The organism is Desulfocucumis palustris (assembly GCF_002933875.1).
In the GTDB taxonomy this organism is placed as follows: Bacteria; Bacillota; Desulfotomaculia; order Desulfotomaculales; family Desulfocucumaceae; genus Desulfocucumis; species Desulfocucumis palustris.
The window spans coordinates 1-57,671 of sequence record NZ_BFAV01000121.1; the positions used below are offsets into that span (position 1 = coordinate 1).

Here is a 57,671-nt window from a genome sequence, read left to right on the forward strand (position 1 = left end):
ATATCGCTGGAAATACAAAATAGATGATTTTTCTATTGTATAATGTTTATGACAATCAATCCATTGATATGTTATTACGGAAACGCTATACTAGTTTTAAAGGAGTGGTAAAAATGCTGGCCCGGGGCTCCAAGGGTTCGGATGTATCAGAATTACAGTTAAACCTGATGAAACTGGGTTTTAACCCAGGCGCCTGCAGCGGTTTTTACGACGCCCGGACGGAGGAGGCGGTGATGATCTTTCAAAAGGAAAACGGCATTCCCATATCCGGAATAACCGACCGCAATACAGAAGAACGCATTTACCAGCTGCTCCGCCGCATGTCCATAAATGCGACAGGGGACGGTTCTCGGCTGTCGCAAAACCCCCGTCGGAAATGCGACAGAATGGAACCGTCCCCCTGTCGCACTATTTCACCTTGACAATCATTTCAACTTCACAGCACGCTCCCAGGGGCAGCTCGCTTACTCCCACGGCGGACCTGGCATGCTGCCCGGCCTCTCCGAATATTTCCCCAAGCAGCTCGGAAGCCCCGTTTATTACTCCGGGCTGCTTGGTAAAACCGGGAGCGCTGTTCACAAATCCGGTCACCTTGACTATCCTCTCTATGTTGTCCAGGCTGCCCACCATCCCCCTGACCGCGCTCAGGCAGTTCAAAGCGCATATTTTCGCCGCCTGGTAACCCTCCTCATCGGTTATCCCTTCACCCAGCTTGCCCTTGTATTGCAATTCTCCATTGACAAATGATAACTGGCCGGAGGTATACACGTAATTATCAATCCTGACCGCCGGGACGTAGGCTGCCACCGGCTTGGGCGCCCGGGGAATTTCTATTCCCATTTCCTTTAATTTAGCTTCAAACATTATTTATCTCCTATCAATTTTTTTAATATATTTTACCATTAACTGTATTAACATACTAAAAATCTTTACGGTACGTTCCCGGCGCGCCTAATATTGATTTTTATGATAGACCCGGGGCTCCCGCTGATTTATACTAAAATCACACATTCGCTGACAAAGGGACTGATTAAATGACAATGGCTAAAACCAGAATCAATTTCCATTTGCCCGACGGCGGCAGGTTCGGACTGGAAAACACCCCGGGGATAACCTATATTATAGGGCCCAACGGAGTGGGCAAATCATACGCTCTGAAAAAATTTGCCCGGGAAAACCCGGATCAAGCCTTATATATATTACCCAGCAGAAAGGACGTCAGGAGAAACCTCACCCAGTCCGAAAGAAGCGACGAGAAACAGTTTTTCAATGAGTGGCTGGCCTACGAACAACTGCGCCGTTACTGGTACCGCACCATCAGGCAGCCCGGATTGCTGGCCCTGGCGCTTTCTTTCCTGGAGAGGCTGGGAGTACCCCAGCGCTTTTCGGTCAGCATGGAGGACGGCTCCTTTAAATTCCACCCCTCGGAAACCGGCGGCTTTTCCCCCGGAGAAAGCCAGCCCGCGGGGCTGCTCAACCTGCCCCTGCTGGGAATTGCTGTTTACGATCCTTCCCGGAAGCTGGTTATAATCGACGAACCGGAACAATCCCTGCACCCCCAGGCGCAGCATATTTTTGTCAGCGTGCTGCGGGATGTGGCCAGAATTCAGGAGAAGCATTTCATCCTTTCCACCCATTCGCCATCCATGGTGGACATAAGAGACAAAGACGACCTGGGTAGAATTTTCTTTATCCGGCGAAGCAAAAAGGACCTGCACCACCGCAAGGTATTCCGCATCAACCCGGCTGATACCGGGGAGTACGCGGATTTGATCCCCGGACTCACCACCTATAAAAGGGAGATATTTTTCGCCGACAAGGTGATACTGGTGGAAGGCCAGCACGACCGGGATGTGCTGCACGCCCTGGTGGAGGCCGGTGACTTCGGAGTATCCCTGGCCCGCACCAGCATACTGCCGGTGGGAGGCTTCGGCTCCATGGCCAAATATACCGCCTTTTTCAAAGAAATCGGTGTTAAGCCCTTTGTTGTCTGCGACAGGGACACCATCTACCCCACCTCGTCCATCCGCTGGAGCTGTGGCCGCTCCGAGTCGGGAAGCTTTGAATGGAAGGGCTGGGTCAATCCCACCACAGCCCGTCTTTTTGCGGAAGGAGAAAGGGAGAAAACAAAAAAACCTGAGGCCAACCTGGACCCCTCACGGTTTGAGCACCTGGAAAGCCTGTCCAGAAAACTTTCCAGAACCATGAAAAAAGCGCTGGCGGAGGTGGAAAGCAACCCGGCCGGGGCTAAAGGGCTGCGGTCGCTGGAACCGGCCCTGGACGAGCTGGCCAAAAAAAATTCACCCGGCTGCGAATTCAAAGACTACAAGGAATTCCGGGTGTATCACAGCATACTTTCCGCGATTCTAAAAGAAAACGACTGGAGAGAGACAGTTTTCGGCAACACCTTCTCCCAGGTGGAAGAAGCCTATAACGGATTTGAAACCCAGGCCTCCCAGCTGGACATACTGCTTCTCCGGGACGGCAGGCTGGAAGACATATATCTGCACGGCGGCAGGGAGGATTTGACCAAAACTGAAAAATCCCTGGCCGAAGCCAGGGACATACGGAGAATATATGCCTCCGATCCAGGCAGGATCGACCAGGACTACGCCCAGATTATACAGCCTTTAAAGGAAAAGAATTTTATCCGGAGGGTTAATCCCGGCCTGCCTCACGAGGCAGCCGCCATCATCGCCGGCAAGCTGCACGAAATATATGACTACCTGTTCGGTTCGGGAAAAATAGCGGAACGGATACAGCAAATGCTGGAAAGCGGCAAACTGGAGGAGCTGTCCTCCGGAGCCGGGGTAACAGGGTGGAAGGAAGACGGCCCGGACAGCCACGTTGTATTGTCCATACCCTTACTGAGGGGATACCTGTCCGAAGACGGCAGCATATGCCTCACCTCCACCCAAAGGCCCGACTTCTTCAGACTGCTCTACCAGTAGGTACCGCGGTAAGCAACGGCACGTACAGTTACCCTGGTTATCCAGCTTCACTTATAAAGCCGTATGACAACCGGCCTGGTGAACAAATAAAGCAACCTGGAAGGAAGGGTTCCCGGCACATCGGAATGTGATAATTTGTATGCCAGGTATTATAACTTACCGGTAGACAGACCGGGGACCGGTAAATGAATTATCGCGTCAATTACCTTACCAGTTGAAAATGCGACAGGGAAGAACCGTCCCCTGTCGCATTTCTTTTAACCCAGTGTTTTCTTCATATCATCCAGATTTTTGTTTATCTCCTTTAATGTATTAATCCTACTGTTTTGTATGCTTATTATTTCCTCCAAACTACGGAGAATCCCGGCACTGTCCCCGGATTTTTTGACTTCTTTCAGTTGCGATACCTTCCTGTTCAGATGGCCGGAGGAGGCTTGAAGCACTGATTTTGCCTTTTCCACGTTAACTGTGACAGTCTTCATTTCAGCAACGTCACCGGCGGTAAGTCCCTTTCCGTTCTGCTGTTTCAACTGTATTATCCTGGCCTCTATTTCCTTTATCCGGACCTTCATAGCAACTTTCATCGCCCTTATTTCCGCGTTGTTCTGCTTTATTGTCGCATACTTTACAGATATTTTCCGGTAATCGGCCGCAACCTTCCGGTACCCGGACTCCGGCAGGTACTGTCCGGCCTCCGAGGCGGGCGGGTTTGTTCTAAATGCCAGGGCAAGGGGGATGCTGGCAAATAGTATGGCAGACAGCATAATTAATACCATCTTCTTTACCCTGTTCATCATTGTTCCCCCTCGTAAAGCAGTTCGCTTTCGTCTATGTCCTCAGTCCCATCCAGGGCTTCCAGCAAATCGTCCAACTGGCGGTCAATCTCCTCCAGCATCTGCCCGGCTTCCTGACCCGGAACCTGATTTTCCGATTTAATGACAAGGTCCGGCTTTTCCACGGCCCCGCCGGGCTGTCCCCCGGGTTTAACCGCGGAACCGGCGGCTTTATCCTTACCGCCGTCGATTTTCTTCACCGCTCCGTCATCTTTGCCGGGTGAAACAACTGACTGTTTGCTCCCGCCGGTATCGCTTCCGCCGGTGTCAACCTCGACGGACTCCTTCCCGGTTTCCGGTGGTTTGACTTCCGGTGGCGCTTTATCGCCACAACCGGCAATAAACACTATAAGAAGCATTGCCGCAAGCAGCCGGAGCTTTAAGCCCATTTATTTCACCTCTAATGATAAGGATTTAAATCATGCCGGCACCTCCTTGTGAGGGAGATTATAAATTCCGGCTGTAAAAAGGTTATATATTAAATGTAAACAAACTGTAATTTAGTCGGCGGCTACCCGGGAATTTCCACGGTCATTTCCGTTCCCTGCCCCAACCGGCTCCTGGCGGTTACCCTGCCGCCGTGCAGTTCCACCAATTCCTTGACTATGGCCAAACCCAGTCCGGTCCCCCCCGAGGCGGAATCCCGGGAGCTGTCCACCCGGTGAAATTTATCAAAAATTCTTTCCAGCTCTTCATCGGGGATACCCCTGCCGCTATCCCTGACATATATACGGACATAAGCCTCTTCGGCAATTGCCCCGACGACGATTTCCCCACCATCGTCCGAATATTTTACAGCGTTGCTTAAAAGATTTAAAACTATCTGCCTCAACCGGTCCTGGTCGGCCTGGACAATTATCTTTTCCCCCGGGCTCACATTTATGGAGATGTTTCGTTTTTCCGCCCCGAGCCTGTATTCCTCCGCCAGTTCCTTAAGCAGAGCGGCAACGTCCACCGGGCCGGGATTGAGTTTTATGCCTCCGGCCTGCAGTTTTGCCAGTTCCAGCAGATCCTTCACCAGTCTGGTCAGCCTGGCGGTCTCCTGGTGGGCCAGTCTCAGATACCTGTCCTGCTGCCCAGGTGTTATCACCCCGTCCAGTATTCCCTGTATGAATCCCCTGATTGTGGTCAGAGGTGTTCTCAACTCGTGGGAAACGTTGGCTATCAGCTCCTTGCGCATCTGCTCCACCTGTCGCAGCCTGTTTTTCATATAATTGAAGGACAACGCCAGCCTGGCTATTTCATCCCGCCCCTCCACGGGCACGTCCCGGCTGAAATCCCCCGCGGCAATGGCGTCCGCAGCCAGCCTTATATTTTCAATGGGCCGGGATATACGGCGGGAAACAGAGTATATCACCGCCGAGGCTATGATAATGGAAATAAAGGCAGTACTCCAGATTAGCCTGTATATGCTGAGCAGCGCTTCGTTAATCCGGTCCAGGGGCGAAAAGAGCAGCACAGCTCCCTCCACCTGCCCGTCGATCATCACCGGAACCCCCACAAACACCACATACATGTTCATATAACTGGAATAATATTTTTTTCTTACCAGGGTCTGACCTTTGAGCACTTCCTTTACATCCTCTGCCAACCCGTCCCGGGTATCCCCGTTCATGCCGTCCCTGTCCGGAGTATTTATTTCATTTAAATTTTCTCCCTGCAGCAGCACAACCCTGGCGCCGGCAACCTCACCCGCGGTATTTACAGCCTGCACCAACTCCCCCTGGCTGATTTCATCCTCTCCGTATTTCCGGGCCAGCGCCTCCACGCTTTTGCCCGCAGACTGAAGTTCCCGCTTTTTCTGCTCGAAGAAATAATAATTCATGTACTGGCTCATGGCCATGGCCAGCGTTCCGATAACAGCCACTATAATGACCATGTAAGTGACCAGCAGCCTCTGAAAAGTATTTTTAAACATTACCTGACCTCAAATTTGTAGCCCACGCCGTATATGGTTTTTATCAGCCACGGCTGTTCCCGGGAATCCAGCTTTTCCCTGAGTTTTTTCACATGCATGTCCACGGTGCGGGTTTCCCCCACGTAATCGTATCCCCACACCTTTTCCAAAAGCCTGTTCCTGGTCAGGACAATGTTTTTATTGAGTACCATGAAATGCAGCAGCTGGGTTTCCTTGGGGGTTAATTCCACGGGCTTTCCATTCAACCGTACTTCATATTTCTCCATGTCCATTACCAGGCCGCCCACCCGCAGGGTATCGGCTGTTCCATCACCGCCGGCGGCTTTTCTTTTTCTCAGGTGGGCCCTTACCCTGGCTGCCACTTCCAGGGGGTCAAAGGGTTTTACCACGTAATCGTCCGCCCCCATGTCCAGCCCTGAGACTTTATCCTCGCTGGCATCCCTGGCGGTAAGCATTATCACGGGAATGTCGCTGTCCTTTCTAATCAGCTGGCATACCTCCCAGCCGTTGATTATGGGAAGCATGATGTCCAGTATTACCAGATCCGGTTTCTCGCTCCTGAAAATGTCCAGGGCGGTACTGCCGTTATGGGCGAAAAGCAGCCTGTGGCCGTCCCTGCTTAAATATAGCTGCAGCAACTCACATATGTTACTGTCGTCATCCACCACTAGTACGGTAGTATCATTCCGGCTCATCTTGCACTCCTATAAGGGGGTGAGCTAGTAATATGTTAATAAAAAAGTCTGATCCCATTAACTATTCTATTGGCATGCTAAATTTCCCTTTAGTAATTATCGGCATTATCCCGGCCGGGGTTGTCCGCCGGTCCGAAGGGCTCCTCCGCCGGCAGTTCCTGCACGTTTTTCAGCTTTCTCTGAATGGCCCGGGATTTGGATGCCGCGGTTTCCATGGTGTTGCTGGCCTCCTGCAGTTTCTTCCTGGTCTTGTCCAGCATGTCCCCGAACTTTATGAATTCGGTTTTTACCGCTCCCAGCAGGGCCCATACCTCACTGGAACGTTTTTCGACGGCCAGGGTGCGAAAGCCCATTTGCAGGCTGTTCAGCAACGCCGCCAGGGTAGTGGGGCCGGTGAGCACAACCCTGTGGTCCCTCTGCAGGGATTCGCAAAGCCCGGGTTTTCTGAGAACTTCCGCGTACAACCCCTCCACCGGCAGGAACATTATACCGAAATCCGTGGTATTCGGCGGGTCAATGTACTTCTCCCTGATATTTTTTGCCTCGTATTTTATCCTGTTCTCCAAAAGCTTCCGGGCTTCCTCGGCCTCCGCCTGGTTAGCCTGCTCCCGGGCATCCAGCAGCCTCTGATAATCCTCCAGGGGAAACTTGGCGTCTATGGGCAGCCAGACAACATTCTCTCCGGGGTTCCGGCCGGGAAGCTTGATTGCAAACTCCACCCTTTCACTTGCTCCCTTTTTGGTGGACACATTACTTTCATACTGCTCCGGGGTCAACACCTGCTCCAGAAGGCTGCCAAGCTGTATTTCTCCCCAGGTGCCCCTGGTCTTGACATTGGTGAGCACCTTTTTCAGATCTCCCACCCCGGATGCCAGGGTCTGCATCTCTCCCAGCCCTTTATGCACCAGTTCCAGCCTCTCGCTGACAAGTTTGAAGGATTCCCCCAGCCGTTTTTCCAGTGAGGCGTGAAGTTTTTCATCAACGGTGGCCCGCATCTGCTCCAGCTTCAGGCTGTTATCCTCCTGAAGCTGCTTAAGCTTTTGCTCCACCGTGTCCCTCATTTGCTCCAGTTTTTTTTCATTGCTGGCCGTAAGCTCCGAAAGCTGCCTGCTGAAAGTGTCCAGCTGGTTTCTCTGCAAACCTGCTATTTCCGACATGTGACTGAGTACCGAGTCGTTGAAAAGGTTAATGTTTTTTACCAGTTCTTCCCTGAATATCCTTTCCAGCCGCTCCTGGTTCTTATCCGCCGAGGATAACTGATATTCCAATTGGGAAAGCCTGGCGGAGGTGCGGGTCATGTGAACCACCAGTAATAAAAGCATTAACAGGTTGATAAGCGAAAACATAACCGATAAAAAGTCATTTAACATAAAATCCACTCATCTCCCAAAACCACAGAAAATATTCTTTAAAATGCGACAGCGGAGAACCGTCCCCTGTCGCATTTTTCGCATTGGCTAAAAAGTAAAAAGGCAGCGCGACATTAAGACCATGCCGCGCCGCCCGGTTACCGCTAATTTAAAAGCAAAGGAATTATCTCTATCACCGTGCCGCATTCCGGGCACTGTATTCTCCTGTTTGCAGGCATCTTCTCAAAGGTGATTTCAACATCGCACAGGGGACATTTCACCGCTGAATGACCAGATTCGTTCCGGTATTCCTGGGATTTGTCACCACTGCCGCATGCCGAACAACTGCCGCAACCCGACATACAAAAATCTCCCCCCCGTAATATTATCATCAGAAAATCATGACAGGGCGGCGCTTTCACCGGCTATAAAACCCGAGGACCATGCCCATTGAAGATTATACCCCCCGCAGGCTCCGTCGATATCCATAATCTCCCCGGCGAAAAACAGCCCGGGGGTTAGTTTTGACTCCATTGTCTTCTGGTTGATGTCCCTGACGTCAACCCCCCCCGCGGTCACCTGCGCCGACTGCCACGGATTTGTCCCGGTTACTTCAAACCGCCAATTTTGTAGAATTTGTGCTATATTATTTTTTTCCTCCGCTGTGACCCGGCCGGCATTTTTTTTCACATCCGGGATACCGGCCTCCCTGAGAAGCACCGGCACCAGCCTCTTATTGATGAAACCCACAAAGCTGAAGTCCAGGTTTTTGTGAGACTGTTTTTGCAGCCGGTCATTAAGATATGCCTCCAGTTCTTCCCTGGATTTATAGTTTATTAAACAAATCTTTAATATTACCTTTTCTCCCCTGCGCAGCCAGTCTCCTGCCGTTCGGCTCAAAGAAAGTATGGGAGGGCCGGAAATGCCGTAATCGGTGAACAGTATTTCGCCTTCCGCCCCGGCAAGGGACTTGTTTCCCGCCATAATCTCCGCGGAGCCGATAAATTTTATGCCTTTAATTTGCTTTAAATAGGGAGAATCCAGCTTTAACTGCACCAGGGCGGGAAAGGTGTCCACAATACTGTGGCCCAGTTTTTGCGCCAGGGCGTAGCCGCTGCCGTTGGACCCCAGGCCGGGCGCCGCCCTGCCGCCGGCGGCGATAATTACCCGCTGGGCTGCCACGCTGTTTCCGTCCCCCAGGTGCAGTGTAAAATTCCCCTTGCTTCCCGCAATATTTTTCACCTCTGCCTGGCAGACCGTCTCAACCCCAATAACTTCAAGCTCGTGGCGCAGCACGTCCAGAACGCTGGAGGCCTGGTCGGAAACCGGAAACACCTTGCCGCCCTCCTCCACCTTGCAGGTCACCCCCAGCCGGTCGAAGAATTCCACGGTCTTTTGAAAGTCAAACCGGCTCAGGGCCGAATAGGCAAATTTGGGGTTGGAGCCGAAATAATTTCCAATGTCCAGATGGGTATTGCTGAGGTTGCACCTTCCGTTGCCGGTGGCCAGAATCTTTTTGCCCACCCTGTCCATTCGCTCCAGTATTACCACACCGGCCCCCCTGTGGCGGGCTGAAATGGCAGCCGTAAGCCCGGCCGCGCCCCCTCCCACCACAGCCACCGCCGGAGAAGATTTGCCGGCCAAAGTCAGTCCCCCTTTTCCGGACGGCCGGAGTGACCCGGCTGCTTCACCATTGGTTCATATTTCATTATTATGTGTTCCGCCGCCTTCATCCCGTCCACAGCCGCGGACACTATGCCTCCGGCGTAGCCGGCTCCCTCTCCGGCGGGGTATAGACCGGCAATGCTAGAGCAGCAATGGTCGTTTCTCTGTATTCTCACCGGCGAGGAACTCCTGGTCTCCACCCCGGTCATCACCGCCTCCGGCAGGGCGAAGCCTTTCAGCTTGCCGTCAAATTCCAGTATGGCTTCCCTCATTGTACTGATTACATAATCCGGCAGACAGTTTTTAAGCTCCCCCGGCGACACGGTCCGGGTATAAGAAGGTTTAACCCCGCCCAGGACAGTGGAGGGCCTGTCCGCCAGGAAGTCGCCCACCAGCTGCGCCGGGGCGCCGTAATGGCCGCCGCCCAGCTCAAAAGCCTTTTTCTCCCACCTTCGCTGGAATTCCACCCCGGCCAGGGGATGGCTGCCGCCGAAATCTTCCGGTGTAACCCCCACCAGCAGCGCGCTGTTGGCGTTGCCTTCCGAGCGTGCGTATTCGCTCATGCCGTTGGTGACCACGCAGCCCTCCTCCGAGGCCGCGGCCACCACGGTACCGCCGGGACACATGCAAAAGGTGTAGGCGGATCTGCCTCCGGGCGAGTGGTAGGCCAGTTTGTACTCCGCGGGCCCCAGCCTTTTATGGCCGGCAAACTGCTTGTACTGGGCGCGATCCACAAGTTCCTGGGGATGTTCAATCCTGACCCCGATGGAAAAGGCTTTGGGGGTCATTGCCACCCCCCTGTCATGCAGCATGGCGAAGGTATCCCTGGCGCTGTGTCCTATGGCCACTATCATAGCCTGAACATCCATTTTTTCATTTTCATTAACGACAATACCCGTAAGATTGTTTCTTTCGACAATTATATCCGTTACCCTGCTGTGAAACCGGACTTCACCGCCCAGAGCCACTATTTTTTCCCTTATATTCTTTACCACGGTTTTGAGAATATCTGTTCCCACGTGGGGCTTGTAGGAATATGTAATTTCTTCAGGCGCTCCCGCCAGGACCATTTCTTCGATAATCCTTCTGCAGCGCCTGTCTTTAATAAGGGTGGTCAGCTTTCCGTCCGAAAAGGTGCCTGCGCCGCCCTCCCCGAACTGCACGTTGCACTCTTTATCCAGGCGCCCGGTTTTCCAAAAGCGGCTAACTATCTTCGTGCGGCTGTCCACATCCGCCCCTCTTTCCAATAATAGCGGCCTGTAGCCCATCCCGGCCAGCAACAATCCCGCGAACAGGCCGGCCGGCCCGGTGCCCGCCACCACCGGCCGGCAGTAAAGTATTTCATTCCCCGGCCTTACATATTTGTACTCCATGTCCGGGGTGACGGTTACATCCCTATCCTTAATCCTGTTTAAAACAGTCTTCTCTTCCTGCAGCTCCACGTCCACCGTATAAACAAAATAAATAACGTTGCTCTTTCTGGCGTCTATGGACTGGCGAAATATTTTCCAGCTTATTATATCCCTTTCATTAACACGCAGCTTTTTACATATCTTTTTTATGATTTGAGGTTTGTCCTCATCAAGGGATAGTTTAATACCCGAAACCCTCAGCACAGTCATACTCCTTTTCTTACAAATCAATAAATCTATTCTATCATTTTCGGTTTTTATGTCAAACTTTACACAATTAAATAAAAACAGTTCTAATTATGACTGTATGTAATCAGCTCCATGCTTCCCGGGGCGCACTGATAATAATCCGGACAAAAAAATAAACCACCCTGACCGGAGTGATTAAATTTTCACATTAAAGTAAATAAGGTTATGTTACGATTATTTAATTAATGGTTTTATACTAAAAATAAAAATCATACTAAAGGAGGATTTACACCCATAGACGTTGTATGATATTAAATACAATACACTACATATTACAACATTTAATGTCGACTTCTTACATATAATTACAAATCAATACAAAAACGACTCATGAGAAAGGGGTGATATAATGCAAACAATCAATTCTTTTTTAAGAAGCAAGGAAAAATTCCACGTGAGAATAATTAAAAAATACGGAGATACCATGGAATTAAAACTAATTCCCAACACTTTGGTTAACCTGAATGGCTGTGCTCTACTGGTAGATGACAAAGTGGTGGACATAAAAAACAGTTCAGTCGAGATAACCTCCAACCAGCTAAAAATAACCAGGGATACCACATCGATTACAATATCTTAATTATTTACAAAAATTAACAATCAACTCTAAAAACAATTTACATATAAATATTCTTTCTACACAAAATAGTCTACCTGGTTTTGATTTTCCTGCACATTATCATATTCACGGCGGCTTCGGTCTAATACCAAAGTATGATTGACAGGAAATATATTAATATTAACTGCCGGTCCTCCTCTGGCAGAGTCCGTATTATGCTCATTCCTTATTCTGTTCCCGGTTTTTATAACATTTTTGGGAATGTATATCTTCCTGCGGCCGGATAACCTGGTATGCCGGTTAATATTAAAAAATACAAACGCGGATATTATGATACTAACAACCAATAATATAACCACGGTGATTTCAAAAAAAATACAACCACCCCCGCTACAAAAAACATGTTAAAAGAATTTTATCCTTTTCCGGGTATTAGTCTTAAAGCTTTAGTCTCCCCATTGTTGCGGGCTGTGGTAATACCCGGGGCGCTGCCGGCCGGCAAGGGTTTCTGACGGCTCAGGTCCGTCTTGCAATAAGGGCAGATCCACCTGGCCGAGGATGCCGAGTATGAGTCTCCAGCACAGTTGGGACATGTTTTTTTATACAAGCAGCCATTACCTCCAGGATATGACTTATTTATTATTAAAGCTTAGCAGCTTTGGCTATATAAAAATATAATCTGAAGGAATGATATTAGTATTAAAAAGCTATTGGAATTGATATCCAATGGCTTTTATATTCACATTGCAATCCGGGTAACTTAACAAACATAAATCTGTTAATTTCAACAAACAATTTGCCAGGTGAAAATTAAAATACCAAAAACATGTGAGGAATTATAACCAGGGAAGTATTAATTCAACAATGGCCTCCCGTCTTCCAGGCGGATATTACGCCCGCAAAACCCGGCGACCCTGCTGTCATGAGTGGCTATCACCACTGTTTTCCCTTCTTCACTTAGCTTTTTCAGCAGGCCGGTTATCCCGGCCCCGGTTGCCGAATCCAGGTTTCCCGTGGGCTCGTCGGCCAGAATTATATCAGGTTCCAACAATAGCGCCCGGGCCACGGCCACCCTCTGCTGCTCCCCTCCGGATAATTCGGCCGGCAGCCTGTTTTCTTTTCCTCCCAAGCCCACCGCCCGCAGCAGTTCCCTGGCCCTGTCCCTGAACCTCCAAAGCTTTCCCAGTGGATAGCAGGGCACCAGCACGTTCTGATAAGCACTTAAAGATGGTATAAGACAATAGGACTGAAATACAAAACCCGCCGTATTCCTGCGATAGCGGCATAGTTCTGCCTCACCCATACACGCAATATTCCTGCCGCCGATAAATATCTCGCCGCTGCTGGGCCTGTCCAGGGCTCCTATAAGGTTCAACAATGTGGTTTTGCCGCAACCTGAGGGGCCGGTAAATGATACAAACTCCCCTTTATCTATTTCCAGTAAATCAATTTCCAAAGCCCTGACCGGGGACAATCCCCGGCCGAATATTTTGTTAACATTTTTTAGAGTAATAAAATTTAAAGCCTTCAATATTTATCCTCCGTTTAAAGAGTGCGCATTATATCCGCAGGAGGAGTATTTTTCGCCCGCCAGGCAGGGTACAGGCCTCCCACCGCTCCCACCAAAAATCCGTAAAAAATAACCGCCGATACCACCTTCCAGTTTAGCAAAGCTATTTCCACGGCCATGTATTTTACAGCCAGGGAAAGGCCGGCATAGCCCATAACAACCCCCAGCAGGGCACCCAGCACGCTCAAAGATACGGACTCGACCATGACCATGAAAACCACGTCGCCCGGCTTCCAGCCAAGGGCTTTTAATATGCCGAATTCCTTCCTGCGCTCGATTATGGAAAGCAGCATCACCACAGAAATAGAAAGCCCTCCCGCCACCACGGCCACCAGGGATATGGCCAGCAGGAAATTGTTCAGGGAGTTTAGAAGGCTTTTCAAGGGAACCAGAAGTTCCCTGGGAACAGTCACTTGCAAGGACTTGCCTCCGCCGGTGACATGATTGATATCCTTTACTGCCGCGTCAACGTGCTCCAGATCATCCACCTGGGCAACTATGGCCGAATACCGCCCATCATTGATATTACCTATATCTCTTGCCAGTTTGTCATCGGCGCTAAAACCGCCGTCCAGAATCTCGTTGCCGCTCTGGTAAATCCCTACCACCTTTAATTCTTTAAACTGATAAGGATTGTCACCCGGCGTCACGGTGAACCGGTAAATTCCACCCATTTCATAGGGAATATCAAGCAATTCCATATACTCTTTTAAACTTTTTCCCATTATTACTTCATTTGGCCCGGAGGGGACGGTACCTTCGATAATATTTTTGAATGGAGCTCCTGCCGGTCCCATATCGCCAAGACTGTCATATCCGAACAGGGGCATAACAACATTGGCAGCCTCGGGTCTCAGGATAACTGAAACCTGTCCAAATACTTCCTTTATATGTGGTAATCCTTTTACAACATCCATGTATTCGCCGGGTATTGTTGAAGAGCCCATGCCCATCAACATCCCGCCGAATATAGAATCCCGCCCGGATATCACAATCTGTCCGGACACTTCATTAAAGGTCCGCTCCATCCGCTTCTCCATACCGGAGGAAATGGAAAAAAGAAAAGTCATCAGAGCGCATCCGAAAGCCACTCCCAGCACCGCCAACAAAGAAACCGACTTTTTTCTGAAAACGTTTCGAATAGAGAAAATTAACAATGACAAAAAAATCCTCCAAGCAATCCTACTAAAATTGCTTTAATATACCATAATTTATTGACATTTCCATTAATATAGTATAGGTTAATCTGATGCAGATAATACTTAGGTTCATGAAAGGTGAATGAAAGTATGTCTCTCCCCAGAATCCTTATCTTTTTTATGCTGGTTAACCTGCCGCTGGCCCTTGGTATATATATGGGCACATCCGTAATCCCCGGATATTTAAACTCACACCGGGAAAATATCATTCAGTCCAATTACTTCCTGGCTCAAAACAGTAAAATAACCCTGAATGAAAAAGAAACAGCTACAGCGCGGCAGTGCAGTGCAATAATGGAAGAAAGCTTAAACGACTTTCGCCTGGGTATAAAAGATTTAGGGCAATCGGCTTATGCGGAATACCATCAGATAAAGCTGGAAAATCCGGAGGCATCTCCTTATATTCTGGCAGGGAAGTATATGAACAAATTCAATAATTTTGAAAAAAGCTGCGATTCCAAGATGCACAGCCGGCTGGACGCCATCGCGGCAGCTATTCAGAACGACCGGGGCGGGTTGAATTTGGTGGAGCAGGCCAGATACGCGTACACGGAAGAAAAAAAGGTGATTAAAAAGGAATTTTATCGGGAAGGTATGCGGTTGATAAATAAAAATTAGCTCTTCACCGCCTGGTAAATTTGATTCAGCTCGGGCCGGCAATATCGAATGATACCGGCGCTTGGAGGAAATCCATTTCATTAGAATTGCTACTATAAATTGGGACTATAAGGTATAATGATTGTTCTCACTATCTAATGGCGCCTCTTCGGCTTGAAAAAGTTAGCGCTTTTATAAAGGAGAACACTTATATTATAGATGGTTAACCCCAATACAACTCCAGCGCAATCCCTTAGGAAATCCTCCGCCTGCATAGCCCTGCCCGGCACATACATCTGATGAATCTCATCTGAACAGGCGAAGGCGACACTAATAAAAAGCGCAAGTACAGAACTAATAAACATCCCCATACCTATGCTTCTTAATGCATTAACAACAATAATTACCAATATTATGTACACAAATATGTGCATATAATCACGCACTTTATTGTTGATCTCCCCAACATGATTTAGACTTGCAATGTCTATTTCCTTTACCTGTTTTGCTATATCAATAAACACCATAGTTACTTTTTTGCTTAAGCCATTTGATACCGGGGCAGGTTGCGATGAAAGAAAAAAAATAAATAACATCCACAGGAAAGCAGCAACCCATAAAAAAACAGTATACTTATTTCGTTGTTTTAAAAAATACCAATTACTTTTAATTTCAATCAATCCTTTTTGTAATTACCATATCTCTTTATTACAATACATTTTAAATTGACCAGGCGGAACCAGGATATTGATATCTTTAAAAACTAAAGCTATATCCCTACGCAAACACCATGTTGGAAGCACATCTTTTAATACAACTGCAGGGATTTAGTTGTTTTCAAAATATTTCAGCCTCATTCCGGTATTATTACCCGCTAATACTTGTTGCCCGTCTGACAATACCCGTGATGATTGTTGCCAGAGAGATTATTGCAAATATCGTTATCGTAGCGTCAATAAACAATATATTGGTAACCATTGCCATAGGGCTGTAAATATATAATACAATAACGTAAAATGTAGCCACCCAGTGACTCATACAGTAAGGACAACTTAATAATGAGCCCAGCTTCTCATTGCGCTTAATGACCCAATTGCGCAGAGGCGAAAAAACCTTGCTCTTTGTTATTGTCAGAGATATAGTCGAAACACACATTGCCAGCATTATTAAATTAAATATTTTGCAGGCCAATATTAATCATTCTCCTTAAATCAGGATAAGGAACCTTGATGCAGGTGGTATCAAAAGCGGTTAATGTTTATTCACTTACAAAAGATGCTGTTGCGGATGGCCCTCTGCAAAGGGTATTTGGCTGAGACAGGCTAAAGCATGGAACCGGCTGTCTTTTTTTTGAATTAATAAATGATAATTGCCTTGTTCCACAATCCGCCCCTGTTCCAATACAAAAATCTGGTCGGCATTCCTGATGGTAGAGATACGATGGGCGATAACCACTATGGTCAACCTGCCCCACAGGTTTTCGATAGCCTGTTGAATACGTTTTTCATTTTCCGAATCCAGTGAGCTTGTGGCTTCATCTAATATAAGAACCGATGGATTTCTTAACAGTGCTCTGGCCAGGACAATACGCTGCCGCTCTCCCCCGGACAGGCGCACCCCCCTGTCACCTACAATGGTATCAAGGCCATCCGGCAGGCCATTGACAAAGGAATCGGCCGAGGCTAAACACAAAGCGCCCCATATATCCTCCTCCGGGGAGTCCGGGCAAAACCATATCAGATTTTCCCTGATACTGGTGTTAAACAAAAAAGCATCCTGGGATACGTAACCTATGGAATTCCTCCAAGGGCGCAAATTTTCCGACAATGGTTTACCGTCAATCAAAATACATCCTTTTTGGGGGGTCAGTAAACCAATCAATAAATCCACTAAAGTGCTTTTACCTGCGCCGGAAACGCCAACAATGGCTGTGGTGGTACCGGCGGGAAGAACAAAATTGGCTTCTTTGACAGCGTAATTGGTACGCTCTGCGTCATAGCAAAAAGAAACATTGCAAAATTTCACTGTGCTCTTTAATTCCATACTGGAAAAATGTCCACCCTCAGGCAGGTTTTCCCGAACGGCTAAACATTGAGTTTCCAATTCCTTAGTCGCTCTGAAAGCAGGCAACATCATGTTTATATTTTGCAATCCCATTTGAATGGAAGAAAGTTTCGGCCAGAGGCGGGCCGAAATGACGGAAATCACTACGAACTCCTGAGGTTTCAGTTCAAATATCTCAATGGCGCTAAAAAAAAATAAACTTATGAACACAGCCGCTCCTACTTTGTACAACAAGTCTGTCTTGGTTCGGACTTTATTAAATCTACCAAGGTTTTGCCTGATCTTATCGCGGGTAGTGGTAAAGCTGTTTATCTGAGCTGACTCTACACCATAGCTTTTAATCTCTTTTATCCCGTTTAAATACTCTGTCAGAGTAAAGAATAAATTGCGATTTAAATCAGACATTTCTTTACCCATTCGACGGGATTCCTTAACAAAATTTTGTAAAAACGCAAATAGAACAACTGCGCCGGCCAGCACTAAACAAGTTAAGCCAGGCGCTATCATAAAAGCAATTACAATTTGTATTATTGTAATCAAAGCAGTAGTTATTAGCTGTAGAATATTGGTAATTCCCGCGTAGACCCGGGTTAATTCCGAAATCAAAACGTGCGTAATATCCGCCTTCTTCCTGGACACCAGAAACTGCCAGTCGGCATAGGCCACGGCCCGGAACAGCCTTACAGCTAAAAGATCGTTAAATGATTGCTGAATATCAAAATTTAGTATGGACTGGTAGCGTTGCAATAAACAGTACCCAAAACAAATGCCCGTATATAAAACCAATACAACCGGCAAGCTTAACACCACACCAATGTTTTGAAAAAATTGATTCAACCAGGAGGTTACTCCGCTACTTACCTGCATACCGGGAATAATTCCGGCCACAATTAATAAAGGTATAATCATTAATACTCCTACACCTTCCAACAGGCCAAGAACAGCCATCAGCAGCACGTTAACCACGATCTTAATTCGGGAAAAATTATATAACTCCCTGATATATATAAATAGTATCCCCAAAATATTAATACCCCGCTCTATATATTCGCTGATCTCCAGAAATATTAAATCGAAGAAGCAGCAATGTTTCCCATTGCATTCCCTGTTGTACTCCGCGTACCACTATCTTCATATTTTAAAAACCGGCTAAAAATAAGACTTCGAAGCAGCATGCGCAGGTTGGAGTCATCTGCGGCGTCATCATTTAGCATATTAAATTTAATCAATTCGCTCTGAACTTTGGCAACGTCAAGATACTCCCGCTCAGCATCCCGACGGCCGATGTTCCTTATCTCGTCAGTCAGTTCATGCCAAAAGGGCTGCAGCCGCTGGGCCAAATCAGCGCTCTGTTTGCCTCGTACCGTATCGTTTAGACGAACTTTATCCGGTAAAATACCAGCCATAGTCCGACGGAGTATAAACCGGTCCCTGCCGTTCCGCACATACTGGTCTTCCGGCAAGCTGAGACAAAACTCTATAACCCGCTTGTCCATAGTGGGGTCACGGGAAGCCATTCGATAGGCCAGGGCATGTTTGGTGGTAATGACTCCTCGGTGGCTAAAACCAGCCGGGCTGAGCAATTTTTGGCGTGTTTCGAAAGAATCCAATCTATTTATATATAACAGATCGTGCCCGAACCGGAGAAACCGTTCCGGTACAGCAGAACGACGGGCAAAATCCGGATTAATGGGTGATAGATCCTGCGTATTCTTGGACCAGTGGCGGTTCTCAAGCCAATATAAACTTTTTTGCATATTATAAGGTAACAGCGTCCAAAACAACTTTAGCATCGCCCTTATCGGACGGCGGTAACGCCTGGCAATGGTCCAGCTCTCATGGAACAGCCTGTGCCATTGCCCCGCCCGGAGCAGCGAAAGCAAATAGGGTGAAAAATCGCCCCAGGAAATTGTGGCATTACCTGCGGCTCCATTTAAAATAACACCAACATTTTGTTCCTGTGCAGCCGCCATAATACCGTCAACCCAGAATAAGTTCTCTAAAATCTTATAAGGTTGCTCCAGTATTGCAAATAGCCGGTCAGTATCGCTTAAAGAATGCTTGCCTTCAAACCGGCAGTAAGCCACATCAATATTTCCGGCATGTTCACTTACCGCCTCAATATATGGTGTCTCATCAGCCAGTTTATCGGTAGGCAGCCAGTCCCGGTAGCCGGACAACGGCACCGCGCTGAAGGCCAGAAGCCGCCGGCCACCCCTGGCTAATTCCCGGGCAGCCAGACAGGCCACAGAGGTGGAATCCAGCCCGCCGCTCATCATAACCCCCACCGGGCGGATGCTGCGCAGGCGGCAGCGCACCGCCTCAGCAAGGATCTCTCTCAAGGCTTCCTCGTATTCACCATCCGATTTCAATTTTAGTTCAGGCTGCCTTTCGACCTGCCAGTAAACCTGCTTCTTAACCCCATCAGGCCATACCGTCAGCGTATACCCGGCAGGCAACAGATAAATATTCTTATATAAGGTGAGTTCGGGGTCCAATTGATGCTTTACCGAAGGTATGGCCAGAAAATCAGCAATCCAGGTTTCATTATGCTCCCTGGCAATCTCCGGCAGAACGAACAACGGCCTGAGCAAGGTGGAAAAGGCGAAGTGTCTTGCAGACAGGTAATAGTAAAAAGCCCTCGCCCCTGTGGGATCCACAACACAAAACATTTGCTGCCTCTTGCAGTCCCAAATAACGAAGGCAAAATCGCCCACAAGGTATTTCGGGCAGTCCTGGCCCCATTTCCCATAGGCCTGTAAAATCAAATGACTATCAGTCATGATATTTCGATTTGAATTGCTGATACCCAACTTATCACATAGCTCGGCCCGGTTATCGATTATGGCGTCTGCCGTAATCGATAAACCGGATAGCCCATCATGGTAAGGAAGTATTTCCCTCACCGACTCTGGAGTAATATGCTGGGCATGGCAGCCCAGGAACACATGTCCTTCCTGCCAAATCCCTGCAGCATCCGCATGGTAGATATCCATCTCCCGCATCATGGCCCTGCCTATTTCCGGCGTAACAGGTTTACCTTCATAATGGTAAATGCCACATATGGCGCTCATATCTTTTTCCACCATCTTTGTAAATATACTTAATTATCATGCTTACAGATTGTTCCCAAGGTGAGCGCAGGTTGCCATCATCACACCACATTTGCCAATGCTATTCACAGGCTTAAACCTTCCTAATATTAAATGTCACAAAAAAAGAAGGGTGAGAGCCGGGTGCCTAAAAAGCTAGAGACCTTTAACTTTCACCACCATATACCTTTATTTCTTGGCCAGTTGGAACAATAGCCAGAAATACGCTGTTTTCTCCGGGGGATTTCTTTGTTAAGAACTCATGCTACCAGCTATACTTTAAAGCTGACAAGTAAATTAAACGTTTATTGCAGCTCTATGAACAACCTACACATGGTTGCTTTTCCCCTAAGATATCCGCATCAATATTATCTGTGATCCAATCGTGCTGACAACCTATCTTATTAGACGGCATCTCTGTCATCTTAATTTCAATCTCGGTTATTTGCGGCTCGAACCATGGTAGTTTTTCCATTATTTCACCCCCCTAATTAGATTCCCCGTATCCCCCATCATCGGCAAATTTGCCAACCGCAGCAAACCGTTCCCGGCCCTGGCTCCCGGTTATTATCATCTCACCGCATCTTAACCAAGCATGGGCTACAAGACTTTTTCCCTCATCCCTGCCTACTCCCAGATAAAGCGTATTATTTATACCACGCCGCCGGAGCATGATCTTACCGACAATGGCCTGGACCAGGCATTTGCTTTCCCATGGTGTATAGCGGCTCACCGTTTCAACTACCCGGCCAATCCGTCCGGCTGTTTCGAGTTTGATAATATCTTCTTTCATTGCTGATTCCCGGATATTCTTCCCCAAAACCGGAGCCAGCCAGCGAAAAGGCAGCAATAGGATAGTCAACCGCACAAACCCTGTCAGGCAGAAAGCTTCCATGAACAAACTCCATTCCCGCCAGGACAAAGAAAATAATTTTTTTACCGGTCTAAACAATCGCAACAAGTCCCCGGGCATAAAGTTTACTTAAATATGTCAACACATCCTGCCGACAGTTTTTTTCTTCCACATCATATTCCTTTAAAAGTACCGCCACCATCTCCTGAACCGTAAGTGGCTTTTCGAGCAGTTCCCAGATGCGGCTGCCGACGCGATTCAATCCGAAATATTTGCCTTTTTCAATATTCAGCATGACCTTTTCTCCATCCATATCAGCAGCCACAAGCCCTGTGGCCTGGGCGACAATGGTATGAGGACCGATTTCTTTTGGTAAAGCCATTTATAGCCCTCCCTTCTCTGAGGCCTGGTGTTATATCATCCTGCCGGCAAACAGCCGTGTCATATCCTGCTGCACCACATGCACCTGTTCTTCCAGGGAAAACACTCCTTCCGGTCTGGTCAGGCGGGAAACGGCAACCTGCCTGGCTATGGCCACGCACAGTTTAAGATGAGCCGCTTTTAGACCAAGTCCGTCAATCAACCAGGGTCTATAGGTGTGACTTATTAACACCGCCAGTTTGTCCATACCCGAAAGAGGCTTAAGAGTCACATTCCTGCACATTTCCGCTCCTATTTCATATATGGCAACCAGTGGAGCAGATGATTGCCAAAATCCCTTATGTACCGGTACGGCAAACTTATCTCGATTAAGCCTGCTATAAAAAGGAGTAAGAGAAGCGGTATCGATCCCTATGGTATCAGCACTGTCCCGCCACAGTTTCTGCTGGGGGTAGGCGGAGAGCCCCCGGGCAACGCCATCCGCATCCACGCTCACTGCCGCCACATCATCTGTTAAAAAAGAATATCCCCTTTCCCTGAAGGCAGCTAACAATGTCGATTTACCGGCACCGGATACGCCTGTAAAAACAACACAGCAACTATTGCTAACCACAGCACTGCCGTGAATGGGAAGCATCCCCCGCTGCATAAGCAGTGAGCCGAAGGCTGTCCCCAGGAGAAAGAGCCTTACTGAAATTTCTTCCGCCTGTTCTGCCGGCTCCACAACGATACGGTTTCCATTGGTCACGTAATAACAGCCCACTCCAGAAACCTTAAATAGAAAATGGTTTTTCGACACCTGGTAACTCTCGGTTTTTTCAATAGCATCGGCAATACCGGCCGGCACCCCGCCAATACTGATAATAGCCTCCGGCGGTTCATGGGTATTAACCGCCATCAAAAGCTCCGGCAATAAAATATCAGACGCAACGTGGAGGCCAAAAACTTTATAGCGGTATCTACCGAGACTTTTACCTGATTCATTATGCCGGCATTCATGACTATAATAGTTTTTTTGATTTTCCAGTGGCATATTGGATATCTCCTGACATGGTACATGATGTAACAGTCCGTTTGGCTGTTTTATATACTCCCGGTCAATACCTATAGTATTCCTTAAACCAATTGGCGAACCTCATCAAACCATCCTCAATGCCCGTGCCCGGCTTGAATCCGATAGCCCGCTCCAGTCTGGAAGTTGAAGCGTAAGTCCTGGGAACATCGCCCATCTGCATTGGCAGGTATACCTTCTCCGCCACTACACTTTTGCCGGTGGCCTTGCTCAGTGCCATTTCCAAAGTTTCAATGAAATGCATAAGCCGCTCCGGTTTGTTGTTGCCGATATTATATATCTTGTGCCGCACTCCCTCTTCATCGTCAGGTGGATTGCACAATAGCCTCTCCACTCCTGTTACGATATCGTCAATGTATGTGAAATCCCGGTACATATCACCATGATTAAAAATTTTAATCGGCTCTCCGTTCATTATCTTCCGGCTGAAAGAAAAATAAGCCATGTCAGGGCGACCCATAGGGCCATATACGGTGAAGAACCTTAAACCGGTAGCGGGTATCTTATAAAGATGGCTGTATGTGTAAGCCATCAACTCATTTGATTTTTTTGTGGCGGCGTAAAGCGAAACAGGATTGTCTACGAAATCTTCCTCTGAAAACGGGACTTTTTTATTGGCGCCGTAGACCGAGCTTGATGAGGCGTAGACAAGATGTTCGACACCTTTATAATCACTATTTATCGCATCATATGAATGTCGACAGGATTCCAATATATTTAAGAATCCTATGGTATTACTTTGGATATAAGCATCGGGATTTTCTATACTGTAGCGCACTCCCGCCTGTGCAGCCAGATTCACTACAATATTGGGCTTGTACTCGCTGAATACAGGGTTAATAACCTCCTTGTCCGAAATGTCACCTTTGATAAATATGAATTTACCATTGCTACTATCTGTTTTCTTAAGCTCCTCAAGCCTTGTGTATTTCAAAGCCACATCATAATAGTTATTCATATTATCAATGCCAATTACCCGGCAGCCACACTCCAGCAGCCGCTTGGCCAGAAAATACCCGATAAACCCTGCCGCCCCGGTGATTAAATATGTCTTTGTTTTATCTATATATTTGCAATCTGGTTGCATGAAAATAGCCCTCTCCTCTAAAATATCTTTCTTAGGCAATATATAGACGGTGATTTGTGATGTGTGGGTTGCTATACTTTCCAGCCATATTTCCCCCCACAGCCGCTCTGCCGATGGAATAATACTCCACTCCTGCAGCCTTCATCTCTTCGATTTCATATATATTCCTGCCGTCATATACCAGCGGCGTTCTCATAAGCCTTTTATAGACTTCGGGCTTAACCGCCTTAACCTCGCTCCATTCCGTGAAGATGAAGCATACACTTGCGCCATCCAACGCTTCCTCCGGGTTCTCCGCATACTTAATATAATAATCGCCCTCCTGATACAGCTTCCTGAAATTGTCACTGCCCGCAGGGTCATAAGCGTATACTTCCGCCCCCTGCTCCAATAGCAGCGGAACATTTTCAAGGGACGGCGCCTCTCTTAAATCGTCAGTTCCGGGCTTGAAGGTGAGACCCAACACCGCCACTTTCAGCCCGTTAAAAGTTATTAGCCTTTGATTTGCCTTTTTGAATAATATAGTCCTCTGGTCATTATTCACCGCAATGGCGGCCTTTACCGTCCGAAGCTCATAGCCGTTCTGCCTTGCGAGGTAATCCAGCGCCTTGGTATCTTTAGGAAAGCAACTCCCGCCGTAACCGATACCGGCATTTAAGAATTTACCGCCAATACGCTCATCAAATGACATTCCCCGTGCTACTTCATGTATATCCGCACCTACCAGTTCACAGAGGTTGGCGATATCGTTCATATAAGATATTTTTAACGCCAGGAAATCATTGGAAGCATATTTAATCATCTCCGCCGATCTCCTGCTTACCGATACAATCGGAATATTAAACGGCTCATATATCTTCATAAGCATCTCTTCAGCCCATTTGGACTCCGTGCCGATGATTATTCTCGCCGCCTCCAGGGTATCGCGCACCGCCGTGCCCTGGGCCAGAAATTCCGGATTGCTTGCCACCTCTACCTTAACGTCATTTACCAGGAAATCGTGAATAAACTGCTCCACTTTGTCGTTTGTACCCACAGGAACTGTTGATTTTACCACCACAAGGCAATTCTTTTCTATAGTTTCCGCGATTTGCCTGGCGACGGCAGCTATGTAGGACAGGTTGGCGGAACCATCGTGCTGCTCGGGAGTGCCCACACCGATAAAAATGGCGTCTGCGTCTTTGTATGCTTGGATATAGTCTGTAGTATAATTAAGTTTGCCGGCAGCATAATTTTTCCTCATTAACTCCTCCAATCCGGCCTCATAGATAGGAGAAATGCCCTGCTTCAGTATATTGATTTTTTGTTCATCAATATCGACACAGGTGATCCGGTGTCCCACTTCGGCGAAACATACACCTGCAACTAGACCTACATAGCCTGTTCCTGCTACTGAGATTTTATAGGAAGTGCTAGAGCTGCTTATATTGGTGTTCATAGTATCTGTCCCTCGCTTTGGGGTAAAAATATACAAAAAACCGGCCTTCTATCAGATAGATTAACATTAAATCATATCCAACTCTCTTATTAAGTCCATACGTTTTTTGACTATATCGTTTATTGCTTCGGGGCTTTGATATTCAATATAATGCTTAATATTTTTTTTCTTTTTAATTACATCCAAAATAAAATTTAATAAGCGGTGCAACCAAGCAATAAATAAGAGCAGTTTGTACTTTTTTGCACATGGATACCTTGTTATCATATTAATCCTGTTGGGGAATATACTTTTTATAATATTAGGTCTCATCCAACTATTTATATAACGTTCATAATTCCCTCGCTTAAATCTATTAAATCGTTCTTTAGTGTAGATTTTGTAGAATTCTCCTCTTTCCACTTCATTTTTACCATAAATCCCTCCCATTTCCATATCAATAAGGATTTTTTGCATTATATTGTCATTATATTTACTTTTGGGAAGCTCATTTTTGTCAAACCCAAGGTAATCTATACCTATACCAATAGCGTTATTCATAAATTTATCATATTTTAAATATTTGAGTAATTTATCATACCTATCCCAATCAATTTTGTTTTTATAATAACTCATATACAACAGAACATCCATTAACTGCCTTATCCCTACTCCTTTGTGCAAAAAATGCTTAATTAAATGAAGCGTAATAAAAATCAATCCGTCATTTATACCAAGCGTTGAAATATAATTACCTTGACTAGTCTTTATTTGTCTGTAGGCTTCAATATTCAAGGTCTTTTTATCAAACCATACATCTTCAAATAATTCATCGTATAATTGAAGATGCAATTCAATTACTCCTGCAAGAGAATGATAACAGCAAACGTGATAAGAAGTTGGATAGCGGGGTTCAACCTCAAATAAGCATTGTTTTAAAACATTGACTGTTTTCTTTTCTAAGTTTTTGTCTATTAATATATCAGTGTCACTGGATATCCTGCAAATGGGATTATGATATAACTCGGCAAGAACTTCACCTTTCAACACGCAACATTTAATACCTTTTTGCTCCAGCACACGAACGATATCGTTCACTGCTTTGTTTCTTTGGGTAGCTTTTATTGCTTGAATCACAATTTTTTGATGCCACTTATCAAATATTTTTTTATCCACAATAAGCTCGTCTTGATCATATAGCTTTTTCAATGCAAGATATGTTGTCTGCCATATACCCTGGGACATTGCCAAGCTATATATCTTAGAAACATCAATATCATGTATTAGAACAGGCTTATTCCCTCTAACACCACATGAAAATAAATATATTGCATCATAAAAAGCCTGACTCACAAAACCGCACCCCACTAATCCTCCACTATGCCCTGTCGCATCTTACTTCCCTCAAACCATCCTATCAATAATACCCCTTGACCACCTTCATATCAGGTTTAATCTCCATAGACATGTATCGTAACGCCGGGGTGGCAATTTTCATACAACATGATAACCCGGGTCAACTGCCTGCAGTACCTGCTCTGTGGTGATACTTCCATACTAAAATTTAAACAAGTATAAAAAATTAATCATTCAAACCATTCTGGATGTTTTTTTTGTAAATAAGCTCGTTTTTGTTCTTGGGACATGTGTTTAGTCGGTACAAGATTAGCTTGAATTCTCTCAAGGTAACTTTCAAGATTTGAAATGGGTTTTGCCGGAACCCCTGCAACAATTGAATTAGAAGAAACATCCTTAGTAATCACACTGTAACCACCAATAATAACATTATCCCCAATTGTAATTCCAGGCATTATTAATGAATTAATTCCGATCATCACATTATTTCCAACAGTAATTGGTTTAAATGAATCATACTTATTTAATTCCGGATCAAGTCCTCGTGCCACCCAAATACCGCCATCATGACTTAAAAATTGCACACCAGCCGTTATATCAACATGATCTCCTATTTTTATCAACCAAGGTTCTGTTCCAAATACTTTCAAAGGATTAGCAAGTATCTGTCCTCCCCTACCAACTCTAACACCCAATTTTCTAGCGTATGCTGTTCTATCTCTTTCTATATAACAGTAATATACCATTTCTATATACTTCTTCAATAAATTCAAATATTTTACCTTCATTGAAGATAGAACCTCCCAGCAGGAATAAATTAAGCGGCGCTATGTAGGCTGGCACAGACTCCTGTTAATAATGCGGGTCTTACAGGAGATAGTAAGCACGTTCTGGATCACCGTGCCGATAATGATGCCGTAAATACCTAGAATATTCACCAGCAGGAACGAGATGATCAGATACACGATATTAGAGCCAAGGATAATGAAGAAATCCTCCCTCACCTTACCCAGCGCCGCGAAGAAGGGATGAATCGCCACATAGGACAGGGTGTAATCGCTGATGAGCAAGAGGACGATGAACAGGATGACGTGCTGCGCGTATTCCGGCCCCAGGAAAACCCGGAAGCAGGGCTTGGCCACGATTCCGCACAGTACAGTCACCGGGAGCAAGACCTCAAGAATGATATTCCGTATTTTCAGCACCACGTGATAGGCATTGCGGTCCTCCTTTTGGGCGATCTGATCCGCCAGCTGTGGCATGATCGCTTGGGAGATGGGGGTGGTCAGCATGGAGAACACCTGGATGATCTGTTTGAAGACCTTGTAGATGGACACCAACTCCACGGAAATCTTGGAAATAATAAACACGTCGAAATATTTTATAGGAATATCCGCAGTGGAGCCGATGTTGGACCAGAGACTATAGCGTATGAACCCCGCACCCGCAGTGCCCAGTTTGCTTTTAACCACATTCCGCAGGCCCAGCCGCTTGGACACGATATAGACAGCGATGGCCAGCAGAGCGATGTGCTTGGTGATATCCACGCAGACGTAGAGGATAACAAAGCTTTTCAGGGTAACATTGCCGCATAGGGCGTAAATGCCCACCGCCGCCAGGCGCACGATTGCCAGGGCGATGGAGTGGATGGCTACCAGGTTGAACTTGTTGAACAGCCGGAGCACACCGGTGGGGGTGCCGCCGATATGGAACACGATCTCCAGAGAGAAAATCACTGCCAGCAAGATCAGGCTGGAGTCCCACTGCATCAGCCTACCCATGATGGGGATAGCAACCAGGGCCACTGTCAAACCGGCCGCGGCACCCACAATGTCGATGGTGAATCCGTATTTGATGATGGAGGCAAGGCGGCCTTCATCTTTATCCACCACAGCCTCGCTGCCGAACTTGATCACGCCCTGCCAGGACTGAAAGTTGACCAGGCTATCCACGATGGTCATATACTGCTGGGCCAGGACGAACAGGCCGTAATTGGTGTTGCCCAGCATATCGACCATGATGAGCAGGGTGATTAGGTTGATAGCGTTGGCACCGCCGGTACCCCATAGGCTGATGAAAATATTCTTAACGAGCTTGGACCAGAAGTCATTGGACATGACCATCCGGACAAGCTTACGGGGTGAATTAAATTCCAGTTTATTCACGATTTACTCTATGTTCCTCCCAAAGTTGCGGTGAACTCACGGTATTGCTTCAGGGTGACGCCGCGGTAATTTTGGGAGATAACGGAGAACAGCAACTCGATGCAGCCGAAGAGCTCATCCACACGCTGCTCCGTGGTGAAGGAGGTGTTGCCGCCGGGCATCATCTCCGAGGAGTGCAGCATGAACATCAAATAGTCCGTATCCTGCCTGCCGACGGTCTCGATCAGGCGCAGCATGCCCTTTTCCGAGAGGAACTTGTCTGGACGGAGCCACTGCTCCTTGCCCTTGAGGTAGTCCCGACACTCCCGCAGGAAATCATGAAGGGAAAAGACACGCTTTTTCTGGAAGCAGCGTATTTTTCGTATAGACATCGGGACCTCCAGAACGTTTTCATAGATATAATAGGGCTGTTCAGGCTCGGCACTGTAATCGCTCCCCGGCAGCCCAGTGCAACCCGGGCTGTTTGCCCAGTTCACATGGGGGGTGACCGAACAATCCACCAGGTAGCCGTATTTTTGTAGCAGAGCGAGATAGGTGTCGTTCAGAACCCAGCGCCCGCTGCGGTGGGAAACTATCTTTCGTTGGAAGGTGCCCTCCAGCAGATCCGTCATGACCTTGATCTTCTCCTCCATGATCTCCGGGGGATACTCGATCAGATAATCCCGTTCCTGATTTATTTTTTTCAGAGGGTACTCCGGCGGGCTGTACCAGGCGTGCAAGTGCATGCCCACTTCGCAGGCATCCTGCGCCAGCCGGTCCCTCATATATTCCACATAAAATAAGTCCTTTGCCATCTCGTAGTTGGTCAGCCACACGGGCTTGAAGCCGTACTTCTCGCAAAGATCCTGGAACCGGGGCAGATATCGAGCGTTCTCCGTAGAAATGCCATTGGACAGGTCCCACTGGTTATCACCCTCTGTGTCGATGGTTATTAGAAAATATTTATCCATGGCTGAGCCCGCTCCAATACTTCAGATACATGGCCTTTAGCCCGGCCGAGGCCTTCTTTACGTCGTACTCGGACAGGGGGCAGACGATGTCCTCTGCATAGCTATCGTCCAGAATGGCGGAAACCCATTCGTCCCGGGAGGCTTTCTCCCCCATGCGCCGGACATTGGGGGTAGCGACGGCCTCCGCCGGGATGCCAGCGGAAACCACGCAGCGGGTGCCAACTGCCTGGGCCTCCAGCGTCACCAGAGAGCAGGACTCGTGGACGGAGGGCAGAACAAATACGTCCAGCGCACAGTAAACGGTGGCCACGTCCTCCCGGTTGCCCAAAAAGATCACCCTGTCCGAAATATTTAGCGCATTTGCCTTATGCTCCAGCGTGGCGCGCTCCCCGCCGTCCCCGGCTAACACCAGCAGGGCGTTGCCCTTTTGGATGAGGACGCCGGCAAAGACGTCGAGAAGAAAGCTGTAATTTTTAATTTTGTTGAACCGGCCCACACTTCCGAGCACAAAGACATCCCTAGGCAAATATAACCGATCCCGGGCATCATCCCGGGAGATCCAGGCACGCTGAAATGCCTCTGTATCAATGCCGTTGCGGAGTATCTCATAGTTTCGGAAACCATATCGCTTTTTCGCCTTCTCCGCTTGCTCCTCCGTGATACACACAGGGACGAAATATCCCAGCCGTAGGCCATATTTTGCAATAAGCAGGTTCGTGCCCTGATATACGGCAGGGTCGCTGTGCAGAGTGTTGAAGCGGAGTGGGACCTGATTTTTCACAATAGGCAGCAAGGCATGCTTTAAAATAATTGTAATATGGGTATGAATAATGTCCGGTCGATAATCCCGGATTGCCCGGTCGATGGCTTTAACCTGGCTGCACCAGTTCTGACAAGCGCGGAGGATGGAATTTCGGAATCGGGAGCCGGTGCAATTTAGATACTCCACGTCCAAATGTTCTTTTTCCAAGCTCTGATCATAAAAGGAATCTTTTTTTTCCCCAATGACGACCAGCTTCAACTCTACGTCCGGGACATCCTTTAGGTTCCTGAGATAGTCCAGAACAAGGTGCTGTGCACCGCCCTGATTCATGGAGGAAATCAGGTGCATCACTTTTAACTTCATGCTCGTTTCACCTCGCAAAAAAGAAAGCTATTTCTCCAAGCCGAAGACGGCCAGACCACCCGATGAATCAGCCAGCCAAAGTGTGTCCGGCTCTGCTGGATCCCAGCCCAACGCTCCGGGAGAAACAATACTCCGTGCCGCCGATCAAGAGCACGAGATAACTCAGCACCATCACGTTGGGGCGCTGATAGATAGATGCCAAAAACAGCAGAACAAAGTAGATGCATCTACGGTTCTTCCATTTGCCGACCATGGGCAGGAACAGCAGCCCCAAGCTCAGATAGGCAAAGCCTATTATACCGTATTCGATGATCAAAGTTTTGTAGGACAGATTAGCGCCTCGGGTCAAGCTGTCCTTTGCCCCGGTACCCAGACCAAGCCACCGGTCCGCCGTCTGCATATAGCTGGAGAAGAAAGCCTCATAGACGTCGTCGGTCCGATTGTCACCCGCCAGGCCGTCACCCGTGATAGTGAAGCGGTATGCCAGTTCATCAATTACCGTGCTGACAGACCGCAGATAGGGCAGGAGAAACACCAGCAGAATCACCACGATCAAGATGATGACCAGGAAATCTTTCCGCCTTTCTGTGGCAGCACAGAGCACAATATAGCCCGCGCACAGGATGAAGAACGCCAGGGAGAAGGACAGGACGCCCGCTACCAGCAGAACGATATTCCCCTTTTTTCTTAGGTCGAACTGATCCGCAATGAGCAGCAGGGCCGCAAAGGTGCCCACCACGCCGGGTTCGTTAAAGGGGCCGCACAGTCGGCTGACGTACCCCCCCTCAAGGATATAAAACTGGCACAGCCGCAGGTAATAGTATCCGTGTTCGGCAATGTTCTGACTGTAGAAGTTGACCTGTTCAAACAGCCCCGTACCAAGTACCATCCGCATCCCATAGACTAGGATCCCGAAAAAAAGCAGCACGACCATGATCTTCCGAAAATAATGAAACACCTTCACCTTGTTGGAGGCGTCCAGCAGCAGAAACTCGAATATAAGCAGCATAGTAAACACGGTGACATAGAACTGGACTTGTCCGTAATATGTATGGACGGACCGGTAAATAAAATACCCCCCCACGAACAGGCAAGATAAAATATTCTGCTTACTCCACTGGAACGTCCTGAAAAAATACACCGCCGTGGCGTAAAAGAAGAGGATAACCATGATATTGATCACCGTGTTTCCTGCAGGACAGTATTGGGCCTGCCGGACGACGGGTGGGAAATCGAATATTACGACCATGGCGACTAGAAATAGCATAATTTTTTTGAGGTTGAAGTTGATGATGATATTCATATTGCTCCTTTGTCAGCCTTACAGCAGCATGGCGGTGACTTGCTCCACAGTCCTTCGGATGTGATAGCCGTTTTCTTCCATAATGCGGATGTATCTCCCCCTGTCATGGGCGCCGGGCGCCAGACCCTCGCGGACCCAACCCTCTTTGTTTTCGTCCAGGGGGAGTTGCTTCACCAAATCAGTGATCACCACCTCTTTGGTGATGGTGTCGGAGATAATACAGGGCAGACCGGTGGCCTGTGCCTCCACTACCACGTTGGGCATGCCCTCGTAAATAGAGGGAAAGATCAGCTCGTCCATGGCCATCATCAGTCGGGGCACGTCGGACCGTACCCCCAGAAAGAAGACACGGTCCTCCAACCGCTTTTCCCGGACTTGATCCTTGACGGAGTTCTCCAGTTCCCCGGTTCCGATAAGCACCAAACAAGCATTCTCACACTGCCGCACGATCTGTTCAAACACTTCAATTAAATAGGTGTGGTTTTTCTGTTTATTAAACCGGCCTATGTGGCCTACCACAAAGGCGTCCTCACACCGGAGTTCAGCCCGCACCTGGGCACGGATGTCCGGGTCAAAGCGGTACTGTTCCAGTTGCAGGCCGTTGGTGATGATAGTCACACTACCGTCTTTGACGGCTTTATCCCCGAACATCCATTCTGCTGCCTTATCGGAGGGGGCCAGCATTCTAGTGGACAGTATCTTCACCAGGGGACGGGAGACAGCCGCCAACAGATTCGCGGCTGTGCCGCCGCCGGAGCTGGAATTGGTGGAGCGCACCAATCGGATCTTCGCCCCGCCCAGCTTTGCCGCAAGCAGGTCCACCCAAGCCACCGGATGCACCGCCACCAGAAAGACAGCGTCATAATGCCTGGATTTCACCAGCCCGCGAATGCCGGCAAAGCACTTCACCGGGTGACGGGATTTGGAGAAGCCGCGGTACACAGTGCCGCCCAGGGACGCGATCTCATCCTCATAGAAACAGTGGTCTTTCTTGTTGACTAGAAAATCAAACTGCAGGGAGCACCGGTCGATGGACCTGTAAACTTTCATAAGGAAAGTCTCGGCACCGCCGGCATCCATGGTATTAGTTATGATGAGGATCCTCTTCACGTCAGCGCACACTCCTATGGGTCACCGACCATATTATGGGTCACCGACCATATATTGAAGATAGACGGACAGCAGGTTTTCTGTGGCCGCCTGCAGGGAAAATTCAGAATTCATTTTTTCATAGGCACGCTCCCCTGTGGCCCTCCGGAGCCCGGGGTCCCCCAGGTAGCGGCCCAACTCCCTATAAAGGTCCTCGGCGGACTTGGGCGGCACCACACTGCCTAGGGTGGTGTCCGGGATCAACTCCCGGACACCACCCACGTCGGTGGCCACACAGGGCAGCCCCATGGCCATGGCCTCCATCAGGGCGTTAGGAAGCCCCTCGTGGAGGGAGGGTAGCGCGAAAACATCCGAATTGCCCAGGACGGCGTTGATGTCTGACCGCCTGCCCAGCAGCAGCACCCGGTCAGCAACGCCCAGGCTCTGGATTTGTGCACGGACATTGGTCTCCTCGCTGCCGGAGCCCACTATGCAGCAATAAAGATTTTTATGTTCCGTGGTCAGTTTGGCGATAGCCTCAATCAGGTAGCAATGTCCCTTGCGCACTTCCAGTGCACCTACACTGGAGATGACAAACCCGTCCCGGGGGATGTTCCACTCCGACCGCAGATCGGGGTATTCTTTCTTCCGGTCATATATAGAAAAGTCGATGCCGTTTTTAATAGACACGGTTGGCACGCGGTTACGAACCACTCTCCTCACCTCGTCCTTTACCTTGTCGGACTTCACCAGAAAAACGGAACAGCCCTTGGCCATCCACCGGTAAAAGTAGGGATACAGAAAGCGGTTCAAAGGCTTAATCCCATCATAGATAATAGGATTGTTCACGGTGATGAAGATATGCCCATTTTTTTTCTTTTTCCAGGCCAGATAGCCGTAAATGCCGCCGCTGAGAATGAATGTGTTCACGATGTCCGGCTTGATTTGATTTAGAATCTCCTCCACCCTGCCCGTGGTGCCGCGGCTCAGGCCCGTGACGAAGAGACGATCCGGGGTATCCCCCAGCTTATCCACAAGCCAGCCCTCCGGAGCGATCAGGTACATGTCATGACCTAGCCCCAGTAGGGTTCGGAACATGTCTCGGATGTGCTTCTGTGCACCGCCGTTCGTAGAATTACTGGTAATAAAGACGATTCTCATGGCTTAAAACCTCTGTGTCTCCCAGGCTGCGCACTGCTTTCCGCCGACGCACTTGAAGAAGCCCACCAACAGAGCCAGATTCACCGACATAAAGTAAAAGGTCAACTGGATAAAGTTCCCGATTTTTCCCGGGAGCTCTCCGCCGCGGCTGGTGACGAACCAGTACAGAATAAGGACCGCATAGCCGGTCGCCTGCAGGCAAAAGACCACTAGCATGACAGAGTTAATAAAGCTCAGAGCCAGATTGGAAAAAAAGGCCGCGATAAGCAGGAAGGGCACCAGCCACCTCACCACCCGGTGGGAAACGTAGGTGAAGGAGCCTTTCCGGGCAAACAGCATTTTCCAGAACACGGTCATAGCCTGATAATGGCCGGCACCGTCCCGGACATGACGCTTGAACTGGCTTCCCATGTCGTCATTGGGCACTTCGTAGGCCACGGCCTCCGCCTCCATGATCACGTCCCACCCCGCCTGCATGGTGTAGGTGGCTGTGTAAAAATCGTCGTTGACTATGCCCGTCCTGATCTCTGGGACGATACCCTTCCGGAGGGCGTAGATGGCGCCGTTGGCACCGGACAGGCGACCCAGCTTGGACTCATGCATTTTGACCCAGTTCTCGTATTTCCAATAGACCCCCTCTGATTTCGCACCCTGGCCGGAGGTCTCGTCCACTTTGTAGCGGAGTTGGCCGCTAACCAGGCCGATAGCGGGATCGCCGAAACGGCGGACCAGCATTCGAATAGCTTGACGGTCATACATTGTATTGGCATCGGAGAAAACCAGGATGTCTCCCTTGGCCGCCCGTATCAGAGCGTTCAGGGCATGCACCTTACCGCCTCGAGGCAGCTCAAAGACCTTTAAATTTGGAATATCCAAAAAGGAATTTGCAATCTTCACCGTGCGGTCGGAGGAGCCATCAGAGCCGACTAGGAATTCAATCCGATCAGCGGGATAGTCCAGTTCACTCATATTTTTGATTTTTTCCGCAATAACGCACTCCTCGTTGTAGGCTGCCACCAAGACGGAGACCATTGGAACAGCCCTCTTGTCCGTGGCGTAGGACCGGGCGGGAAGTGCTTTCAAGATTAGCGGGTAAATAGCGTAAGTATAGATGGGAGCGAAAACAGCAAACAAAAAGATGCCATAAAGCGCGATTTCCACGACCTCAGCCCTCCTTTTTTTGTTACCATGCCATACCACGCCTAAACAAATATTTTCTAAATGTTTTATAGGCTTTAATGGTTTTCTTCGCATCTTCAGGACTTGTCAGCACTTCACCCAGTTTCATAAATAAGAACTTAGGCCTGAGATAAAATTTTCTTCTGGCATAATCACAAAAGTCCACCAGTTCTTTACTTGATATTTCGGATGTGGTCAATACGCAATTGTGTAAACCTTCATCGGTTAGCCAGTTATTGTAATTCGCAGCTTCAATGTAATCGTTACGCTTCGCCCAGTCATATGCTTCTGTTCCCGGGTAAACCATCAAAGGGAAAAATTGTGCGGTATCCAAACGCAATTCTTTGGCAAACTCCAGCGTTTCCAACATGGTCTTCTTTGTCTCACCAGGATTGCCAACCATGAAGCAGCCGTGGACCCTCAGTTTTGCCTTTTTCGCATTCTCGTTGAACTTCAGGGATTGCTCCAGCGTGATGCCCTTATGCATGTTATCAAGAATCTGCTGATTGCCGCTTTCGTATCCAGCCACAATCAATTTGCATCCGGCTTTTTTCATCAGAACCATCGTATCGTATTGTAAAGTAACTCTTACTTGCACGATCCATTTGAGCTTAACCCTGTTATCTATCATCAGTCTGCAAAAATCCTTGACATTATCCTGGTCTACCACAAAATTGTCATCATCAATAAGAATCTCCTTAACCTCAGGGAAGTTTTGCGTTATGTAAACACACTCATCAAAAAGGCTCTTTGCGCTACGCCTTCTATAACGCTTGCCAAACATAACCTGGGAGTACATACAGTAAAAACATCTGGATGGGCAACCCCGGCTAGCAAATATACTCACTGTAGGATAGCTAACATGAGCATAGAAGTAGTCCTTGATGTCCAGATACTTCTTGTAGACTTCACTGACAAAGGGAAGTTCATCGAGATTTTGGATGTATTCTCTGTCCGGATTGTTAACAACCTTGCCAGCTGCAACATAGCTAATACCGGCTATCTCGCCATATTGCTCCGGGTTATTCAATTTTTCAGCAAGTTCTCTCAGCGTAAAGTCATACTCGCGGCGGGCAATGAAATCTACAAAATAGCTCTCAGGCAGGATTTCATCAACACATGCCGATGCGTGAGTTCCCACGAGACAGATTTTAGTCTCTGGAAGAACCTCTTTGATTGTTTTGGCAAACTTGAGATCACTGTTAATACTTGGTGTCGACGTGTCAATTGCAATCAATTCCGGTCGAAACTTTTTTATCCTATTCAAGGTGTCATCTTTTGATAGACACTTTGCAGACGCATCAATGATCTTCAGTTCGTGCCCCTCTTTATCTAAAACACCCGCCGCATACGACAGCCAAAGTGGAAAATAGATAGTACCACTTTTATTTACCGCAGGGCTTCTGGAACTCTTGGAATATTTATTTAAAAATGGTGGGTTCAATAACAAAATTTTCATGTCTATTCTCCCCTGTATCTGTTATAAATTAATTGTTTCTTTTTCTGTTGTAAATACTGGTATTTTGCCTTGCATATCAACTAAACACTTATCCACGAACTTTCCTTCACCGTGTAAAACTACGTCAATAGTCCTTAAAATAATTCTTATATCAAGCCATAAGCTAAAATGCTCAACATAATAGATATCAAACTTGTACCTCTCTTCCAGTGGTATGTAAATGTTGCCGCTGACTTGAGCCAATCCGGTAAGCCCCGGTCTAACATTCAACCTTTTAGCTATTTCCTCGGTATAGTCAGCTAGAGATGCAACCCTTTCAGGACGTGGTCCCACGAGGCTCATTTCACCCTTTAAAATATTGAGCATTTGCGGTATTTCATCAATCTTGCTTCTCCTTAAGAACCTCCCGATGGAAGTGATGCGCTCATCGTCCTTCATGACCTCCTGACCCTTCACCATCTTATCCGAGCCTTTCTTCATTGTGCGGAACTTGAACACCTTAAAAAGCTTCCTATGGCGCCCTGGACGCTCCTGTACGAAGAAAACCGGCCCGGAAGATGTAACCTTTATCAAAATGGTTATAATGACCCCAATGGGTAAGAATACTAGGATCGCCAAGAAGGCAACGATGATGTCAAATAGGCGTTTTATGGCTTTCTGTATCGACTTGTTTTCTTCATTTTGACTTACCATGCACTTATCCCTCAACATCATAATCAACCGGCACCAGATAGCCATCGACCAGCTTTATTGCGTAATTATCGCCACAACTTTCGACTTTAACCTTGGCAGCCCATATTCTTAGCACCTTACTACCATATCTATAAAAGGCACCGGGATAGGGCTTGGTAACCGCTCTGACCATTTTATCGGCTTCATCTATTGTCATACCATTAAATATCTCGCCGTCCTCGGGCTTACGCCCCAGCCATTCAGTAGCTTCTGCTTCATTTTGCTTTATCAGCGTGAAATTGTTTGTAACAATGTCGTTCCAATACTTCGCGATTAGTTCTATGTGCATATTATTGACTTTTTTATAAAGCTCAGTTGCGGTAGTTTTACCCTCAAGCTCAATAATGCCCTGCCCGATAATATTACCGGCATCAACTCTTTCGTCCATTTTAAACATTGTTACTCCGGTTTCACGCAAGCCTTTTAAGATCGCCCAGGGGATGGCAGCCCTTCCTCTGCCTTTCGGCAATAGGGTGGGATGCATTCCAATGCAGCCATATGCAGGTGTCTCAAGCAGCCTTTTTCCCGCAATTTGTGACCAGCCAATAATGAATAACCAGTCAATATCTTTTATCGCTTCAATAACCATATTATCGTTGATGTTGTTAATCTTTAAGAGCGGAATATTATATTCTGCTGCTATTTTATCAAGATGAATCCTGCCGGATTTATCTTTTGCTTTATCATCATTCAATGTGATCAGCAAGTTAAGCTGTCCACCGATTTTATATATTTCTTCAATACAACTGAGTCCTAACTGGACACAGGTTGCAAATGCCATGTTCATTCTTAAGTCCCTTCTACTATTCTTTTTTTAGTGTCTGTGATACGTCTCCCTCCTAAAAACGCATTGAAAGGCTTCTGCATAAACCATCCCAGCTTGCCCTCCGCGATAAGTTGCTAGTCCCTTGATAGCTTCAAAACTGCGAGGATGAGGGTAATCTCTCATTACACCTCTGTACTGCGCCAGGGCTTCAATTTTCTTGTATACGCCTTCCTCAGTAACCTCAAAAAAAGTATTGGGAAAAAACTTCTGCATGGCTGCATTCAGGCCCCACTCTGTAGCGGACGGCACTTCCATAAATAACAACTCTTTCAATGGTAAAACATCATCTCTGCGCTGAAACAATCTCACAGCGGCTTGACAGGAAAGCGAGGTATGTAAATGGTCATTATTCAAGTCCGCAGGATGGTGTGTAATAACTATCTCTGCTTTTGTTTCAATAATTGCTTTTTCTATAAACTGAACAAGCTTTAGATGTGGCACGATGTTTAACTCAATGTTTGAAAAATCGCCTTTAATAACTCTCTTAACACCCAAAATGTTCATGGAACTGTTTACATCTTCATGCAGCTCTACTGTTCCAGGACGGTTATTTCTTGCATTGACTTCGCCCGATATAATACAAACATTTACTTCATGACCTGCCTGAGCTAGCTTATACATCGTGGCTCCCGCCCCAAGGACTTCATCATCTGGATGGGCAGCAACAATTAAATATGACACCTCATGCACCCCACTTGATTAAAAACTCATACAGCCAAAATTCCTCTCAACAACATGGCTTGATTGAATGTAAATAATTATGGTTACTATGTGGTGCAGATAAAATCAAACACTTATTGCCACTCTCTAGCATTTTATCCTTACCCCATAACACAAAATGCCTTTTAAAACCATTCAAGCACTTTTTAAAAAAAGGACTTAATCAGCGTTTTTATCTAAATCGTTGTGTTCAAAAGTATTAGCTCTGCGTCGAAAATTTTTATCGTTGAACAAAATTATCGTACTACTCGTCGGTTGACAACTTCAACTACACATAACGTTTGTTGTACAAAATTAAATTAACCTGCCTGTTCTCTCTGGTATCGCTTTAAAATAGGTATCATAGAAGACAATATTGCAAATACATCCTCGCGCTTACAGAGATGCCCTTTACTAAAAAGCTCTACTATACCTTGCCCAAGGGCTGACACATCAACCAGTGAAGGCCTGGCTATGAATATCCTCTTGTGCTTGGTGGCCCGGGAGCCTTCCTCGGCTGTTAATAGCTCTTCAAAGAGCTTTTCACCCGGGCGGACGCCGGTAAATGTAATTTGAATATCCTTTTCCGGTTCGAGGCCAGAGAATTTTATCATGTCCTTGGCCAAGTCCACTATTTTTACAGGCTCACCCATGTCGAGAACAAAGACCTCTCCCCCCTCTGCCATAGCCCCGGCCTGAATGACCAGCTGTACCGACTCTGGAATGGTCATGAAATAGCGTTTCATTTCCGGGTGGGTAACGGTAACCGGGCCGCCGTTAGCAATCTGCCGCTGAAATATCGGCACCACGCTGCCGTTGCTGCCTAATACATTGCCGAAGCGGACGGCGGTAAAAATAGTATTGCTCACTCTATTTTTGTTTTGAATGATCAATTCGGCCATTCGCTTGGTTGCACCCATGACACTGGAGGGGTTGACAGCCTTGTCCGTGGATATCATAACAAAGACCTTTACCCCCACCCGGTCGGCAGCGTCGGAAACATTCAGTGTACCGGTTATATTAGTTTTCACAGCTTCATCCGGGTGCAACTCCATCAGGGGAACATGCTTGTGGGCCGCAGCATGAAAAACTACGCCAGGGCGGTGCTTTTCAAAGATATAATTAACTTTGGACCTGTCCCTGACATCGGCAATCTCAATTTCTAGCGGTATCCCTTTGAAACTTTCCTCCAACTCCAGCCAGATTTTATGAATACTGTTTTCACCGTGTCCAAAGAGAATTAGTTTTTGTGGCCCGAACAATGAAACCTGGCGGCATAGCTCCGAGCCGATGGAACCCCCTGCTCCCGTGATCAACACGGTTTCCCCTCTCAGATACCCCGCCACTTCCTCCAGGTCAACCCGCACCGGCTCCCGGTGGAGCAAATCCTCCAGTTGCACCGGCCTTAAATGGTTTACAGATACATGTCCATCAATTATTTGGTACATGCCGGGAAGTATTTTCATTTCCGCCCCAGTCTCCCGGCAGATTTCAACAAATTCCCGGATAACAGCGGTGCTCACGCTGGGCATAGCGATAATAATAAGGTCGACGTTGAGCTTCTTAACCACCTGGGGGATGGCCTCCCTGTTTCCAAGCACGGGAAGTCCAAGGACTGTCAATCTCTGCTTGTTGGGATCATCGTCGATAAAGCCCACCGGCCTGATATTAAGCTTGTGTCCTTTAAACTCCCTGGTCACCATGGCACCGGCATCGCCAGCTCCGATAATCAGTGCCCGGCGGCCGGCTTTGCAGCCATTTGTCTTTCTTTGCTCCACATATACCCGCCAGGCCAGCCTTGACCCGCCGATAAGAATAATAGTGAAGGCCCACTGCATTATAACTACACTTCTTGGCAGCGGCCAGTATGTAAAATACGTAAGAGCTATGGTCCCAAAACTGCCCAGGGTAACGGCCTGGACAATGGCCACCAGTTCGCTGGTGCTGGCATAGGCCCAGACGCGGTTGTATAAATTGAACAGATAAAAAAAAGCTATGTAGATAATGGTAATTAATAAACCAAGTATCATATAATATTGAAGAAAACTTAAAAAGCTCTGACTGCCGTAAAACCTGATAATGACCGGGACGGCTATAGCCAGGTTTACCAGTAATGCATCACAGGACATCAGGATGATAATCCTTCTAAAGCTCTTCACTACAAATCTCCCTACTTCAAATAATTATTACAGATTTTCTAGTAAAATTGGCCATTACAATCAGTACCTAATTTTGCTTATAAGATAGCTACTTTCGGTGCCTTCTCCTGATCCTGGCAGTAGGAATAATAACGGTAGTCATCAGCATGCATTTTGACTTCGTTTAGCACCACTCCAACAATATTGGCATTGACCTTTTCCAGTCGCAATTTTGCTTCCTTCACCATGTCGATGCGGGAGGAATCGGCCTTTACCACCAACACTACACCATCAACCATAGGAGCAAGCACTGCTGCGTCTGTTACGGCAATAACCGGCGGCGCGTCCAGGATGACAGTATCGTAATGTAGAGACACTTTTTCCATGAGAGCCTTCATCTTCTGTGAACCAAGCAATTCAGAGGGGTTGGGTGGGATTGGACCGCTGGGAACTACCCAGACCCCATCTATTTCAGTAGAATGTACCGCTTCCTTTATGTCGTCGAGGTTCTGCACCAGTAAATTGGTCAATCCTTTGCTGTTGTCCAGGTTAAACAATTTGTGCATGGTAGGGTTTCGAAGATCTCCGTCCACGATGAGCACTCTGCCGCCGGCCTGAGCCATCACCACAGCCAGATTTGAAGCCACCGCCGACTTGCCGTCCTGGGGGCCCACGCTGGTGATGAGCAGCACGTCCACTCGGCCTTCAGCCGCAGTAGAATACAGGTTGGTACGCAGGGTCCGGAAGGACTCTGCAATTGGAGATTTCGGGTTTTTGTGGGTAATTAGCGTTGTAGGAACATTTTTACTTCTAAACACGTAAGACACCTCGCTTATTATCAGTACATTCTCCGGCTATCAGCGGACGGTATGAGCCCAAGTACGGGCAGGTCCAGATGCGCTGCCACGTCATACGGAGTCTTGATGGTATTGTCCAGAAACTCAAACAAAAAAATCAGGGCTAGGGAAGCCATTAGACCAAGCATAAGGGACACGGCCATATTCAGGTTTATGTTCGGCTTTACAGGACTGTACGGAGCTATGGCGGGAGATACAATCACCAGACTAGTATTGCCAATGTCAATGGAACGGGCGATTTGGGTTCTGGTGATGCCCTCGGTGAGGAGGTTAAGTACCCCCTGTAAGCGCTGCTTCTCGTAAGAATCAGTGGTTACTGCCAGTTCAGCTCTAATATTTTTCACCTGGTCCCGCAGGAATTTAACGGAACGGTCCATGACTTCCATGTTCTTTTCAGAAATTTGAGCCATAAATTCCTGGCTCAATGTATTGGCGATATTTGCCGCAAGTATAGGGTCACCGTTACTTACGGTTACCTCAATAAGGTAGGAGTCCTTGGCGGCGGTGGCATTAATCTGCCCTGCCAGGTAACGGGGCGTATAGCCCAACTGGTCCAGGTGCAGCTTGTTGATCACCCGCTGCATCAAAGCTTCGCTTCTTACCTGACCCACATAGGTATTCATGGTAAGGACCGGGATGCGGTAGGCATTATTCAATATGGAGTTAACATCGTCCTTTTGGCTTGTCGCCTGCGGCTTTTCTGCCGCCTGGGTGACCAGCAGTACTGTCCTGGCCATGTAAACAGGTGTTATAAAGAAGTAACTGAATAGGCCGCTGACGGTTACCGCTGCCACCGTCAATAAAGCAATAATCCAAAAGCGTTTTTTTACTACATTGATTAATGCCCGTAAATCAATAGACTGGTCGTCAATGTTACATTGAGTGTCTTGATTACTCAACTGACCTCTCACCTCACTTTATTTGAAAATATAATACTTTCTTCCGGAGTCATCATTTTTTAAATAAATTAACATTGCTTTACCTCAAACTAACAAAATTTAAACAATAATCCTTAATTTCAAAAGAAAATAAAAAAACCAGGTATACACGGTAAAATATTAACAGATGCGACTTTTTGCGCCATCCTTCCAGGGGATGATTAAAAAGACGATTTATTTTCCACCTGCTTCATACTTTAAATGGGCACAATTTATTGATATGGTTATTGGCATACCTACTGAATCATCTTTTTCGAAGACCCTAAAAAAAAGAAATGCCCGGAGAAACAGGCCATGTCGATAGCCCTTAGAAGAAATCCGGGCAGTACCGGACCTTGCAGACAACCGTCGCAAACACCAAGCAGTGAGATAAGACACTCCTTGGTCAGGGGCTGTGAGGTCAGGACTATTATCTTAGTCCAGCCGCACAGGCTTTTTAATTTCCTCAACAATTCAAACTCATTTTCACTGATGGTGCTGAGTTCCTGGACCAGCAGGTCCGGCTGCAATCTGAATGCCTCATCTATTACGTCCGCACCCTCGTGGCCCACCACCTCTATATTCTGTGAAGAGTTGAATATCAGCGCCAGCCCGTCGCGCACCACTTTGTGGTCGCAACTTATCAATGACCTGACCTTTTGCATTAGCCCCTCCTATAACCCCAAAAAACTACCTGAAGAACAAATGACAATTAAAAAAGCCTCCATTAAATTGGAGGCCATAGCACAAAATTATATTACATTAACCGGGTTTACAATCGGGCTGCCGGATGATTGAAGTATTAGTTCAGATCTATATTAAGTTGCGCTTTTAGAGTCGTCAACAAGTCCGTGTTTGTACGAATATATAATTACCTGGGCCCTGTTGTTCAGCCCAAGTTTTCGTAAGATGCTGCTGACGTGAGTTTTTACTGTGGGCTCGCTAATAAAAAGCTTGGTTGCTATTTCACGGTTGGAATTATTTTTCACCATTAGTTGAAGTATCTCCATTTCCCGTTTCGTCAGCATTTCATTCTTTTCATTTAAACAGCCTTTATAGTCCTCAATTTTCACAACCCTTTCCGTCACGGCGGTTGAAACCACTTTTTTATAGCAGGACGGCAGGCAAAACAACCCCGCCCGGCAGGCCAGCTCAACCGCTTTTACCAGGCACCCCCGGATTATACCCTTGGGCACAAAGCCGTCCACTCCCTGGCCCATTATCTCTGAAATGCTTATTTTCTGTTCATTCTCCACCAGGGCCAACACCATGCTGCAAGGGCATTCGTCCTTTATGCTCTTTATTTTCCGGCTGAATTCCGTTATGTCTTCGGATATGTCCAACAGCACCACATCGGGCTGAATCTGGATGGATTTTTCGATGCCTTCCTCCTGGGAGTAGCTGCCGGCCACGTCAAAAATATCCTCCGAACTGAAAATTGCCGTCAAACCGCGCCTGGATGATGCATCGTCACTGACTATAAGCAGCCGAATTCTATCCATGGTATTAGGCCCCTTTCATACTACTAGATTATAAATAATAAGGCTACGAAAATAGTACGATATGGTCCTATCTTCGGTAGCCGGTACATCATACTGGAGGTTATCTCCTTTGATCCTGGCTTTGCTCTCCCGAAACTTCAGATCGCCTTTTCGGTATAGGAACAAAATATAGAGTATTAATACTATGCTAACTCATTCTTTTTTACCTTTTCAAAATCCTTTATCGAAATGCCTGTTAAAATAGGGTTTTTTGTTATGCAGTTTTCTCCTTGCCGGTTATAAAACGATTCCATTCCTGCTATTTATACTAAATTATACATCAATATACTAAATAAGAACATATATGTTCTCTTTAAAAATACCCTATAAGCGTCGAAAAAGTAATCTTTGTCGAAAATATTAATTTTTCTTTAGGTTTAATGCCCGTGATAAAAATCAAATATAGAAAGCCCATCTGTTGAAGGATAGGCTTGTTAATAACATCTTAATTAGCAATTAATATTAGTTGATTAAAGTCTCACCATCTTAGCCAGGCAATCCCTGCAGTATCTCAGCGATTTCTCCGGCTCCCAATAGGATATGGCCTTGGAGGCGATGAGTTTCGCCGAGTGCGCGTTTATCCGCCGGATCAGCCCGCGGGTAGCCGGTATTATTTCAGGTGGCGCTATTATTTCTTCATAACCCATGCCCAGCAGTAATGGTATCGCCGCCGGCTCGCTAACCATGGGGGATGATATGCCTGCCCGCTTTTGCCTGCGGCAGGCCCTCTCCGCCAATTCCTGCAAATAGGAAAGGTGGGCCGGATCAAAATAATATAGCAGGTCATCACCGGAACGGCTTTCACTGCCGGCGGCAAAAAGGCAGTTTATGGTGTTGTCTCCGGAGATGAAGAAACGGGACTCGAAACAAAATATCTCCATGGCCGCCAGCACCGCGGGTATATCCGCCATGACTCCTATCTCCCCGGGCCGGCGGAAGGGAGTATTACCCTCCTCCAGTTCAGCCTGGGCTTCCCCCAGCAGTTCCTTTACCTTAATAATTTCCGACACCTGGCTTACCCCGGGCAGCACCAGGCTGAAATTGCCATGATTACTGGCTCTCAGCAAAGCCCTGAGTTGACTTTTTAAAAGATCGGGGTCAGTCTGCCGGTGGCCGCGCCAATTGGTAATAACTGCCGTCACGGGCCTGTCCCCCATTATTTTGCTTATTTCCCTGTATATCCGGTACTGTTCTTCCCCGTCCGGCTGCTCCTGCCCGGAAAAACCTCTCAAATCCAGAAGTCCGATGGCCTCCGCGCCGCTTTCCGCAGCCCCGGCCAGTTGTTCTCCGGTTTGCACTTTTGCCGTAATCCTTATAATTTTACCGTCGGCGGTAATTGTGGCAGCGTTTTCAGTCATATTTTTTCACCCTGGACAATTATATCACTTCTCAGACTTTCCAGCATTTCCAGAGATACACCCATTCCCGTTCCCAGTACCGCCAGCAGGCCCAGGTATATCAGTCCCAGCCTCAGCCTGAAGGATGAGTCCAGGGTATAGTACTGTATGGCCTCGGGATTACGCCTGTTTTTGAATACTTTGTAGCCCTCAAAAAGCCCCAGTATTAATACCAGAAAAATTACCGGATTGCCTATTTTAAAGGCCAGCACCCCCAGTATCACCGCGCCGGGAATCCAGAGCCAGAGGGATATGGCGGTGGCTATCCTGCCGCCGTCCAGAAAACCCAGGGGAACCAGGTTGAACAGGTTTAAAAAACAGCCCGTGTAGCCCAGGGCCAGCCAGTACGGTTCCTTCAGGGCGTCATAGATAACGAAACAGGCCAGGGAGGCCAGCCCGCCCAGCAGGGGTCCGCCCAGTCCTATAATAGCCTCCTGCCTTGCATTTTTTGGCATTTCCTTCATGCTGATGAATGCCCCCACGAAGGGAATGAATATGGGCCTGGATACCGGGAGCCCGGTCCTCCTGGCCGCCATAAGATGGCCGTTTTCATGTATCAACAACAGTATCACGAAACCCAGGGCGAACTTCCAGCCGAAAAAAGCGGAGTACACAATCACCGTAATGAACATTGACACGAAGGTGGCGCCGAACTTGCTGAATTTCAAAAGCACCAGCAAAGGCTTTAAAACCTTGCCCACGAAAGCCAGTAAAACCAGCAGCGGGGCGATAAATTTCAGTATACCTTTTTTTTGCCCGCCGCCGCCCTTTGAGTAATTGTCATAGGTGTTGTCATTCTGAATTGTAGAGTCTTTATTGTCGTCAGACATGTTTTCCCTGTGGTCCAATCAACCTCACCCCGGACAGTGTCATGCTTTAGTACTTTCTACTATTATATTAGGTTTTAATTCTAATACACCGGATTATTTTAAAAATATAATCCCGGAATTAACATTATCCGGGATTTATCATAAACTTTTTTCGCTCAATATTTATTTACCTGGTTACGGCCCGGGTATTTCCCTACAAAATTCCCTCCAGCATCCTGCCGCAGCCCAGTATGCCATCAATATCAACGCCTGTTTCCATCCCCATTCTGTGCAGCATGTACACCAGGTCCTCCGTGGCTATGTTTCCCGCGGCGCCGGGAATAAAAGGGCATCCCCCCAGGCCCCCCGCCGAACTTTCCAGCACCGTTACCCCGGCCTGTATTCCCGTCACCGCATTGGCCAGTCCCAGCCCCCTGGCGTCGTGAAAGTGCAGCGCCCAGGCCACCCCGGGATAACCGGCCGAAAGTTTCCTTACCAGTTCGTATACCTGCCTGGGGTCGGCCATGCCGGCTGTATCCGCCAGGGTAATCTCCCCCATCCCGGCTGCCAGCATGCCTTCAACCACCTTTTTCACCTGATATTCAGGAATTTCTCCCTGGTAGGGGCAGCCGAAGGCGGTGGCCACCGCCCCCCTGAGCCTGATTCCGGCGGAGGCCGCCATGGCGCCGATATCCTTTAATACTTCCAGGGAACGTTCCACAGGCAGGTTTAAATTAGCCCGGTTGTGAGTCTCACTGGCGGACACCACCGCCACCACCTCCCGGACCCCGGAGCCTGCGGCCCTTTCCATTCCCTTCAGATTTCCCGCCAGGGCGCTTAAGGTCACATTCCCGGGCAAATCCCCAAGGGCGGCCAGAACCTCATAGGCATCCGACATTTGGGGCACCGCCCGGGGGCTGACAAAGGAAACGGCCTCAATGGCGACTACTCCGGCCGCCGCCAGGGCTCTGATCATTTGAACCTTTTTCTCCGTGGGCACAAACTCTCTGATATTTTGCAGCCCGTCCCTGGGGCCGACCTCCCGGACGGTAATCTTTCCAGGCCAATGCAATCCCAAGCCCCCTCAAATATTTCAAAGTTGTGAACTCACCCCTCCCTTCGCTTCGCTCAGGAGGTGGCGCCCGTGAACATAAGCAAAGTTACGGAGTTTACTGTTTAAAAGCCATCCCTAAGACCGGTGGGAAACGAGAGGTGAGACGCGGGAAACCGGAAGTGGGAATACAGGTGGAATTCGCTTTGCGAATTATTTAAAACAATCACTTCCGGACTCTCATTTCACACTTCCTTGGTAGGGGCAAAAGTCTTAGAACCTGACGGCTAAAAGCCGGTTGGCCCCTTGGGTATCCTGCCGGTCCCGATGCATTCGCTTCTCAGCCGGCGCCCGCAGATTTTCTCCATCATCCTGCCAATTTCCAGCACCCGGTCCACATTCACACCGGTGTCGATACCCATTTCGTCCAGCATCACCACCAGGTCCTCTGTGCATACCAGCCCCACTATATTGGGGTCCTGGTAGTAATACGCCCCGGTGCCCGAAACCGGATAGCCGTCGATGAAATTGGTGGGCTGGCCGCCGGTGCCGCCCAGGGTGCACTCGAAATGGGTAATTCCCGCCTGCAGGGCGGCCAGCACGTTGGCCAGCCCCCAGCCCCGGGTGACGTGAAAATGGGCAATGTGCAAATCCGGATTGGGCAGGGCGTCCAGCACCATGGAGAAGTACCGGTAAACCTTGTCCGGCGGGGCGGAGCCGTCGTGGTCCGCATGCTCTATATCGTCCGCGCCCAGTTCAAGGTAGTGTTTGGTAAACTCCACCGCCTTTTTCAGCTCAGTGGGGCCTTCAATGGGACAGCCCCAGATGGTGCTTACGGTGCCGTTTACCTTTATGCCGTGGTCGTGCGCCTTTTTTATGCTGTCTTCGGTCATGGCCCAGTAGCCCTTGTGGTCCAGCCCGGAGTTTTTATACATGTGGGACGGGGAAGTTGAAACCATTTGCAGTATGCGGTCCGGGCCGATGCCCTGCTTTTTCAGCTCTATGGCCCTGTCCACCGCTTTTTCCCTTATGGTGACGGCGGTCAGCTCCACTTCGGGCAGCAATTCCTTCACACGCCTGCTGCTCCTGACGGCTTTGAGGAGCTGGTCCGCATCGGCGAACTGGGGCATGCCTTTGGGGTTCCCCAGGTTGGTCACCTCCAGGCGCCGGAATCCGGCCAGTATCAGTTCCTCCAGCAGCCACAGTTTGGCAGGGGTGGGAATAAATTTCTCCTCGTGCTGGAAGCCATCCCTGACGGTAATTTCACCCAGCGTCACCTTTTCAGGATATTTCAATTGAAACACTTCTCATCCCTCCTGCTATAATCCTTTATACACAGGCTTTCTTTTTTCGTTAAAGGCTCTTAAGCCCTCATCCCTGTCCTCTGTGGTCAGGCAGACTATATGGCATTCCGCCTCCAGTTCCAGGGCGGTGTGAAGCTCCAGCTCCACACCCAGGTTTATGGCCTTTTTGGCCTGTCTCAGGGCGATGGGACCGTTTTTGCCGATCTCGTTCATTATTTCCATGGTCCTGGCCATGAGGTTATCCCCGGGGACCACGTAATTGGCCAGTCCCAGCTCATACGCTTCCCGCGCGGTTATCCTGCGCCCGGTGAAAATCAACTCCTTGGCCCGGTTGCGGCCGATTACCCGGGGCAGCAGTTGGGTCCCTCCTCCGCCGGGAGTCACCGCCAGGCCCACCTCGGGCAGCCCGAACACGGCGTTTTCCGAGGCTATGATAAAATCGCAGCAAAGGGCGAATTCGGTGCCGCCCCCCAGAGCGAAGCCGTTAACCGCGGCCACCAGGGGCTTGGGAAATTCCGCCGCCGCGGTAAATGCCTTCACAAAGAGGGCTCTTTGTGTTCTCATCTCTTCCCTGGACATGTTTTTTCTTTCCTTTAAATCAGCCCCCACGCAGAAGGATTTATCCCCCTCCCCGGTGAGCGCCGCCGCGAAAACACCGTTGTCCAGCTCCAGTTCCAGCAGTGCCCGGGGCAGTTCCAGGGCCATCCTGGTGTTGAGGGCGTTCAGGGCGTCCGGGCGGTTGAAGGAAAGAACTGCTATGTTTCCGGCCCTGGTTATTTTTAAGGTTTCATAGGACATGCCAGACCCCGCCTTTCATTAAATATTTACACCGGATAAACAGGGTGCTTGCGCTCCGCGAACTTTTGCTCCTTGGATTCATACAGGGCGAAGCGGGCCACCAGTTCATCCCTCAGTTTTCCGGCTGTTACCACATGGTCCACCACCAGTTCCGAGGCCAGCCTGTAAATGTCTATATCCTTTTTGTATTCCTCTCTCTTCTGCTGAATGAAGGCCGGCCTTTCCTCCGGCGGCAGGGCCATTATCTTGTTTTCGTAAACCGCGTTAACCGCGGCCTCGGGTCCCATCACAGCTATCATGGCGGTGGGCAGGGCCATGCAGCAGTCGGGCTCGAAGGCTGGGCCGCACATGGCGTACAGCCCGGCGCCGTAGGCCTTTCTCACCACCACGGAAATTTTGGGCACCGTGGCCTGCACCATGGCGGAAAGCATTTTAGCCCCGTGCCGGATAATTCCCTGGCGCTCAACGTGGGATCCCACCATGAAGCCTGGAACGTCCATCAAAAACAGCAGGGGTATGTTGAAAGCGTCGCAAAGCTGCATGAATCTGGCGGCTTTATCGGCGGAGTCCACGAAAAGCACCCCTCCCTTTTCCTTCGGCTGGTTGGCCACTATACCCACCGCCCTGCCGCCTATTCTGGCCAGCCCGGTAATGAGTTCCGGGGCGAACAGCTTCTTTATTTCAAACCAGCTTCCCTGGTCAATCAGCCGGTTTATGAATTCATACATGTCAAAGGGGACATTTTCCCGGACAGGCACGATTTCTTCAATATCCCTGCCCGGGGCCGGCGGCCTGGCCTCCACCAGGCTTACTTTTTCCCGGTAATTCAGAGGCATGTAGCTCAGATAGCCGCGGCAGGCCTGGATGGCCTCCTGCTCCGTTTCCGCCAGCAGGTCGCCGCACCCGCTGACGGAGCAGTGCATCCTGGCCCCGCCCATTTCCTCCAGGGTTACCTTTTCGAATATAACCATTTCCGCCATGCGGGGGGAGCCCAGATACATGCTGGCATTGCCGTTTACCATGAAAACCACGTCGCAGAAAGCCGGGATATAGGCTCCCCCGGCGGCTGAAGGACCGAAGAGCAGACAAATCTGGGGAATCATTCCCGACATTTTAACCTCGTTGTAAAAAATCCTTCCGGCGCCCCGCCTCCCGGGAAACATCTCTATCTGGTCCGTTATCCTGGCCCCGGCGGAGTCCACCAGGTAAAGCATGGGCACTTTCAGATCAATGGCGGTTTCCTGTATGCGCACTATTTTCTCCACCGTGCGCCAACCCCAGGAACCCGCCTTTACAGTGGAGTCGTTGGCCATTATGCAGACGGTGCGGCCTTGAATCCTGCCAACCCCGCAAACTACCCCGTCTGCGGGAAGGTCCCCCGCCAGGTTGTTGGCCCAAAAGCCGTCCTCCACCCAGCACTCCGGGTCCAGCAGCAGTTCCAGCCTCTCCCGGACAAAGAGCTTGCCCTTTTTGGCATTGCTTTGGTGATACTTTTGGGCCCCTCCGCTTAATACGGCCCGTTCTCTTTCCTTTAGTCCGGCATCCAGGCGGCGCAGGCTTAAATCTTCCATTTACCAACTCTCCTTCGCAATATAATTAAGTGTTAATCCGGGTTTACATCCGCCGTGACGTAAAAAATTGTAAACAATAATTCTGTAAAGCGGTAATTTCCGTGCCCTGGGAGCGGATTGCTTTTATTTTCTCCGCCGTTAATTCCTGGCTGAATTATAAATAGAGCAAGAACAGTGCCAGAATATTCTGTTAGTTTTCATGGTTGTCAGGGGCTGCCCCCCGGGAAAAATGTCCCCCGTATTTACATTTTTACGCCGCCTGTATATTCATTTGTTTACTACCTTTAAACGCAACCGGTCCATTAGCCGTCAAAATCACTGTTTTAAAGCATGGCATACGTATTGCAAAGATAATTGGTAAAATATTTTGAATTAACAAATAAAAGGAGGGCCTTTAATGGGAGCTTTGCTGTGGAAACCGTCAGAGGAGCAAATAAAAGAAGCCAACATGACCCGTTATATAAATTTTGTTAATGAAAAATACGGACTGTCATTGTCGGAATACAGCCGGCTTTATCACTGGTCCATTGAAAATATACCGGATTTCTGGGCGTCGGTCTGGGATTATTGCGATGTTATTTTCTCCGCCCCCTACCGGCAGGTGGTAAACAGCCCGGACAATATGCTGGAAGCCAGGTGGTTTGCCGGGGCAAGGCTGAATTTTGCCCAGAACCTTTTGCGCCACAGGGACAGCCATACCGCACTGGTTTTTAGGAACGAGTCCGGGGACGCGGTGAGGATTACCCACGCCGGCCTGTACAACCAGGTGGCCCGGGCCGCAAAGACCCTGAGGGATATGGGGGTCAAAGCCGGGGACAGGGTGGCGGGCTTTATGCCCAACATGATAGAAACAGTGGTGGCCATGCTGGCCGCCGCCAGCATAGGGGCCATCTGGTCCTCCTGCTCGCCGGATTTCGGCACCAAGGGGGTACTGGACCGCTTCGGTCAAATCGGCCCCCGGGTGCTTTTCACCACGGACGGCTATTACTACGGAGGCAAAAAACACGATTCCATAGGCAGAATAGCCGGCTTTTTAAAGGACATTCCCTCCATTGCAAAGGTGGTGGTGGTGCCTTACGCGGAAAGCAACCCGGATATAGGCTCTCTGCCCGGCGCAGTTTATTACAATGATTTCCTGGCGCCGGAGGAAGGGCTGGAAATAGAATTTGAGCAACTGCCCTTCAACCACCCGCTGTATATCATGTACTCCTCAGGCACCACCGGCGTTCCCAAATGTATAGTGCACGGCGCCGGGGGGACCCTGCTCCAGCACCTGAAAGAACTCATTCTGCACACGGATTTAAAAAGAAACGACACCATATTTTATTTCACCACCTGCGGCTGGATGATGTGGAACTGGCTGGTCAGCTCGCTGGCGGTGGGAGCCGCGGCGGTCCTTTATGACGGCTCGCCCTTTTACCCGGACCCCGGCGCCCTTTTCAAGATGGCTGCTGAAGAGGGCGTCACCGTATTTGGAACCAGCGCCAAATACCTGGCGGCGGTGGAAAAGGCGGATGTCTCCCCGGGCCGGGACCACCACCTTGGAAAACTCCGGGCGGTGCTTTCCACCGGCTCGCCTCTGCCGGTGGAAAGCTTTGAGTACGTCTACCGGGAGATTAAACAGGACCTGTGCCTGTCCTCCATTTCCGGCGGCACGGATATTATATCCTGTTTCGCCCTGGGCAACCCCACCGGTCCGGTGTACGCCGGGGAGTTGCAGTGCCGGGGCCTGGGCATGAAGGTGGAGGCCTTCGATGAAACAGGCAGCCCTGTGCTGGAGAAAAAGGGCGAACTGGTCTGCACCGCACCCTTCCCCTCCATGCCCGTCGGCTTCTGGGACGACCCGGACAATAAAAAGTACCGGAGCGCGTATTTTGAGGTTTACCCCAACGTCTGGAGACATGGAGACTACATTGAAATAACCCCCGGAGGAGGAGTAATTATTTACGGCCGCTCCGACGCCACCCTCAATCCCGGCGGGGTGAGGATAGGCACCGCGGAAATATACCGCCAGGTGGAAACCCTCCCGGAGATCCTGGACAGCCTGGTGGTGGGCCAGGACTGGGACAACGACGTCAGGGTAATCCTCTTCGTCAAGCTGGCCGAGGGGGTTGAACTGGATGACGGACTGACCGGCAGCATAAAAAAGGCCATCCGGGAAAACACCACCCCCCGTCACGTGCCGGCAAAAATAATCCGTATAAAGGACATACCCTACACCATCAACGGCAAGAAAGTGGAACTGGCGGTGAGAAACATCATTCACAATCTTCCGGTGAAAAACCAGGACGCACTGGCCAACCCGGAGGCGCTGGAATTCTATAGAAACCTGCCGGAGCTGCAAAATTAATAAAGAAATCATTAAAGCCGGAAGATATGGTTTATATTTTCCGGCTTTTTGTTTGCATTATTATAGATTATTTAACAAAGGAATTCTTTTATTATCTCATTTGTGTTATTTTCATCCGGCAGCCAATATGATATGCCATTGATCATTTTGCATGTGCCCGGGATAGTATAATAAGTAACGTTTCCATTGGGAATATCCGATAAAGATGCTGCCAGCCCGATTAATTGTTTAATATTGAGATCCGTTTGAATATTATTCTTATGTTTAAGAATAATATTCAAAGTTTCAATAATCTTCCCGGAATCACGCTGCTGCGTATAAAGCGCACTTATAAATTTTTGCTGTCTCTTAATGCGATCAATATCCCCTCCGGCAGAGTAACGCCACCTGATATAGTAAAATGCCTGCTTGCCATTTAATACCTGTAGCCCTTTTTTGAGATTGGCTCCATGATTTTTCATATCAATTTCAACATCAAGTTTCACACCACCAATCTCATCAACAATACTGGGAATTGGTTCCATATTCATTGTAAAATAATAGTCGATAATTTGCTTGTCAAAAAAATGGCTGACGGCATTAAGGCTAGCCTGAACTCCATTGCCATTAACGCTGCCAAAAGCAAATGCATGATTGATTTTGTCCATTTTATTGGCGATAGGAACATAGGTATAGGTATCTCTGGGAATATTCAATACTTTTATCTTCTTACTATCCAGATAGATTCTGGCAATAGCAATGGTATCGGACCGGTAAACACCCAACCAGCTTTCCCGTTCATCAGTCTTGTCGATACCAAGGAAAAGAATATTAATAACATTGGTTGTGGCTCCAATATCATTTTTGTAATCATGTTCTCTTTCTGCTGATGAATTATCGCTCTGTGATGATTGACTCTCCTCATGCTGGGCAAGCAACACCTTTTGAGGATTCATCGAGTCATAAATATAACTACCGAAAAAAACAGCAACTTCCCAAAGACAAACTCCTAAAATGATTAATATCCATTTTTTTATATTATTCTTCATTTTTTCACCTTTATTCAAAGTATTAATTCGTCATAACTCATTTTAATATAATACATCTCTTCCATCATCAATGGAAAGGCGTTAATTTTTCAATTCTTAATAAATCATCCTTTGGTATGATAGAGGGGAAGCCGTAAGGCATGGTTTAAGCTTTCCGGCTTTTTTTATAAAAAGGAATATCCGGGGTAAAAATAGAAATATCTACAAAAATAAATGAGTCCTTGTGATTATGATTGTTGATACAGTGGCAAAAACCATAACTATATATGATTACGGAGGTTAAAAAATTATGAAATCGCCGGTTACCTTCTACTGCCACCCCAAATGAACCACCTGCGCCAAAGCCAGGTCCTGGCTAAAGGAAAACAACATAACCTTTGATGAAATCGATCTCACCAAGACGGCACCGGACACCCTGGAACTGGACGCCATATTGACCCGGAGCGGGCTGGAGGCCAAAAAGCTGCTGAACACCAGCGGCAGGGAATACAGGGCGATGGGCAAAGAAACCTTTGCCGCCATGAGCAAGGATGAACTGCTGGCGGCCCTGGCCGCCAACGGGATGCTGCTCAAAAGGCCGGTGCTCACCGACGGGGAAAGGGCGCTGGTAGGATTCAAGGAAGAAGCCTACAGAAATTTTTTTAAACTGTGATAAGAATGGGCTGACTGCCGGCCTTCATTAAAGCGGTAATTATTTTTTGAATATGCTTTCTTTTAAAATGCCGGAAGGATTTTTCAAACCTTTGTCGAAAAAATGGCAGGTTAAAATTTATAATTTTTATATGGGAGGTTATTTTATGCCAATCTTTGAGTATAAATGCGGGGACTGCGGCAAGGTATTTGAAAATCTCGAACTGCCGGGCAGCGAAAAAAAAGAGCCCCTCTGCCCTGCCTGTGACGGCGCCAATGTGGCCAGGCTGATTTCCGCCCCTTTTCTGCCCAGCGCCGTGGGCAAGCCCGCCAACGATGATTTGCACACTCACACCCCCTGTTGCGGCAGCAGCAGCGAAAGCCAGGGCTGCACCCCGGGCTCGTGTTGCGGAGCCAACAAGGAGAATTAACATCCGCGCTAAAAAGCGGGAGCTGCATTAAGCGGCTCCCGCTTTTATCTTTGTTAAGGGAATTATGCTCCTGGTAAATCTGTGGACAACTTTTCGGAGTCGCCCGAAGGGCGATTTCTGTTCTTAACCATTTGCCGTGGAGAGGCAAATACTTCTATGATTAACTGTTGTGACGGATTGACAAAATAATTTCAGTTAAAAAATTATAATGCCTGGAGGTGATCCGGATGAAGAAAAAAGACCCCCTGGATAATAAAACAATATCCGAATTGGTTAAGTGTCCCGGCGATAAGAAATGTGACGAGAATGCCGGAATATGGGCGCTCAGGCACCAGACCGATTTGCAAACCTGAAGTCATAAGGGGACAGGCTTGATACAAGCCTGTCCCCTCTTTACAACATAACCCGCCCAATTTCGCCCCCGGCGTTTAGGGCTATACTCTGATTGAAGCCAGCAACTGCCCCGGAGAACATATAAAAAAGGTAAATTAATAATTTCACAGCACCGGAAGGCAAACCATGCCAACCACACCCGGTCCTATGTGGGTGCCCACCACCGGGCCCAGTCTGCTTTCAAAAGCTTCAACGCAATTAAGTCCTTTTAAAACCTTTTCCTTGAACTGGGCCATGCCCTCCCAGTCCTCGCCGTGCACCATGAAGCACTGCACTTCGCGCTGGCCGAATTTATCCTGCATTATCCTGACTATGCGGTCAAAGGATTTGGCCTTACCCCTGACCTTTTCGTGGGGGAAAACGTAACCGTCTTTAATGGTCAGTATGGGTTTGACGTTCAACAGGGTTCCCAGAAAAGCCTGGGCCTTGCCTATCCTGCCGCCCCGCTGAAGATACTCCAGGGTATCCACGGCAAAGAAAACCTGGTGCTCCTCCTGCATTAAACGGATCAGTTTGATTATTTCCTCTTTGCTTTTGCCTTCGGCAGCAGCCCTGGCGGCGTTTATAACCATTATCCCCAGCGGCACGCTGGTAACGGCGGAATCAATAACCTCCAGCTCGGGATAATTCAGCATGGTTTTGGCCAACTGGGCGGACTGCACCGTGCCGCTCATTTTAGAGGAAATGTGCAGGGAAATAATGGCGCTGCCTTCCTCCGCCAGAGGTTTGTAAACCTCAACAAACTCCGCCGGGGTGGGCTGTGAGGTGGTGGATATTTCTTTTCCGTCGACCTGGCGCCTGAAAAACTGGTCCGGGGTTATTTCCACCCCGTCCAGAAATACCTCCTGGCCGAAAAAAACCTTGAGGGGAACCATGGTTATGCCGTACCTGTTGTAAGTGTCCCGGTCAAGGTCGGCGGTACTGTCGGTAACAATCCTGACCTTTTGCAAGCTTTCCCTCCTCGTTGGGGGCATTCCTTCGTGAATTTGTTGATATGCTATGATGGCTGGATAACCGTAGAAGGTGTGTCCCCTTTCATACGTTGGGGACATTCCTTCGTGAATTTGTTGCTAAGCTATGATTGCTGGATAACCGTAGAAGGTGTGTCCCCTGACCTATTTACTCCGCTGAAATAATCAGCTGATAATGCGGCTGCCCGCCGTAATGATATTCAAAGTCCACACCGGGAAACCTTTCACCAAGCCTGTCCGATAGCTCATCCACTGCTTTGCCGTTCATATCGGCGCCGTGATAAAGAGTCACCAGCCCTGTGCCGGAATTAATCATACGGCCCAGCAGCTCTTCCACCACCGCGTCAAAATCGCCGCCCCCGGCAGTCAATTCATCTCCCAGAAGTCCTATATAGTCGCCTGCCGATACCGGCTTGCCGCCAATAGCAGTGTCCCTCACCGCCCTGGTTACCTCGCCGTATTGTATCTCCGCCGCGT

Annotated in this window: 55 protein-coding genes and 1 pseudogene (1 of these 56 running past the window's edge); 8 read left to right on the forward strand and 48 right to left on the reverse strand. The window is 48.3% G+C overall.

Annotation, left to right across the window (positions count from 1 at the left end; translation table 11 throughout):
- Positions 1–113: 113 nt before the first annotated feature.
- Positions 114–422 (forward strand): peptidoglycan-binding domain-containing protein, encoded by a 309-nt coding sequence (locus DCCM_RS09405; protein WP_207655573.1) that lies wholly within the window; start codon positions 114–116, stop codon positions 420–422.
- Here DCCM_RS09405 and DCCM_RS09410 read toward each other — a convergent pair.
- Positions 409–864: a RidA family protein gene (locus DCCM_RS09410; RefSeq protein ID WP_174705152.1), complete on the reverse strand. Its 456-nt coding sequence runs from the start codon at positions 862–864 to the stop codon at positions 409–411. The genes DCCM_RS09405 and DCCM_RS09410 overlap by 14 nt on opposite strands.
- Positions 865–1,034: 170 nt before the next feature.
- On the opposite strand from DCCM_RS09410, the gene DCCM_RS09415 reads away from it, so the two are divergent.
- The gene (locus DCCM_RS09415) at positions 1,035–2,951 is read left to right on the forward strand and encodes an ATP-dependent nuclease (protein WP_231702722.1); all 1,917 of its coding nucleotides are present in this window, start codon (positions 1,035–1,037) and stop codon (positions 2,949–2,951) included.
- Positions 2,952–3,208: 257 nt separating this feature from the next.
- On the opposite strand, the gene DCCM_RS09420 is transcribed toward DCCM_RS09415, so the two are convergent.
- The 8 genes from DCCM_RS09420 to DCCM_RS09455 form a co-directional block, all read right to left on the reverse strand.
- Positions 3,209–3,748, reverse strand: coding sequence for a hypothetical protein (locus DCCM_RS09420; protein WP_128739122.1), 540 nt, complete (start codon positions 3,746–3,748; stop codon positions 3,209–3,211).
- Positions 3,745–4,173, reverse strand: a complete 429-nt coding sequence (locus DCCM_RS09425; protein WP_104372144.1) for a hypothetical protein — start codon at positions 4,171–4,173, stop codon at positions 3,745–3,747. The genes DCCM_RS09420 and DCCM_RS09425 overlap by 4 nt, the downstream gene beginning before the upstream one ends.
- 122 nt (positions 4,174–4,295) lie before the next feature.
- Complete coding sequence (locus DCCM_RS09430) at positions 4,296–5,702, reverse strand: sensor histidine kinase (RefSeq protein ID WP_104372145.1); 1,407 nt, start codon at positions 5,700–5,702, stop codon at positions 4,296–4,298.
- Positions 5,702–6,397, reverse strand: a complete 696-nt coding sequence (locus tag DCCM_RS09435) for a response regulator transcription factor (RefSeq protein WP_104372146.1) — start codon at positions 6,395–6,397, stop codon at positions 5,702–5,704. The genes DCCM_RS09430 and DCCM_RS09435 overlap by 1 nt, the downstream gene beginning before the upstream one ends.
- An 89-nt stretch (positions 6,398–6,486) precedes the next feature.
- Complete coding sequence (locus DCCM_RS09440) at positions 6,487–7,767, reverse strand: DNA recombination protein RmuC (RefSeq protein ID WP_104372147.1); 1,281 nt, start codon at positions 7,765–7,767, stop codon at positions 6,487–6,489.
- A 143-nt stretch (positions 7,768–7,910) separates the two neighbouring features.
- Entirely contained in the window at positions 7,911–8,108 is a 198-nt protein-coding gene (locus tag DCCM_RS09445; protein WP_104372148.1) for a hypothetical protein, read from the reverse strand.
- Between the two features lie 37 nt (positions 8,109–8,145).
- Entirely contained in the window at positions 8,146–9,396 is a 1,251-nt protein-coding gene (locus tag DCCM_RS09450) for a BaiN/RdsA family NAD(P)/FAD-dependent oxidoreductase (RefSeq protein WP_373855433.1), read from the reverse strand.
- On the reverse strand, positions 9,393–11,027 hold the full coding sequence (locus tag DCCM_RS09455; protein WP_104372150.1) for an NAD(P)/FAD-dependent oxidoreductase: 1,635 nt from the start codon (positions 11,025–11,027) through the stop codon (positions 9,393–9,395). The genes DCCM_RS09450 and DCCM_RS09455 overlap by 4 nt, the downstream gene beginning before the upstream one ends.
- 394 nt (positions 11,028–11,421) lie before the next feature.
- Between DCCM_RS09455 and DCCM_RS09460 the strand changes: the two genes are divergently transcribed.
- Positions 11,422–11,652 carry a hypothetical protein gene (locus DCCM_RS09460; RefSeq protein ID WP_104372151.1) on the forward strand — a complete coding sequence of 77 codons (231 nt, stop codon included), beginning with the start codon at positions 11,422–11,424 and terminating at the stop codon, positions 11,650–11,652.
- Positions 11,653–12,484: 832 nt separating this feature from the next.
- On the opposite strand, the gene DCCM_RS09470 is transcribed toward DCCM_RS09460, so the two are convergent.
- Both DCCM_RS09470 and DCCM_RS09475 read right to left on the reverse strand, forming a co-directional pair.
- Positions 12,485–13,162, reverse strand: a complete 678-nt coding sequence (locus DCCM_RS09470; RefSeq protein WP_231702723.1) for an ABC transporter ATP-binding protein — start codon at positions 13,160–13,162, stop codon at positions 12,485–12,487.
- Between the two features lie 14 nt (positions 13,163–13,176).
- Positions 13,177–14,364 carry an ABC transporter permease gene (locus DCCM_RS09475; protein WP_104372154.1) on the reverse strand — a complete coding sequence of 396 codons (1,188 nt, stop codon included), beginning with the start codon at positions 14,362–14,364 and terminating at the stop codon, positions 13,177–13,179.
- A gap of 126 nt (positions 14,365–14,490) precedes the next feature.
- On the opposite strand from DCCM_RS09475, the gene DCCM_RS09480 reads away from it, so the two are divergent.
- Complete coding sequence (locus DCCM_RS09480) at positions 14,491–15,018, forward strand: hypothetical protein (protein WP_104372155.1); 528 nt, start codon at positions 14,491–14,493, stop codon at positions 15,016–15,018.
- 134 nt (positions 15,019–15,152) lie between these two features.
- Here the strand turns inward: DCCM_RS09480 and DCCM_RS09485 are convergent, their stop codons facing one another.
- The 34 genes from DCCM_RS09485 to DCCM_RS09645 all read right to left on the reverse strand — a co-directional run bounded on the left by DCCM_RS09485 (position 15,153) and on the right by DCCM_RS09645 (position 51,391).
- Entirely contained in the window at positions 15,153–15,677 is a 525-nt protein-coding gene (locus DCCM_RS09485; RefSeq protein ID WP_104372156.1) for a VanZ family protein, read from the reverse strand.
- 187 nt (positions 15,678–15,864) lie between these two features.
- On the reverse strand, positions 15,865–16,161 hold the full coding sequence (locus tag DCCM_RS19730) for a DUF1360 domain-containing protein (protein WP_373855435.1): 297 nt from the start codon (positions 16,159–16,161) through the stop codon (positions 15,865–15,867).
- 102 nt (positions 16,162–16,263) lie between these two features.
- Positions 16,264–18,084, reverse strand: coding sequence for an ABC transporter ATP-binding protein (locus DCCM_RS09495; RefSeq protein ID WP_104372158.1), 1,821 nt, complete (start codon positions 18,082–18,084; stop codon positions 16,264–16,266).
- A gap of 44 nt (positions 18,085–18,128) precedes the next feature.
- Positions 18,129–20,135 carry an asparagine synthase-related protein gene (locus DCCM_RS09500; RefSeq protein ID WP_165792091.1) on the reverse strand — a complete coding sequence of 669 codons (2,007 nt, stop codon included), beginning with the start codon at positions 20,133–20,135 and terminating at the stop codon, positions 18,129–18,131.
- Between the two features lie 334 nt (positions 20,136–20,469).
- Positions 20,470–20,628 carry a hypothetical protein gene (locus DCCM_RS18580; RefSeq protein WP_165792092.1) on the reverse strand — a complete coding sequence of 53 codons (159 nt, stop codon included), beginning with the start codon at positions 20,626–20,628 and terminating at the stop codon, positions 20,470–20,472.
- Positions 20,629–20,640: 12 nt separating this feature from the next.
- Positions 20,641–21,048 carry a lasso peptide biosynthesis B2 protein gene (locus tag DCCM_RS09505; protein ID WP_231702724.1) on the reverse strand — a complete coding sequence of 136 codons (408 nt, stop codon included), beginning with the start codon at positions 21,046–21,048 and terminating at the stop codon, positions 20,641–20,643.
- 49 nt (positions 21,049–21,097) lie between these two features.
- The gene (locus DCCM_RS09510) at positions 21,098–21,388 is read right to left on the reverse strand and encodes a lasso peptide biosynthesis PqqD family chaperone (RefSeq protein ID WP_104372161.1); all 291 of its coding nucleotides are present in this window, start codon (positions 21,386–21,388) and stop codon (positions 21,098–21,100) included.
- A 30-nt stretch (positions 21,389–21,418) separates the two neighbouring features.
- Entirely contained in the window at positions 21,419–22,420 is a 1,002-nt protein-coding gene (locus DCCM_RS09515; protein WP_104372162.1) for a hypothetical protein, read from the reverse strand.
- A 64-nt stretch (positions 22,421–22,484) separates the two neighbouring features.
- Positions 22,485–23,546, reverse strand: a complete 1,062-nt coding sequence (locus DCCM_RS09520) for a GDP-mannose 4,6-dehydratase (RefSeq protein WP_104372163.1) — start codon at positions 23,544–23,546, stop codon at positions 22,485–22,487.
- Between the two features lie 31 nt (positions 23,547–23,577).
- Positions 23,578–24,984, reverse strand: a complete 1,407-nt coding sequence (locus DCCM_RS09525; RefSeq protein WP_104372164.1) for a UDP-glucose dehydrogenase family protein — start codon at positions 24,982–24,984, stop codon at positions 23,578–23,580.
- 66 nt (positions 24,985–25,050) lie between these two features.
- Positions 25,051–26,316 (reverse strand): nucleotidyltransferase domain-containing protein, encoded by a 1,266-nt coding sequence (locus DCCM_RS09530; protein ID WP_128739123.1) that lies wholly within the window; start codon positions 26,314–26,316, stop codon positions 25,051–25,053.
- Between the two features lie 233 nt (positions 26,317–26,549).
- Positions 26,550–27,107 (reverse strand): acyltransferase, encoded by a 558-nt coding sequence (locus DCCM_RS09535; RefSeq protein WP_104372166.1) that lies wholly within the window; start codon positions 27,105–27,107, stop codon positions 26,550–26,552.
- Between the two features lie 39 nt (positions 27,108–27,146).
- The gene (locus DCCM_RS09540) at positions 27,147–28,484 is read right to left on the reverse strand and encodes a lipopolysaccharide biosynthesis protein (protein WP_104372167.1); all 1,338 of its coding nucleotides are present in this window, start codon (positions 28,482–28,484) and stop codon (positions 27,147–27,149) included.
- 8 nt (positions 28,485–28,492) lie between these two features.
- Complete coding sequence (locus tag DCCM_RS09545; RefSeq protein WP_207655574.1) at positions 28,493–29,278, reverse strand: polysaccharide deacetylase family protein; 786 nt, start codon at positions 29,276–29,278, stop codon at positions 28,493–28,495.
- 148 nt (positions 29,279–29,426) lie between these two features.
- Complete coding sequence (locus DCCM_RS09550) at positions 29,427–30,560, reverse strand: glycosyltransferase (protein WP_104372169.1); 1,134 nt, start codon at positions 30,558–30,560, stop codon at positions 29,427–29,429.
- Positions 30,561–30,627: 67 nt separating this feature from the next.
- A complete protein-coding gene (locus tag DCCM_RS09555) occupies positions 30,628–31,863 on the reverse strand; it encodes a hypothetical protein (protein WP_128739124.1) in 1,236 nt (411 codons plus the stop codon).
- An 18-nt stretch (positions 31,864–31,881) separates the two neighbouring features.
- Complete coding sequence (locus DCCM_RS09560) at positions 31,882–32,973, reverse strand: glycosyltransferase family 1 protein (RefSeq protein WP_104372171.1); 1,092 nt, start codon at positions 32,971–32,973, stop codon at positions 31,882–31,884.
- Between the two features lie 33 nt (positions 32,974–33,006).
- A complete protein-coding gene (locus tag DCCM_RS09565) occupies positions 33,007–34,113 on the reverse strand; it encodes a glycosyltransferase (protein WP_104372172.1) in 1,107 nt (368 codons plus the stop codon).
- Positions 34,114–34,116: 3 nt separating this feature from the next.
- On the reverse strand, positions 34,117–35,367 hold the full coding sequence (locus tag DCCM_RS09570) for a glycosyltransferase family 2 protein (RefSeq protein WP_104372173.1): 1,251 nt from the start codon (positions 35,365–35,367) through the stop codon (positions 34,117–34,119).
- Positions 35,297–36,751 (reverse strand): B12-binding domain-containing radical SAM protein, encoded by a 1,455-nt coding sequence (locus DCCM_RS09575; protein ID WP_104372174.1) that lies wholly within the window; start codon positions 36,749–36,751, stop codon positions 35,297–35,299. Before DCCM_RS09575 ends, DCCM_RS09570 begins: the two co-directional genes overlap by 71 nt.
- A gap of 21 nt (positions 36,752–36,772) precedes the next feature.
- Complete coding sequence (locus DCCM_RS09580; protein WP_104372193.1) at positions 36,773–37,444, reverse strand: sugar transferase; 672 nt, start codon at positions 37,442–37,444, stop codon at positions 36,773–36,775.
- A 4-nt stretch (positions 37,445–37,448) separates the two neighbouring features.
- A complete protein-coding gene (locus tag DCCM_RS09585; RefSeq protein WP_104372175.1) occupies positions 37,449–38,270 on the reverse strand; it encodes a formyltransferase family protein in 822 nt (273 codons plus the stop codon).
- Positions 38,271–38,297: 27 nt separating this feature from the next.
- Positions 38,298–38,990: a PIG-L deacetylase family protein gene (locus DCCM_RS09590; RefSeq protein ID WP_104372176.1), complete on the reverse strand. Its 693-nt coding sequence runs from the start codon at positions 38,988–38,990 to the stop codon at positions 38,298–38,300.
- A 338-nt stretch (positions 38,991–39,328) separates the two neighbouring features.
- Positions 39,329–41,137 carry a polysaccharide biosynthesis protein gene (locus tag DCCM_RS09595; protein WP_104372194.1) on the reverse strand — a complete coding sequence of 603 codons (1,809 nt, stop codon included), beginning with the start codon at positions 41,135–41,137 and terminating at the stop codon, positions 39,329–39,331.
- Between the two features lie 107 nt (positions 41,138–41,244).
- Positions 41,245–41,964, reverse strand: coding sequence for a CpsD/CapB family tyrosine-protein kinase (locus tag DCCM_RS09600; RefSeq protein ID WP_104372177.1), 720 nt, complete (start codon positions 41,962–41,964; stop codon positions 41,245–41,247).
- A gap of 20 nt (positions 41,965–41,984) precedes the next feature.
- Entirely contained in the window at positions 41,985–42,902 is a 918-nt protein-coding gene (locus DCCM_RS09605; protein ID WP_104372178.1) for a YveK family protein, read from the reverse strand.
- A 275-nt stretch (positions 42,903–43,177) separates the two neighbouring features.
- Positions 43,178–43,585, reverse strand: a complete 408-nt coding sequence (locus tag DCCM_RS09610) for a response regulator (RefSeq protein WP_104372179.1) — start codon at positions 43,583–43,585, stop codon at positions 43,178–43,180.
- Positions 43,586–43,738: 153 nt separating this feature from the next.
- Positions 43,739–44,422 carry a response regulator transcription factor gene (locus DCCM_RS09615; protein ID WP_104372180.1) on the reverse strand — a complete coding sequence of 228 codons (684 nt, stop codon included), beginning with the start codon at positions 44,420–44,422 and terminating at the stop codon, positions 43,739–43,741.
- Positions 44,423–44,931: 509 nt separating this feature from the next.
- On the reverse strand, positions 44,932–45,819 hold the full coding sequence (locus DCCM_RS09620) for a putative PEP-binding protein (protein WP_104372181.1): 888 nt from the start codon (positions 45,817–45,819) through the stop codon (positions 44,932–44,934).
- Complete coding sequence (locus DCCM_RS09625; protein ID WP_104372182.1) at positions 45,816–46,706, reverse strand: site-2 protease family protein; 891 nt, start codon at positions 46,704–46,706, stop codon at positions 45,816–45,818. Before DCCM_RS09625 ends, DCCM_RS09620 begins: the two co-directional genes overlap by 4 nt.
- Before the next feature lie 175 nt (positions 46,707–46,881).
- Positions 46,882–47,739, reverse strand: a complete 858-nt coding sequence (locus tag DCCM_RS09630; protein ID WP_165792095.1) for a hydroxymethylglutaryl-CoA lyase — start codon at positions 47,737–47,739, stop codon at positions 46,882–46,884.
- Positions 47,740–48,005: 266 nt separating this feature from the next.
- Positions 48,006–49,022: a hydroxymethylglutaryl-CoA lyase-like TIM-barrel protein gene (locus tag DCCM_RS09635; protein ID WP_104372184.1), complete on the reverse strand. Its 1,017-nt coding sequence runs from the start codon at positions 49,020–49,022 to the stop codon at positions 48,006–48,008.
- A gap of 15 nt (positions 49,023–49,037) precedes the next feature.
- Positions 49,038–49,820 (reverse strand): enoyl-CoA hydratase-related protein, encoded by a 783-nt coding sequence (locus DCCM_RS09640; RefSeq protein ID WP_104372185.1) that lies wholly within the window; start codon positions 49,818–49,820, stop codon positions 49,038–49,040.
- Between the two features lie 26 nt (positions 49,821–49,846).
- A complete protein-coding gene (locus tag DCCM_RS09645) occupies positions 49,847–51,391 on the reverse strand; it encodes an acyl-CoA carboxylase subunit beta (protein ID WP_104372186.1) in 1,545 nt (514 codons plus the stop codon).
- Between the two features lie 397 nt (positions 51,392–51,788).
- Here DCCM_RS09645 and DCCM_RS09650 point away from each other — a divergent pair, with 397 nt between their 5' ends.
- Complete coding sequence (locus DCCM_RS09650; RefSeq protein WP_104372187.1) at positions 51,789–53,741, forward strand: acetoacetate--CoA ligase; 1,953 nt, start codon at positions 51,789–51,791, stop codon at positions 53,739–53,741.
- 71 nt (positions 53,742–53,812) lie between these two features.
- Here the strand turns inward: DCCM_RS09650 and DCCM_RS09655 are convergent, their stop codons facing one another.
- Entirely contained in the window at positions 53,813–54,769 is a 957-nt protein-coding gene (locus DCCM_RS09655; RefSeq protein ID WP_104372188.1) for an LCP family protein, read from the reverse strand.
- 340 nt (positions 54,770–55,109) lie between these two features.
- Here DCCM_RS09655 and DCCM_RS09660 point away from each other — a divergent pair.
- The 3 genes and pseudogenes from DCCM_RS09660 to DCCM_RS19475 all read left to right on the forward strand — a co-directional run.
- A pseudogene (locus DCCM_RS09660) lies at positions 55,110–55,421 on the forward strand (Spx/MgsR family RNA polymerase-binding regulatory protein); the annotation flags it as partial.
- 145 nt (positions 55,422–55,566) lie between these two features.
- Positions 55,567–55,830, forward strand: coding sequence for an FmdB family zinc ribbon protein (locus DCCM_RS09665; protein WP_104372195.1), 264 nt, complete (start codon positions 55,567–55,569; stop codon positions 55,828–55,830).
- A gap of 227 nt (positions 55,831–56,057) precedes the next feature.
- Entirely contained in the window at positions 56,058–56,183 is a 126-nt protein-coding gene (locus DCCM_RS19475) for a hypothetical protein (protein WP_269433748.1), read from the forward strand.
- Between the two features lie 144 nt (positions 56,184–56,327).
- Here the strand turns inward: DCCM_RS19475 and fakB are convergent, their stop codons facing one another.
- Entirely contained in the window at positions 56,328–57,173 is an 846-nt protein-coding gene (fakB, locus tag DCCM_RS09670) for a DegV family protein (RefSeq protein ID WP_104372190.1), read from the reverse strand.
- Between the two features lie 169 nt (positions 57,174–57,342).
- On the reverse strand, positions 57,343–57,671 hold the 3' end of the coding sequence (gene fakA / locus DCCM_RS09675; protein ID WP_104372191.1) for a DAK2 domain-containing protein. 1,288 nt of this gene lie beyond the right edge of the window; only the last 329 of its 1,617 coding nucleotides appear in the window; its start codon lies beyond the right edge, outside the window — the gene reads right to left on this strand; it ends in the stop codon at positions 57,343–57,345.

Bases quoted from the DNA above. Each gene is read 5' to 3' on its own strand.
- DCCM_RS09645 (WP_104372186.1), bottom strand. From the start codon at position 51,391: ATGGAAGATTTAAGCCTGCGCCGCCTGGATGCCGGACTAAAGGAAAGA.
- DCCM_RS09665 (WP_104372195.1), top strand. From the start codon at position 55,567: ATGCCAATCTTTGAGTATAAATGCGGGGACTGCGGCAAGGTATTTGAA.
- DCCM_RS09545 (WP_207655574.1), bottom strand. From the start codon at position 29,278: ATGGCAAAGGACTTATTTTATGTGGAATATATGAGGGACCGGCTGGCG.
- DCCM_RS09535 (WP_104372166.1), bottom strand. From the start codon at position 27,107: ATGAAGGTAAAATATTTGAATTTATTGAAGAAGTATATAGAAATGGTA.
- DCCM_RS18580 (WP_165792092.1), bottom strand. From the start codon at position 20,628: ATGGAAAAACTACCATGGTTCGAGCCGCAAATAACCGAGATTGAAATT.
- DCCM_RS09505 (WP_231702724.1), bottom strand. From the start codon at position 21,048: ATGGAAGCTTTCTGCCTGACAGGGTTTGTGCGGTTGACTATCCTATTG.
- DCCM_RS09575 (WP_104372174.1), bottom strand. From the start codon at position 36,751: ATGAAAATTTTGTTATTGAACCCACCATTTTTAAATAAATATTCCAAG.
- DCCM_RS09460 (WP_104372151.1), top strand. From the start codon at position 11,422: ATGCAAACAATCAATTCTTTTTTAAGAAGCAAGGAAAAATTCCACGTG.
- DCCM_RS09640 (WP_104372185.1), bottom strand. From the start codon at position 49,820: ATGTCCTATGAAACCTTAAAAATAACCAGGGCCGGAAACATAGCAGTT.
- DCCM_RS09435 (WP_104372146.1), bottom strand. From the start codon at position 6,397: ATGAGCCGGAATGATACTACCGTACTAGTGGTGGATGACGACAGTAAC.
- DCCM_RS09650 (WP_104372187.1), top strand. From the start codon at position 51,789: ATGGGAGCTTTGCTGTGGAAACCGTCAGAGGAGCAAATAAAAGAAGCC.
- DCCM_RS09420 (WP_128739122.1), bottom strand. From the start codon at position 3,748: ATGATGAACAGGGTAAAGAAGATGGTATTAATTATGCTGTCTGCCATA.
- DCCM_RS09430 (WP_104372145.1), bottom strand. From the start codon at position 5,702: ATGTTTAAAAATACTTTTCAGAGGCTGCTGGTCACTTACATGGTCATT.
- DCCM_RS09585 (WP_104372175.1), bottom strand. From the start codon at position 38,270: ATGAACATGGCATTTGCAACCTGTGTCCAGTTAGGACTCAGTTGTATT.
- DCCM_RS09595 (WP_104372194.1), bottom strand. From the start codon at position 41,137: ATGTCCTGTGATGCATTACTGGTAAACCTGGCTATAGCCGTCCCGGTC.
- DCCM_RS09610 (WP_104372179.1), bottom strand. From the start codon at position 43,585: ATGCAAAAGGTCAGGTCATTGATAAGTTGCGACCACAAAGTGGTGCGC.
- DCCM_RS09620 (WP_104372181.1), bottom strand. From the start codon at position 45,819: ATGACTGAAAACGCTGCCACAATTACCGCCGACGGTAAAATTATAAGG.
- DCCM_RS09445 (WP_104372148.1), bottom strand. From the start codon at position 8,108: ATGTCGGGTTGCGGCAGTTGTTCGGCATGCGGCAGTGGTGACAAATCC.
- DCCM_RS09500 (WP_165792091.1), bottom strand. From the start codon at position 20,135: ATGAGCGCCATATGTGGCATTTACCATTATGAAGGTAAACCTGTTACG.
- DCCM_RS09570 (WP_104372173.1), bottom strand. From the start codon at position 35,367: ATGCGAAGAAAACCATTAAAGCCTATAAAACATTTAGAAAATATTTGT.
- DCCM_RS09565 (WP_104372172.1), bottom strand. From the start codon at position 34,113: ATGAGAATCGTCTTTATTACCAGTAATTCTACGAACGGCGGTGCACAG.
- DCCM_RS09405 (WP_207655573.1), top strand. From the start codon at position 114: ATGCTGGCCCGGGGCTCCAAGGGTTCGGATGTATCAGAATTACAGTTA.
- DCCM_RS09440 (WP_104372147.1), bottom strand. From the start codon at position 7,767: ATGTTAAATGACTTTTTATCGGTTATGTTTTCGCTTATCAACCTGTTA.
- DCCM_RS09550 (WP_104372169.1), bottom strand. From the start codon at position 30,560: ATGAAGTTAAAAGTGATGCACCTGATTTCCTCCATGAATCAGGGCGGT.
- DCCM_RS09525 (WP_104372164.1), bottom strand. From the start codon at position 24,984: ATGAACACCAATATAAGCAGCTCTAGCACTTCCTATAAAATCTCAGTA.
- DCCM_RS09580 (WP_104372193.1), bottom strand. From the start codon at position 37,444: ATGGTAAGTCAAAATGAAGAAAACAAGTCGATACAGAAAGCCATAAAA.
- DCCM_RS09515 (WP_104372162.1), bottom strand. From the start codon at position 22,420: ATGCCACTGGAAAATCAAAAAAACTATTATAGTCATGAATGCCGGCAT.
- DCCM_RS09425 (WP_104372144.1), bottom strand. From the start codon at position 4,173: ATGGGCTTAAAGCTCCGGCTGCTTGCGGCAATGCTTCTTATAGTGTTT.
- DCCM_RS09655 (WP_104372188.1), bottom strand. From the start codon at position 54,769: ATGAAGAATAATATAAAAAAATGGATATTAATCATTTTAGGAGTTTGT.
- DCCM_RS09415 (WP_231702722.1), top strand. From the start codon at position 1,035: ATGACAATGGCTAAAACCAGAATCAATTTCCATTTGCCCGACGGCGGC.
- DCCM_RS19475 (WP_269433748.1), top strand. From the start codon at position 56,058: ATGAAGAAAAAAGACCCCCTGGATAATAAAACAATATCCGAATTGGTT.
- DCCM_RS09520 (WP_104372163.1), bottom strand. From the start codon at position 23,546: ATGCAACCAGATTGCAAATATATAGATAAAACAAAGACATATTTAATC.
- DCCM_RS09615 (WP_104372180.1), bottom strand. From the start codon at position 44,422: ATGGATAGAATTCGGCTGCTTATAGTCAGTGACGATGCATCATCCAGG.
- DCCM_RS09555 (WP_128739124.1), bottom strand. From the start codon at position 31,863: ATGAATATCATCATCAACTTCAACCTCAAAAAAATTATGCTATTTCTA.
- DCCM_RS09510 (WP_104372161.1), bottom strand. From the start codon at position 21,388: ATGGCTTTACCAAAAGAAATCGGTCCTCATACCATTGTCGCCCAGGCC.
- DCCM_RS09410 (WP_174705152.1), bottom strand. From the start codon at position 864: ATGTTTGAAGCTAAATTAAAGGAAATGGGAATAGAAATTCCCCGGGCG.
- DCCM_RS19730 (WP_373855435.1), bottom strand. From the start codon at position 16,161: ATGCTGGCAATGTGTGTTTCGACTATATCTCTGACAATAACAAAGAGC.
- DCCM_RS09480 (WP_104372155.1), top strand. From the start codon at position 14,491: ATGTCTCTCCCCAGAATCCTTATCTTTTTTATGCTGGTTAACCTGCCG.